At 56.6% G+C, this 57,279-nt stretch carries 57 protein-coding genes (1 of these 57 only partly in view); 20 read left to right on the forward strand and 37 right to left on the reverse strand.

Going from position 1 to position 57,279, the window contains the following annotated elements; translation table 11 throughout:
* Positions 1-148 precede the first annotated feature (148 nt).
* The 3 genes from Q1K29_RS15870 to Q1K29_RS15880 form a co-directional block, all read right to left on the reverse strand.
* Entirely contained in the window at positions 149-844 is a 696-nt protein-coding gene (locus Q1K29_RS15870) for a copper resistance protein B (RefSeq protein ID WP_084396441.1), read from the reverse strand.
* 24 nt (positions 845-868) lie between these two features.
* Complete coding sequence (locus Q1K29_RS15875) at positions 869-2,467, reverse strand: copper resistance system multicopper oxidase (RefSeq protein WP_119405118.1); 1,599 nt, start codon at positions 2,465-2,467, stop codon at positions 869-871.
* 135 nt (positions 2,468-2,602) lie between these two features.
* Positions 2,603-3,082, reverse strand: coding sequence for a hypothetical protein (locus tag Q1K29_RS15880; protein WP_084396440.1), 480 nt, complete (start codon positions 3,080-3,082; stop codon positions 2,603-2,605).
* Between the two features lie 526 nt (positions 3,083-3,608).
* Between Q1K29_RS15880 and Q1K29_RS15885 the strand changes: the two genes are divergently transcribed.
* Positions 3,609-4,043, forward strand: a complete 435-nt coding sequence (locus Q1K29_RS15885; protein ID WP_084396439.1) for a periplasmic heavy metal sensor — start codon at positions 3,609-3,611, stop codon at positions 4,041-4,043.
* Between the two features lie 10 nt (positions 4,044-4,053).
* Positions 4,054-4,623 carry a sigma-70 family RNA polymerase sigma factor gene (locus Q1K29_RS15890; protein WP_143435289.1) on the forward strand — a complete coding sequence of 190 codons (570 nt, stop codon included), beginning with the start codon at positions 4,054-4,056 and terminating at the stop codon, positions 4,621-4,623.
* On the opposite strand, the gene Q1K29_RS15895 is transcribed toward Q1K29_RS15890, so the two are convergent.
* On the reverse strand, positions 4,620-5,528 hold the full coding sequence (locus Q1K29_RS15895; protein WP_084396437.1) for a DMT family transporter: 909 nt from the start codon (positions 5,526-5,528) through the stop codon (positions 4,620-4,622). The genes Q1K29_RS15890 and Q1K29_RS15895 overlap by 4 nt on opposite strands.
* A gap of 126 nt (positions 5,529-5,654) precedes the next feature.
* Between Q1K29_RS15895 and Q1K29_RS15900 the strand changes: the two genes are divergently transcribed.
* From Q1K29_RS15900 to Q1K29_RS15910, 3 genes are all read left to right on the forward strand, one after another.
* Positions 5,655-6,113 carry a hypothetical protein gene (locus Q1K29_RS15900; protein ID WP_300269613.1) on the forward strand — a complete coding sequence of 153 codons (459 nt, stop codon included), beginning with the start codon at positions 5,655-5,657 and terminating at the stop codon, positions 6,111-6,113.
* 304 nt (positions 6,114-6,417) lie between these two features.
* Positions 6,418-6,972 carry a ubiquinol-cytochrome c reductase iron-sulfur subunit gene (petA, locus tag Q1K29_RS15905; RefSeq protein WP_084396435.1) on the forward strand — a complete coding sequence of 185 codons (555 nt, stop codon included), beginning with the start codon at positions 6,418-6,420 and terminating at the stop codon, positions 6,970-6,972.
* Between the two features lie 40 nt (positions 6,973-7,012).
* Positions 7,013-7,507, forward strand: coding sequence for a hypothetical protein (locus Q1K29_RS15910; RefSeq protein WP_119377452.1), 495 nt, complete (start codon positions 7,013-7,015; stop codon positions 7,505-7,507).
* 11 nt (positions 7,508-7,518) lie between these two features.
* Here the strand turns inward: Q1K29_RS15910 and Q1K29_RS15915 are convergent, their stop codons facing one another.
* From Q1K29_RS15915 to Q1K29_RS15980, 15 genes are all read right to left on the reverse strand, one after another.
* Positions 7,519-8,520, reverse strand: coding sequence for a hypothetical protein (locus tag Q1K29_RS15915; protein WP_147372883.1), 1,002 nt, complete (start codon positions 8,518-8,520; stop codon positions 7,519-7,521).
* A 101-nt stretch (positions 8,521-8,621) separates the two neighbouring features.
* Complete coding sequence (locus Q1K29_RS15920) at positions 8,622-10,046, reverse strand: hypothetical protein (protein ID WP_119377450.1); 1,425 nt, start codon at positions 10,044-10,046, stop codon at positions 8,622-8,624.
* A gap of 3 nt (positions 10,047-10,049) precedes the next feature.
* Positions 10,050-10,856: an outer membrane lipoprotein-sorting protein gene (locus Q1K29_RS15925; protein WP_119377449.1), complete on the reverse strand. Its 807-nt coding sequence runs from the start codon at positions 10,854-10,856 to the stop codon at positions 10,050-10,052.
* The gene (locus Q1K29_RS15930; RefSeq protein WP_119405114.1) at positions 10,853-13,261 is read right to left on the reverse strand and encodes an MMPL family transporter; all 2,409 of its coding nucleotides are present in this window, start codon (positions 13,259-13,261) and stop codon (positions 10,853-10,855) included. The genes Q1K29_RS15925 and Q1K29_RS15930 overlap by 4 nt, the downstream gene beginning before the upstream one ends.
* Positions 13,261-13,926, reverse strand: a complete 666-nt coding sequence (locus tag Q1K29_RS15935; protein WP_084398723.1) for an isoprenylcysteine carboxylmethyltransferase family protein — start codon at positions 13,924-13,926, stop codon at positions 13,261-13,263. Before Q1K29_RS15935 ends, Q1K29_RS15930 begins: the two co-directional genes overlap by 1 nt.
* Positions 13,923-14,201 (reverse strand): DUF2933 domain-containing protein, encoded by a 279-nt coding sequence (locus Q1K29_RS18515; RefSeq protein ID WP_084398724.1) that lies wholly within the window; start codon positions 14,199-14,201, stop codon positions 13,923-13,925. The genes Q1K29_RS15935 and Q1K29_RS18515 overlap by 4 nt, the downstream gene beginning before the upstream one ends.
* Before the next feature lie 267 nt (positions 14,202-14,468).
* Complete coding sequence (locus Q1K29_RS15945) at positions 14,469-16,418, reverse strand: copper-translocating P-type ATPase (RefSeq protein WP_119377446.1); 1,950 nt, start codon at positions 16,416-16,418, stop codon at positions 14,469-14,471.
* A gap of 123 nt (positions 16,419-16,541) precedes the next feature.
* The gene (locus Q1K29_RS18520) at positions 16,542-16,751 is read right to left on the reverse strand and encodes a YHS domain-containing protein (RefSeq protein WP_300269627.1); all 210 of its coding nucleotides are present in this window, start codon (positions 16,749-16,751) and stop codon (positions 16,542-16,544) included.
* 11 nt (positions 16,752-16,762) lie between these two features.
* Positions 16,763-17,551 (reverse strand): enoyl-ACP reductase FabI, encoded by a 789-nt coding sequence (gene fabI, locus Q1K29_RS15950; RefSeq protein WP_084398726.1) that lies wholly within the window; start codon positions 17,549-17,551, stop codon positions 16,763-16,765.
* Positions 17,552-17,668: 117 nt separating this feature from the next.
* The gene (locus Q1K29_RS15955; RefSeq protein WP_084398738.1) at positions 17,669-18,859 is read right to left on the reverse strand and encodes an acetyl-CoA C-acetyltransferase; all 1,191 of its coding nucleotides are present in this window, start codon (positions 18,857-18,859) and stop codon (positions 17,669-17,671) included.
* Positions 18,846-19,910, reverse strand: coding sequence for a bifunctional enoyl-CoA hydratase/phosphate acetyltransferase (locus Q1K29_RS15960; protein WP_119405113.1), 1,065 nt, complete (start codon positions 19,908-19,910; stop codon positions 18,846-18,848). The genes Q1K29_RS15955 and Q1K29_RS15960 overlap by 14 nt, the downstream gene beginning before the upstream one ends.
* Positions 19,907-21,142, reverse strand: a complete 1,236-nt coding sequence (locus tag Q1K29_RS15965) for an acetate/propionate family kinase (RefSeq protein WP_119377444.1) — start codon at positions 21,140-21,142, stop codon at positions 19,907-19,909. The genes Q1K29_RS15960 and Q1K29_RS15965 overlap by 4 nt, the downstream gene beginning before the upstream one ends.
* Complete coding sequence (locus tag Q1K29_RS15970) at positions 21,139-22,782, reverse strand: DUF3141 domain-containing protein (RefSeq protein WP_233349723.1); 1,644 nt, start codon at positions 22,780-22,782, stop codon at positions 21,139-21,141. Before Q1K29_RS15970 ends, Q1K29_RS15965 begins: the two co-directional genes overlap by 4 nt.
* Before the next feature lie 221 nt (positions 22,783-23,003).
* On the reverse strand, positions 23,004-23,156 hold the full coding sequence (locus tag Q1K29_RS15975) for a hypothetical protein (protein ID WP_158085701.1): 153 nt from the start codon (positions 23,154-23,156) through the stop codon (positions 23,004-23,006).
* A 125-nt stretch (positions 23,157-23,281) separates the two neighbouring features.
* A complete protein-coding gene (locus Q1K29_RS15980; RefSeq protein WP_119405112.1) occupies positions 23,282-23,911 on the reverse strand; it encodes a sigma-70 family RNA polymerase sigma factor in 630 nt (209 codons plus the stop codon).
* A 211-nt stretch (positions 23,912-24,122) separates the two neighbouring features.
* On the opposite strand from Q1K29_RS15980, the gene Q1K29_RS15985 reads away from it, so the two are divergent.
* The 5 genes from Q1K29_RS15985 to Q1K29_RS16005 all read left to right on the forward strand — a co-directional run bounded on the left by Q1K29_RS15985 (position 24,123) and on the right by Q1K29_RS16005 (position 28,618).
* The gene (locus Q1K29_RS15985; RefSeq protein WP_119377442.1) at positions 24,123-25,397 is read left to right on the forward strand and encodes a cyclopropane-fatty-acyl-phospholipid synthase family protein; all 1,275 of its coding nucleotides are present in this window, start codon (positions 24,123-24,125) and stop codon (positions 25,395-25,397) included.
* On the forward strand, positions 25,363-26,166 hold the full coding sequence (ppk2, locus tag Q1K29_RS15990; protein WP_119377441.1) for a polyphosphate kinase 2: 804 nt from the start codon (positions 25,363-25,365) through the stop codon (positions 26,164-26,166). Before Q1K29_RS15985 ends, ppk2 begins: the two co-directional genes overlap by 35 nt.
* Before the next feature lie 291 nt (positions 26,167-26,457).
* Entirely contained in the window at positions 26,458-26,670 is a 213-nt protein-coding gene (locus Q1K29_RS15995; RefSeq protein ID WP_035542146.1) for a hypothetical protein, read from the forward strand.
* 103 nt (positions 26,671-26,773) lie between these two features.
* Positions 26,774-27,814, forward strand: coding sequence for an inorganic phosphate transporter (locus Q1K29_RS16000; RefSeq protein ID WP_119377440.1), 1,041 nt, complete (start codon positions 26,774-26,776; stop codon positions 27,812-27,814).
* Positions 27,815-27,847: 33 nt separating this feature from the next.
* Positions 27,848-28,618: a DUF47 family protein gene (locus Q1K29_RS16005; RefSeq protein WP_233353209.1), complete on the forward strand. Its 771-nt coding sequence runs from the start codon at positions 27,848-27,850 to the stop codon at positions 28,616-28,618.
* A gap of 1,008 nt (positions 28,619-29,626) precedes the next feature.
* On the opposite strand, the gene nhaA is transcribed toward Q1K29_RS16005, so the two are convergent.
* Positions 29,627-30,862: a Na+/H+ antiporter NhaA gene (gene nhaA, locus Q1K29_RS16010; protein ID WP_233353208.1), complete on the reverse strand. Its 1,236-nt coding sequence runs from the start codon at positions 30,860-30,862 to the stop codon at positions 29,627-29,629.
* Between the two features lie 271 nt (positions 30,863-31,133).
* On the opposite strand from nhaA, the gene Q1K29_RS16015 reads away from it, so the two are divergent.
* On the forward strand, positions 31,134-32,303 hold the full coding sequence (locus Q1K29_RS16015; RefSeq protein ID WP_233349726.1) for a hydroxyacid dehydrogenase: 1,170 nt from the start codon (positions 31,134-31,136) through the stop codon (positions 32,301-32,303).
* A complete protein-coding gene (locus Q1K29_RS16020; RefSeq protein ID WP_119377439.1) occupies positions 32,296-33,333 on the forward strand; it encodes a type II glyceraldehyde-3-phosphate dehydrogenase in 1,038 nt (345 codons plus the stop codon). The genes Q1K29_RS16015 and Q1K29_RS16020 overlap by 8 nt, the downstream gene beginning before the upstream one ends.
* A 106-nt stretch (positions 33,334-33,439) precedes the next feature.
* On the opposite strand, the gene Q1K29_RS16025 is transcribed toward Q1K29_RS16020, so the two are convergent.
* Complete coding sequence (locus tag Q1K29_RS16025) at positions 33,440-34,078, reverse strand: class I SAM-dependent methyltransferase (RefSeq protein WP_300396106.1); 639 nt, start codon at positions 34,076-34,078, stop codon at positions 33,440-33,442.
* 310 nt (positions 34,079-34,388) lie between these two features.
* On the opposite strand from Q1K29_RS16025, the gene Q1K29_RS16030 reads away from it, so the two are divergent.
* From Q1K29_RS16030 to Q1K29_RS16065, 8 genes are all read left to right on the forward strand, one after another.
* Positions 34,389-35,636: a hypothetical protein gene (locus tag Q1K29_RS16030; protein WP_045656391.1), complete on the forward strand. Its 1,248-nt coding sequence runs from the start codon at positions 34,389-34,391 to the stop codon at positions 35,634-35,636.
* Between the two features lie 16 nt (positions 35,637-35,652).
* Complete coding sequence (locus Q1K29_RS16035) at positions 35,653-37,098, forward strand: YfcC family protein (RefSeq protein ID WP_119377437.1); 1,446 nt, start codon at positions 35,653-35,655, stop codon at positions 37,096-37,098.
* 66 nt (positions 37,099-37,164) lie between these two features.
* Entirely contained in the window at positions 37,165-38,394 is a 1,230-nt protein-coding gene (locus Q1K29_RS16040) for an arginine deiminase (RefSeq protein WP_045656389.1), read from the forward strand.
* Positions 38,395-38,435: 41 nt separating this feature from the next.
* Positions 38,436-39,437 carry an ornithine carbamoyltransferase gene (argF, locus tag Q1K29_RS16045; protein ID WP_045656388.1) on the forward strand — a complete coding sequence of 334 codons (1,002 nt, stop codon included), beginning with the start codon at positions 38,436-38,438 and terminating at the stop codon, positions 39,435-39,437.
* Positions 39,438-39,440: 3 nt separating this feature from the next.
* Complete coding sequence (gene arcC / locus Q1K29_RS16050; protein ID WP_045656387.1) at positions 39,441-40,376, forward strand: carbamate kinase; 936 nt, start codon at positions 39,441-39,443, stop codon at positions 40,374-40,376.
* Entirely contained in the window at positions 40,373-41,200 is an 828-nt protein-coding gene (locus Q1K29_RS16055; RefSeq protein WP_147372879.1) for an ATP-binding protein, read from the forward strand. Before arcC ends, Q1K29_RS16055 begins: the two co-directional genes overlap by 4 nt.
* Positions 41,201-41,205: 5 nt before the next feature.
* The gene (locus Q1K29_RS16060) at positions 41,206-41,703 is read left to right on the forward strand and encodes a thioesterase family protein (protein WP_119377434.1); all 498 of its coding nucleotides are present in this window, start codon (positions 41,206-41,208) and stop codon (positions 41,701-41,703) included.
* Positions 41,704-42,062: 359 nt separating this feature from the next.
* Positions 42,063-42,284 carry a hypothetical protein gene (locus Q1K29_RS16065; RefSeq protein ID WP_119377433.1) on the forward strand — a complete coding sequence of 74 codons (222 nt, stop codon included), beginning with the start codon at positions 42,063-42,065 and terminating at the stop codon, positions 42,282-42,284.
* A 183-nt stretch (positions 42,285-42,467) separates the two neighbouring features.
* On the opposite strand, the gene Q1K29_RS16070 is transcribed toward Q1K29_RS16065, so the two are convergent.
* The 16 genes from Q1K29_RS16070 to Q1K29_RS16145 form a co-directional block, all read right to left on the reverse strand.
* Complete coding sequence (locus tag Q1K29_RS16070; protein ID WP_119405111.1) at positions 42,468-43,157, reverse strand: DUF6629 family protein; 690 nt, start codon at positions 43,155-43,157, stop codon at positions 42,468-42,470.
* A gap of 31 nt (positions 43,158-43,188) precedes the next feature.
* The gene (locus tag Q1K29_RS16075; RefSeq protein ID WP_119405110.1) at positions 43,189-44,295 is read right to left on the reverse strand and encodes an ABC transporter permease; all 1,107 of its coding nucleotides are present in this window, start codon (positions 44,293-44,295) and stop codon (positions 43,189-43,191) included.
* 4 nt (positions 44,296-44,299) lie between these two features.
* Complete coding sequence (locus Q1K29_RS16080; protein ID WP_119405109.1) at positions 44,300-45,442, reverse strand: ABC transporter permease; 1,143 nt, start codon at positions 45,440-45,442, stop codon at positions 44,300-44,302.
* The gene (locus tag Q1K29_RS16085; protein ID WP_119405108.1) at positions 45,439-47,178 is read right to left on the reverse strand and encodes an ATP-binding cassette domain-containing protein; all 1,740 of its coding nucleotides are present in this window, start codon (positions 47,176-47,178) and stop codon (positions 45,439-45,441) included. Before Q1K29_RS16085 ends, Q1K29_RS16080 begins: the two co-directional genes overlap by 4 nt.
* On the reverse strand, positions 47,175-48,176 hold the full coding sequence (locus tag Q1K29_RS16090) for an HlyD family efflux transporter periplasmic adaptor subunit (protein WP_158586661.1): 1,002 nt from the start codon (positions 48,174-48,176) through the stop codon (positions 47,175-47,177). The genes Q1K29_RS16085 and Q1K29_RS16090 overlap by 4 nt, the downstream gene beginning before the upstream one ends.
* 109 nt (positions 48,177-48,285) lie before the next feature.
* Positions 48,286-48,714 (reverse strand): potassium channel family protein, encoded by a 429-nt coding sequence (locus Q1K29_RS16095; RefSeq protein ID WP_119405106.1) that lies wholly within the window; start codon positions 48,712-48,714, stop codon positions 48,286-48,288.
* Entirely contained in the window at positions 48,711-49,061 is a 351-nt protein-coding gene (locus Q1K29_RS16100) for a hypothetical protein (protein WP_300396116.1), read from the reverse strand. The genes Q1K29_RS16095 and Q1K29_RS16100 overlap by 4 nt, the downstream gene beginning before the upstream one ends.
* A 99-nt stretch (positions 49,062-49,160) precedes the next feature.
* The gene (locus Q1K29_RS16105) at positions 49,161-50,492 is read right to left on the reverse strand and encodes an APC family permease (RefSeq protein WP_119405105.1); all 1,332 of its coding nucleotides are present in this window, start codon (positions 50,490-50,492) and stop codon (positions 49,161-49,163) included.
* Positions 50,489-50,986, reverse strand: a complete 498-nt coding sequence (locus Q1K29_RS16110; RefSeq protein WP_034742898.1) for a DUF411 domain-containing protein — start codon at positions 50,984-50,986, stop codon at positions 50,489-50,491. The genes Q1K29_RS16105 and Q1K29_RS16110 overlap by 4 nt, the downstream gene beginning before the upstream one ends.
* Before the next feature lie 17 nt (positions 50,987-51,003).
* On the reverse strand, positions 51,004-53,262 hold the full coding sequence (locus Q1K29_RS16115; RefSeq protein ID WP_084396987.1) for a copper-translocating P-type ATPase: 2,259 nt from the start codon (positions 53,260-53,262) through the stop codon (positions 51,004-51,006).
* An 86-nt stretch (positions 53,263-53,348) separates the two neighbouring features.
* Positions 53,349-53,600, reverse strand: coding sequence for a DUF5676 family membrane protein (locus tag Q1K29_RS16120; protein WP_084396990.1), 252 nt, complete (start codon positions 53,598-53,600; stop codon positions 53,349-53,351).
* Positions 53,601-53,776: 176 nt separating this feature from the next.
* Entirely contained in the window at positions 53,777-54,502 is a 726-nt protein-coding gene (locus Q1K29_RS16125; RefSeq protein ID WP_084396992.1) for a helix-turn-helix domain-containing protein, read from the reverse strand.
* Complete coding sequence (locus Q1K29_RS16130) at positions 54,499-54,861, reverse strand: hypothetical protein (RefSeq protein ID WP_084396995.1); 363 nt, start codon at positions 54,859-54,861, stop codon at positions 54,499-54,501. The genes Q1K29_RS16125 and Q1K29_RS16130 overlap by 4 nt, the downstream gene beginning before the upstream one ends.
* Positions 54,858-55,892 (reverse strand): acyltransferase, encoded by a 1,035-nt coding sequence (locus Q1K29_RS16135; protein ID WP_233350154.1) that lies wholly within the window; start codon positions 55,890-55,892, stop codon positions 54,858-54,860. The genes Q1K29_RS16130 and Q1K29_RS16135 overlap by 4 nt, the downstream gene beginning before the upstream one ends.
* Before the next feature lie 42 nt (positions 55,893-55,934).
* Positions 55,935-56,972 carry a nuclear transport factor 2 family protein gene (locus Q1K29_RS16140; protein WP_273053825.1) on the reverse strand — a complete coding sequence of 346 codons (1,038 nt, stop codon included), beginning with the start codon at positions 56,970-56,972 and terminating at the stop codon, positions 55,935-55,937.
* A gap of 118 nt (positions 56,973-57,090) precedes the next feature.
* Positions 57,091-57,279, reverse strand: partial view of an SHOCT domain-containing protein gene (locus Q1K29_RS16145; RefSeq protein ID WP_084397002.1) — the 3' portion only. The gene runs 18 nt beyond the window's last position; the window shows 189 of its 207 coding nt (coding positions 19-207); the start codon falls outside the window, past its right edge; its stop codon occupies positions 57,091-57,093.

Below are 57,279 nucleotides of genomic sequence, written 5' to 3' on the forward strand. Positions count from 1 at the left end.
ACTATGAAAGGGTCAGACTCTCGAAATAAACGAGGGAGCCGAAGGGCTCAGGTCAAGGCCCGCATCCTTCGATGCGGGCCTTAGCTTCCGTCTGCTGATTGATTGCCGGTCCGGAGTCGCCAATAGAAACGCTGCCTCCTAAGAATCGCTAGAACATGGTTCGCAAGCCGACTTTAAAAACGGTGTCATCCGCGCTGCCGGTTTCCAATCGTTGAAAGTCAGCGGTGTCGCCATAGGCTTCTTCATAGGCAAGCTCGACATAAGGTGCGAATTCACGGGTGAATTCATAGCGCAATTGAGCGCTATATTCCGCCGTCGCTAATCCCGAACCAATCTGCCGGGACGGATCGTCTTCGGCATAGAAATCTAGCGCAATGCCGGGTTCGAGGATCAGGCGTTGCGTGAACAAAAGTTCGCCCGTGGCTTCAAATCGGGCGCTGACATCGCCACTCGAAGAGACAAAGGCGGCGGCATCAACTTCGAAGAAGTAGGGCGCAAGACCTTGCAGCCCTATAACGCCATAGGTCTCGCCTTTAGGCTCAAGGTCGTAGCGCACACCAATCTGCGCATCCCAGAATTTTGAAATGTAGCGTGAATACAGCGCTTGGACCTCGGCGTCCTCGAAGTCGCCATCGGCAAACTCACCTTCAGTCTTCCACCAAAAGCGATTATAATCACCGCCGACCCAGCCTTGGGCATCAAAGGCACCGACGGTTTCATCATCAATCTCGGCAATATCGGCTTCGATCAACGTGTAATTGTAGACCGGGTCACCTTCGGTTGCGAGGGCCGGCAGGGCGGTCGCCATGGCGAGCGCACCCACGATCAGGAAATTGGGTTTCATCTGTTTTATCCTTATGGGTGTTTGTTATTGAGCGCCGCCAATGACGTCGACTTGCCGGAACATGCCGGTCGCGGCGTGCTGGAGAATGTGGCAGTGGAAGGCCCAGGATCCGGTGGCATCGACGGTTACATCGGCGGAGATAGTTTCACCTGGCCGGATCGTGATCGTGTGCTTGCGGGGCGCCATGTCGCCCTCGCCATTCACCAGATCCATCCACAATCCATGCAGGTGCATCGGGTGCTCCATCATGGTTTCATTCTTGAATGTGATACGAACGCGTTCGCCGTAATTAAACTCCAGCGGGCCGGCGTCACCGAACTTCACGTCGTTAATCGACCAGAAATACCGTTCCATGTTCCCTGTGAGACGAAGCTCGACCTCGCGATCTGGAGCTCGCCGGTCCGTATATGGCGTGAGCGCGCGGAGATCGTCATAGGTGAGGACTTTCTGTCCTTGCTCCATCGCAGGCATTTCGCCATGTCCGCTATGGGCGTCTCCACTCATGTCCATGGTCATCTCATCCATGCCGGTAGCTTCACCATCAGCCATCGCGCCGTGGCTGGCATGGCCTTCGCCCATCGCTGCCATTGTCAGCTCTGGCCGGGGCCCAAGTTCCGGGATCGCCGCTTCGGCGCCGGGTGTCTCGCTGAGTGTGCCGCGGGCATATCCTGATCGGTCCTTTGCAGCGGCGAAGATCGTATATGATTGTCCCGCCTCAGGCTCGACGATAACGTCGAAGGTTTCAGCGATAGCGATCGGGAACTCATCAACCGAGACTGGCTCGATGTTCTGACCATCGGCCTGGACCACTGTCATTTTGAGTCCCGGAATCTTGACGTCGAAATAGGTCATGGCGGCAGCATTGATGAACCGGAGACGGACTTTCTCGCCCGGTTCGAAAAGACCGCTCCAATTGTCTTCAGGCGTTTCACCGTTCACCAGAAACGAGTAGCCGGTAATGTCGACAATGTCGGTTGGATCCATGCGCATCCGGCCCCACGCCAGTCGCTCCTGGATGACGTCGGTCTTTTCGCCGCCATCAGCATTTGTCCAATCACGCCAGAGGTCGAAAACGGTTCGGCGATTGTAATTGTAATAGTTCGAGCGCTTCTTGAGATTGGCGAGCGCTTTGTAGGGACTGTCGTTCAGCCAGTCGGCGAGAATGATCACATGCTCGCGATCATACTCGAAGGGGTCCGGCTGTGCCGGTTCGATTATGATGGGCGCGAAGACGCCCTCCTGTTCCTGCAGCGCAGAGTGTCCATGGTACCAGTAGGTGCCTGACTGGTTGGCGGTGAAGTTGTAAGTGTAGGTCTCGCCCGGCGCGATGCCGTCAAAACTGATCCCCGGAACGCCATCCATACCAGCGTCCAGGATAATCCCATGCCAGTGAAGCGAGGTATCTACATCGAGTGTATTGGTGACATTGATGGTGACGTCTTCGCCTTCACGCAGTCGCAGTAGAGGGCCAGGGCTCGTCCCGTTGATGCTGACGCCGGTCAGCGTCTTGCCATCGACCGTCCGTTCAAACTGGTCGATCTCCAGATTATAAACGTCTGCGAGTGCGGCGGGCGCGATCAAGCTGCTTGTCGCGATGAGCAGTCCGGCGAGTTTGGAACGCATGATGTTCTCCTTATTGCGTTGGACGCCGCTGGAATATTGGGGGAGGAATAGGCGTCGTTGTCGGATGGTTACGCGGCCAGACCGGGCACCCCTTATGCCCCCTTGGGGTATGAGGTGCGACACTTTAGCGAACCGTCACCGACGCATCGCGCTTTTCAGCCAGGCAAAGATCAGACTGGGGATGATCAGCCACTGCAAGAGCGGCGACAGCCCGGTGTTGAGCGGTCCGATCGTCGGCATTGCTTCGCGGTAGGCCCAGCTTTCGCGGATCGAAATATTCAGCCATTCGCTGAACACTGTATAGGTCAGTCCGATCAGGAGGCTTAAACCTGCGACTCGCCAATAGTTTTTGTCTGGCCATCCACGGCGCCCCGCGATGAGCCAGGCGAGCGATAGCGAAGACCCGGCGATTAGGACATCGCCAAATGTGCAGTGAGCAATCGCGAATGCGATCTCGGCGCGTGTCCCATCAATCCAGATCGTGTAAAGCGGCGCGTGGGCGATTTCCCAGATCAAGTTTGCGACCGCGATAATCAGAATGTAGGCGAAAAAGAACTGTAACAACCGCCAGTTTGGAGCTGTGGTTGGTTTCGGGATGTCCAGTTCTTGCGTCATTGGCGTCTCTTGCGAAAATGCGATCAGATTGCCAATTTCTACGTGTCGACAGGTATCATCCCTCACATGCAGATCGGCATTGTCAGGCGCGCGATCGGTGCATATTGACTTTAATCAATGTTTTTAAGGGAGCGCGATAGCCGCTGCGTATATGACAATACGTAGTCCTCCCTAAATTTGCTTCTCGAAAGGAGAGTGCCATGAAAAATGACCTAGACGCGCTCATCAAAGATCTGAAGGCGGCGCCCCTTGATCGCGACCTTCACAATCTCGAAGCCGAGGTTTGGGAGCGGATTGACGCGCGCAACCCAGCCGGACACCCAGCTTCGCCCGCAGCGATTGCCACAGACAGACGCCTTTTTGCGACACCGGCAGTAAGTCGAACCGCGGCGGTTGCGCTTGCCGTTGCAATCGGCCTTTTGGTCGGATTGTTCGGGGCGCCCAGCCAGTCATCGCCGAGCGATTTTTCGGTCTTCTCTGTTGACGCCCCATATGCCCCTTCCGGGCTTCTGAGGTAAGAGGAGTAATGAAACTAGAACACTGGATCATTGTCGTTTTCCTAGCCCTGTGCGCGGGCATGACCGGCGTGTTTGTCGCTGGAAACTGGTCTGTAACGCATCCGGTCGAAACAGCTTCTGGTTTGCATGAGCTGGTCCATCACGACTTGGATCTCTCAGCGGATCAGGAAGCAGAACTCGAGCTAATCGAACACCGTTTCGCGGCCAGAAAGGCTGAGCTGGAACAAAAGCTTCGCGCGGCCAACTTGGCACTTGCTGGCGCTATGGAGGCCGACAAATCCTATTCGCCCGCTGTTCAGGCGGCGATCGATGATTTCCACACAGCCATGGGGGAGCTGCAAAAAGTCACTATCGAGCATGTGTTTGAGATGCGCGAGATCCTTACCGAGGAACAAGCGATCGTCTTTGACGCAGAAGTCGTTCGAGCACTGACGGAGCTTTAGACATATACACGTGCACAACACAGAGCGAACAGATGCAGAGCTTGCTGTAGCCGCAGCGGGGGGCGAGGAACGCGCTTTCACCGAGCTTATGCGCCGTTACAAGGAACCGCTCTACCGCTACGTTCAACGCTCGATGCGTGGCAATGAAGACGCCTATGATGTGCTGCAGGAAGCCTTTACCGCAGCCTGGCGTTCGATTGACCGTTATGACCCGTCGCGGAAGTTCTCGACCTGGATCTACCACATTGCGCTCAACAAAGTTCGTGATCATGGCCGTAAACGCGCCGTGCGAAGCTTTTTCTTTCAAGCAGCACCTCTGGAGAGCCCGGATCGGCCCGATATCGCGGACCACTCGCAAAATGTTCAAGACGATTATGAGCACCGCGATGAGCTCAACCGTGTCTCGAAAATGGTGGACGCGCTGCCAGATAAGTTGAGGCAGGCCTTTACGCTGCAGGTCCTTCAAGACATGCCCCAAAGTGAAGTGGCCGAAATACTTAGTGTCTCCATCAAGGCGGTGGAAACACGGGTCTACCGCGCCCGGAAAATCTTGCAGGAACAGGTCGAAAAGCTCGATTAGGCTTCTTTTTTAGCAGACATTAGCGGCGACGTTTCGGACCTCGGGCGCGATGCGAGATAGATCCCGATGGCAGCGAGCGCGCCGCCGCCAATGACATTTATCGTCAGTGGCTCTGAGAAGAATAGCGCGCCAATCGAAACGCCAATGATCGGAACGAGAAAACTAAATGCGGCCGCCTTGGATACATCCAGCGACTGCAAAGTCACCTGCCATAACCAATAGGCCAGCGCCGTCCCGGGCAGGGCGAGTCCAAGAAGTGAAATTATGAATTGCGCCGACCAGTCGATGGCCGTTGGGGATTCGGTCGCGAACGCCAAAATTGAGATCGGGATCGCTCCAACCAAAAGCTGTAACCCCATCGCCATCGCCGCATCGACGCGCATCGCTAATGACTTAATGGCGATGTTACCTACAGCGACGCCGCTCGTCGCCATAATTACCAGGACCAGACCGAAGGCTGTTGACCCCCCGCCCGAGGCCAGTACGCGCGGTATGGCGATGAGCGCCACGCCGCCGACGCCGAGGCAAAGCCCAAACCAGCCAATCGGTCCAAGACGTTCGCGCAGAAACACGACAGCGAGCACGGCGGCGATCAACGGCTGGAGACTTTCTATCACGGTCGCAAGACCAGGTGATACAAACTCCGCGGCGTGAAACATCCCGAAGTAGCCAATGCCGGTCATTCCAAGACCAGCAAGCGTGATCCAGCCCCAAACGGTCCACCCGCGAGGCAACGCGGCTCGGCGCAGAGCGGCGACACCTATTAAAACACTACCAGCCAGAACAGCGCGCAGGGCTGCAAAGGTCAGGTGAGGTGCATAAGCGAGCCCCAGCGTGATGAGCGGATAGCAGGAGGCCCATAAGACCATGACGATGGCTGCGAGAATGCGGGGGCTGACAATCAAACCAGGGCTCCGGTGAAACACTTGAAAGAGTGGAGCCAATTATGAGGGCGCCGCCTGTGTGCTGCGTAATACGTTGCAAGTGCCCAATACCCTTGGGTTCGAACAGTTGTAAAAAGGATACCCCTCATGAAACCGATCTGGATCACCGCCGCCGCTGTTTTTGCTTTGTCGCCTATGGCCTTGGCTCAAGACGGCCACAAGACACATGATCAAAGCGAAACACCTGCCGTTGAGGCGGAGACGGACCCCGCCAGTGCCAAAACCTGCATGGCTGGTCATGAAGGCATGGAAGGTATGGAGGGCTGCATGGCCAATATGGAAGGTAAGATGGCTGAAGGTCATATGATGGATCATGGCGGCGATCACATGATGGGTCGCGACAAACCCATGATGGGCGAGGGCGGCATGGCGATGGACATGGATAAAATGATGGAGCATGGCGCAGATGGCCACCAAATGCATGCCGCATCTGGTGATCATCCAATGTCTGCGGAAGACTGCGAGGCCAAACATGAAGCTATGGGCCATGATCCAGCTGAGCACTGCCCAATGATGACGGGCGAGGAGGAGGTTGCCACAGAATAAGGCGTGTTCGGGTGTCGTTCTTCGGCGCCGCCGCCTTGGTCCCGGGCCTTCGCACTACGTCCCCCCCAACTGTGAAAGCCCGGACCAAAAATTGTTCGCTTCGACGAACAATGAAGCAGAATGAGATTAGCCCTCCCCTCTCGCTCGATCTCGCTCTGAACTTGCCGCGTCCCATGCTCCCCCCAAAGCCAATATGGGGCGCGGCAATATATTCATCGCTGCATGGGACGCCGCAGCTGCACCTGTAATGGACACAGCGTGCCCGGCGTCTGTTCCAATGATGAGAATTTCAGGGAGTATTTTTATGTCAGACTCCGTTCCCACAGAAGTTGAACGACGTGATTTTATCTTTATTGCGACGACTGCCGCCGCAGCTATTGGAACGGGACTGGCGGCCTGGCCGCTTGTCGATCAAATGAATCCGGCGAGCGACACACGCGCGTCGAGTTCCTTGGATGTCGACGTTTCGAAGATTCCGGTCGGTGGCGAAATCCGGGTTTTGATCGGCGGTAAGCCGTTTTTTATTCGCCGACGCACTGAAGCGGAGATCGCCGCTGCCAACGCCGTTAATTTCGACCGATTGCCAGACCCGGAAACAGATGATGCCCGTCTTAGGCCCCGCCGTGATGGCACGCTCAACCCCGCTATATTGATTACATCGGGCGTCTGTACGCATCTTGGCTGTGTGCCTGTAGGCCCAAATCAGGGCGCGGTCGGAGATTATGGCGGGTGGTACTGCCCCTGCCATGGATCGCACTATGACATTTCCGGGCGGATCAGAAAGGGACCGGCACCGCTGAATCTGCCTGTCCCAGACTATGTCTATCTGACTGATGATTTAGTGACGATCTCGATTTGAGAAACCGAGTTGGAGCGCTTGGCACCAAGAGCGACAGACAATGAAACGCCAATTGGAAAACTCACACCTGATCGTCTTTCTTGTACTTTGCCTGCTTGCCCTGACGGGCTTGAGTCTTTCAGGGACGGCCCGTAGCGGCGGCGATGCCAACCAATTTCACGGCGAGCTGCAACGCGCTGATCTGGCGGCAGGACCTGCCGATGGCGCTGAACTTCATCCCGGCAGATCCTACGTGTTCATCGTGAAGTTCAAAGCGGATGAGGGATTAGCTGAAATTCTTGCGCTTTACCGCCCCCAGCGCGAGCGCGCTGTTCAGGCATTCGGCGTTTGGGCGCGAGACAAATCAGCGTTTCGCGGATTGGCGCTGGATCGAGTCGCATACTCTGGTGAAGCGCTGCTGATTTACGACCCTCGCATGGATGACAGAATACCACGCCCAACGCTCGACGAAATATCACAGCAGCTCAATGCTTCGCCATTCGTGAGATACGCGGACCTTGATTCCATCGTGCAGGCCCGGTCGAAGGCATGCTAAAAAAATTGCACTCAAGAGTTGGGTGACTGATTGTGGGTGCCATGCTCGCACCAGATGCAGTCGCAATTTTCATGGGTGCAGCTGGGGTCTGCGAGCGGCGCTCGAAAACGGCGCCGCGCCAGAGGGAATAGAAGACGTTTTAGAGTTGACGGGCGGTATGCTCGCCTGAGGGCCTCGCCTGTGTCGGCGCGGGCAAGGTGTCCAAGCATGAAATCGATTCCGCGACGCCCAGTGATATTGAACAAGAAGCGATTGACCACGCCAGTTCTAAGCGTTGGCTGGAGCGTTTTCCGCCAAGCCTGTCTATAGCTGGTTCCATGGATCATGCTTTCAGCGGCCAATCGACCTGACCGAATAGCGTAGCGCAATCCGAAGCCGGCCAGTGCATCCTGGAAGCCGGCATGTTCACCGATCACGGGATATCCGCCCTGCAGCGCCGTGCGGAGCAAGCGGGTGTTACCGAAGCCGCCAAACGGCTGAGGGTTCTTCATACACAATCCGGCATGACGCTCGAAGAACGCTAATGTCTCGGAAAGGTGTGATGCCTGGTCGCGAAAGCCCGTAAACATGCAGCTTGCCACTGTCCCTCGTCCCCGATGCACAAGCAAATAGGCGTACCCTTTTGGCGCTAGCGCAGGGTCCAATGCGAGCCAAGCGCCATCCGCCATATCCGTATCGAAGATCTTTCCGACTGCAATAATGTCGGCGCGCCGCGGCCCTCCAGCAAGCACCATCTCGCCGGATGTTTGTGTTACGCGGTCATTGAAGCGAACCTCCACGCCAGCCGCGAGGGCTTGTTCGAGAAGCGCGCGGTCCAAACTGCCGTCTGCGCGACCTCGCCTCAGCAAGTAGAACAAAGGCCGTGCGCCATGCACGCGACGAGGCTTGGTCTGGCTGTCGAAAACAACGCCTTGCCTTACGCCGCAGTGTTCGAAACTTGTATTAATACCTGCTGAGACAAGCTCGTCGAGCACGTCTTGTGGATCACGGGGCTGGATCACGGGCTCCAACATGCGCCATCCCGCGCGCACCGCCGCCCGCGAGGACGAGTCCAAATGATCTATTAGACCTCGCTCTCTGAGCCTCTTGGCTATCGTCATGAATGTGCGGCGCTTTAGAAGCCATAGCGAGCGGCAACAAAAATGTTTGAATTGCTTTGGAGCTGAGCAAACTGGGTTGTTTGCTGCGCGCCATAGAGGATGTTGGAACCGGCCTCCAGGGTTAGGTTATCGGTGATACTCCAGTTGAGGTTCGCGCGAATATACCCATCTTGATCTGTTGATGAGAACGCTGCGAAGATTGTAGCGGTCACTTGATTCTCAGGCCAGACCTTTCGAGCGCGGAGCGTCACAACCTGTCTTGTTTTATCTGGGCGCAGAGCCGCGACAGGTATCGATTGCGTGAGAGCACCGTAATCAATTGTCTGTTCCAAGTAGACTTGAACTGCACCGGTAAAGTCCTTCGCCAATTCACGTTCATACCCCAAAAGGAACCGAACCTGGGAATTTGGAACTGACGGTTCGTCACCGCTTGGGTCTTCTGTGCTGTTATAGTAGGCGACTTCTAAATTGGCGATACCACCCTTCGCTGGGCCGCGTATGCTGCCTCCATATGATGTCAGCGTGTTGTGTCGCAGCGCAGATTCATTTGACGAAAATCCAAGCGGGCTTTTCCAAAAGCCGCTATAAAAATACAACGCGCCTTCATAGGCACCAATTGTTTGGTAGATGCGCGCAGCCAATTCGTCGTCCTGAAATACATCAGCAGGTCGTGTGCTTTCTATTATGGATCTATTCCCAGTGACTTGAGTTTGAAATGGGTTAAAAACGCTTAGTCTTGCTCCATCCGCAAATCGATCGGAATCGAATTGCGGCGAATAGACAATATCGAGATTAGCGATATCACCGAACAGAGAAACCTTCACCGCATCCGAAGGTGCCTTCAAATAGGCGTCGGGGCGCCCGATGAAAAATGAGTTATAATCTTTCGGGAAGAGATCGTTGAGGAATAAATATTCCCCAGTACCCCAAGTTAATATCTGCCGGCCCGCTTTGATATCGATCCAAGATAATGGACGCCAAAGCACGTTCGCCTCGCGTAAATCGACAAATCCTTCACCCGTATTCAAATCAGGCGTATTCGAATCACTGATTGCATCGGCGAGAATATCGACCGCAACTGTTGCGGTAATATTACTCCAGCGTCGGACCGCCTTCAGTTGTAGCCGCGTTTCTGCGAGCGAAAGCTGTTCTTGATCGATCGGGTCGCGCAACCTGGTACCAAGGCGCGTGTCAATAAACGCGCTTGGACGCCAATCTGGTTTTGTCGCGGCTACCTCGGTAGCAGAGTCAGCCTTCGGCGGTTCTTTAAGGTCGAGATTGATCAATCCTTCAGGCAAGTCCGGCTCTGATTGAGTTCGGGCAGCGTCTCTCTCAGTTTCGATTGGAGGCTTCAACCCCTCTGGTAGCGGCGGCACCGCACCGGCTCGCGAAGTCAAGGCTAAGAGGAAGCCTATTAGAAAGATCGTACGGAGTGACATTTCTTAATTCTCGCCGAAGAACTGCCGCGGTGGATTTCTTAAATATCGTTCCGTGAAGATGTCGTCGCTAAGATCAATGTCGTAATGAATGTCACTATAGGTAAGTGTTGTCCGCCCTCCATCCGCGAGGTCTTTCATCGTTGCACGTGTTACAGTTGGAAACCCTTGAATGGTTTCAACCGCCTCTGCCGTGTACTCGCGGTATTTTGAATGGTCAGACTGATAATATTCGACTTGGACGGGTAAGTAGCTTTCTTTGTGGATGTAGGAAATATAATAGGCAAATTCCACGCGATTTGGATCTTTTGGTGTGCTCTTTAAGATATAATAGGTTTCAGTTGTATCTTGGACAACGTGTGTATCTTCCTCAGCGCTTCGCCCAGATACGTCTTCATAGAAAAAGTCAGATCCAACAAAGCTTGATCTCTCGTCTCCAGCCGCAATTCGGCGCACCAGATCCAGCGCTGGTAAATATAGCCAGCGATCATCATCTGCTTGTGGATGTTTCCAAACCAAAAATACAGTATCGCGAACGTCGCTAGGCGCACGAAAGTAGACAAAGAATCGCTGATCGCCTGATTCAGAATTATCGTTGATTTCGTCTTTGCGTAGGATCGTGATATCCCTCGATCTCGTACGTCCCTGTTTGTCGATGATTTGCATAGAGACACGCGCACGGCCATCTTCGCCCTGATAAAATGCAGTCTTTTCCGCTTGTCGTGCGATGTCATTCGCATCGGTATTCTGCGCATGGGCTGGTGGTCCGAAAGCGCTTACAATAATCAAGAAGACCAGAGCGGCTTTATTCATTCTGTTATCCTTTCGCGGTGAAAGAGTGGTTTTTGGAAAACAGAAATCAGAGCTGGCAAGAGGATCAGGCTCGCCGCGCCTGCGAGGATCAGGATGCTTGAAATCAAGATGCCAACTGTTTGATAGGGAACAAGATTTGCAGCCAACAATGGGAGGAAACCAACTCCGACGACGATGACATTTCGAGAAATCGCCCGGCTCGGCTCCTCGAACATCTCTCGAAGCGTTGGTTCCCATGCTTGCTGTCTTCGGAAAATTTCTCGTGTCCTAGCGAGGAAGTGAATTGCATAGTCTACGGCTAACCCGAGTGACAACGAAGAAAGTACGGCGGTTGGCATATCATAGTCCATACCGGCCCATCCAACCGCGCCGTAGATCGTTGCGACGGTAAGGGCGAGCGGAATCATTGCCATAATTCCCCAGCTCAAAGATCGGAACAGAAGCGAAGTGAGTATCAAGACAACTATGAAGCTCCCCAGAAACGCTTTGAGCATGCCGGTCACCATCTCATCTTGCCAGACGAGATTGATATAAGTCAGTCCAAACCATTCGGACGCTAAGGTGCGCGGTGGAGGGTTGCGGTTCAGGTAGTCACCGACAAGTTTCTCCACTTGCGCCATGTCTGTATTGTCGCCGCTTTTGAGCTGAAACCACAAAACGGCATCTTGGAAGTCTGGCGTGACGAAAGTCCAAATATCATCTGGGCGATGTGAGTTCTCGTACATGAGCAGGGTTTGCGCGATCGCAGGCCTGGTATCGGGAATACGGTAAGCTGCAGGATCATTGTATAGTTCACGATAGACCGTCGATACAATATCATACAATCCAGAAACCTTGCCGATGACGTTACTCTCAGCCTCAAGATCAGCGCTCATTTTGGCAATATAGCGAAGCGTCTCTGGAGCCTTGAAAGGCTCATCGTTGACGGCACTATCAGAACTGAGATGCAAGTAGGCCATATAACTACCAGCGAACTCTTCATTAATGATGCGATCAGCCACGCGGATCTGGTCTGACGTCTCAAACCATTTGATCGGGTTGTCATTGACACTGATATTCACAATCCCAATGCCAGCCCACACGACCAGCGCGAGGCTTAATACAATAATGGACTTGGCGCGGTGACCGGCAAAAGGGCCTGCTGTTCGTAAAAACCGTCCAAGCCAGCTTTGATCACGAATTGCGCGCTCAGATGTCTGGAGCGCGCCGAAATCTGCCAACGCCTTGTCTGGCAGGCTCATAAAATAGGCCGGTAAAAGTGTGACTGTGAAAAACCAGGCAACAAACACACCGATTGCCACAAACAATCCAAAGACCTGAACGGGCGGGATCGGTGTCAACATGAGCGAGGCGAACCCCACCGCCGTTGTCAGCGTCGTATACCACATCGGGCGCCAAAGGTCCGCCATAACTTCATTTACAATCTCCAGTCGATCGCGTTCGGGCGTATATTTATCATAGAAATCAGACAGGATATGAATGTCATCGAGCACCGCAATTGGGATGATAAATATCGGGATCATCGAGCTCATGATGTGAATGGTTTGTCCTGACAGAACGAGCAAAGCCATTGTGCAGATCACAGAAGCCATCGCCGCAAGGAGTGAGATCAGAATGATCCGTACGTGACCAAAGAAGAGCCACAAAAGTCCGAAAACAAAAAGCATGGCCAGCGGTGCAGATACGGCCATCTGGAAGAACATTTCAGAGCCAAACCGGTCTTCGGCAACGGGCAACCCAGTAATATGATAAACTGCGCCGGTGTTTTCGAACGTATCTATCAGTTCTTGTAGATCCTGCGCCACGGCGTGGGATATACTTTTTTCGCTTAACGGATAGTAGAGCGCCAACGCCGCTCCATCGTCCGAGATCATCGTACCCTTGTACATAGGGATTTTGAGCATTCGATCACGGATGAGCGCGGCCTCTTGATCGGTTGAGGGGGCGGTTTTCATCAGCCAGGTGAACGAAACAGCTCCCAAACTTTCCGTTTCAATATTATCGACGGTCGAGGGCGCAATAATGTCTGAGGCTATGACGTTCGCAAACGTCCCAGCCCTTTGTTCGTAGCTTAGCGTTTTGGCATAGTCTGTCAGAGTTTTTACGTTGGCGAGATCCTTGGCGTTAAAAACGCCTTGAGGGTGCGTTTCGTTGAGAACGCCAACCACGACAAAATCATAAATATCAAAGACTGTTTTAAGCTCACCATTGCGTACGCGCACCGTCGCATCCGCAGGCAGCATGTTTTCCGGATCGGTGTCGATGGTCAGTGGTTTCAAAAATGGCAGAGCGCCGGGCATGACGCTCGGTGCAAGCGCCAAGGTTGTTAGTATAAACGCAAAGGCCAAACTGAACACAAAGAATCCTTTGCGCCTTTTCGCTGCTGCTTTGGACAGCCAGAGCATCAGCTTTCGTTCTCGACCACGGCTAGCGTTCCCCAACGCGGCCAGAAGCGCGGAGTGACCGCGGCGTAGGCGCGATACTCGCCGCCGAATGCGGCTTCGGCGTCCTTCTCCTCTTTCAGAGCGAGACGGACATACATGAAGACAAGAACCGGGAACATGATCAGGGTTAGGATGGTCGGCCATTGCAGCAGGAAACCAAACATGATCAGCACGAAGCCGGCATATTGCGGGTGGCGCATGCGGGCATAAATGCCGGTTTTGGCGAGCTTGCCGCTGCGCAGCGCCCCGTGCAGGATCGGCCACCCCCATGACAGAACGCTGAAGCCCAGCAAAATGAAGCCGAGGCTTGCGAAGTGGAATGGGCCAAAATGCGGATTGCCTTGCCAGCCGAAAATCATCTCCCAGAAATGCCCTGAGTCATGGGCGAACCAATTGACATCAGGAAACTGCGATTCAAGCCACGGAGAGAGGAAGTAAATCGAAAGCGGGAATCCATACATCTCGGTAAAAAGAGCGATCACAAAAGCGCTGAACGCTCCAAATGACGTCCAGTCTTTTGACTTGGATGGTTTGGCGAAACTGAACGCGAAAATGATAAAGATGGCAGAGTTCAGGATCACCAGAAACCAGAGGCCATATTCAGAATGGGCCATGTTCTCATTCATCGCCTTGTCCTCCAGTCATCTTCCTCATCGAGTTGGGAAGGGCGCCGATCTCCATGGCTTCCGTGGCCTCCATGGCCGCCCATCGCGCTATGCATGAAGAGGTGCATCACGCCGCAAAGAAGCAGGAAGCCAACAAGGAAGACCGCATCAGCGGGAATGTGAGCGCGGTGTTCATAGAATAAAAGAAACCCGATCGCTCCGGCGAAGACCAAAAGCGGCAGCCAAAACCGGCTGCCTTTTGGCTGATGGTCGTCATGATCAGAATGGTTGTGCACGGCGATTGCTCCTATGGCGGGATCAGAACGGACGGGATCCGCGGGTTGACGATGATGGGTTTGTTACGCGGCTCCGGCCTGAAGGCCTCAAACCGGTTAGTTGCGCCGCAAAAATAAAAACGATCAGCAGCCAGTCTTGCCAGCTCAAATGCCCGGCATGATCCAGGACCAGGACCAGGACCAGGACCAGGAGCAGGAGGGCTCCGATGCTGAGCGCTCTGAGGCAGAGCGTCAAAAATCCGAAACCCGGAACAAAACCTCGCACTGTCATGTCGACACCCGGGATCGAGACAGTTTGAGGAGTTGGGCGTTGATGGCGCAGATCACGGTGCTCGCCGACATGAACACCGCCCCAAGCGCGGGTGTGAGGATTACGCCCCAGGGGAAAAACACGCCCGCTGCCGCTGGAATGGCGAACGTGTTGTAGCCGGTCGCCCAAGCGAGGTTTTGCATCATTTTATTATAGGTCGCGCGAGCGAGTTCAATGATCGCTACGACATCTGACGGGCTGGACCGGACAAGAATAATGTCGGCGGTTTCGATCGCGACATCCGTGCCAGCACCGATTGCGATCCCGACATTCGCTTGAGCCAGCGCCGGCGCATCGTTCACACCGTCACCGGTCATCGCCACGATCAGACCGCGGGACTGAACCTCTCGGACTTTAGCGGCTTTTTCTTCCGGCAATACTTCGGCAATCACTTCGTCGAGGCCGATTTCCTGGCCGACCCATTCCGCCACCTGTTGATTGTCGCCAGTGAGCATGATGCACTGAATGCCCATGGCCTGAAGCATGAGGATGGCTTTAGCGGATTCCTCACGAATGATATCGGCCAGCGCGATTGCGCCAGCGAGCTTGTCATCAATGAGCACGAAGACGACTGTCTTGCCCTGCGCGCTCAGGGTTTCGAACCGGGGATCATCCATTTCAAGACCCTGGTCGCGCAAATAGCCGGGGCTGACGACTTTCACGTCGCGGTCCTTAACGAGGCCTTCTGCACCTTTGCCAGGGATCGCCTTAAACTTGTCGACACCCCATGCCTGCGGCGCATCGCGAACGATCCCCTGGGCGATTGGGTGTTCAGAATGAGCTTCAATAGACGCCGCGTAGGCGACGATATCGCTCTCAGTGAATGTCGTATCAAAAACAAGCGTATCGGTGATCCCAAACTCGCCCTTGGTCAGCGTGCCGGTTTTGTCGAAAATGATGGCATTGATGTTGCGCGCTTCTTCGAATGCCGTCCGATCCCGAATGAGCAATCCATTGGTGGCCGCGATCGCGGTCGAGCGCGCAACCACAAGCGGCACAGCCAAACCAAGCGCGTGCGGGCAGGCGATGACCATCACGGTAACGGCGCGCGCCATAGCAAACCCAAATCCCTGATCGGTGAACAGGGTCCAGAACAAGACGGTCGATAGGCCTCCGCCAAGTGCGATAAAAGTCAGCCACTTGGCCGCCGTGTTGGCGAGATCCTGGGTTTTGGATTTGCTGGCTTGGGCTTCCTTAACCAGCTTGATGACGCTCGACAGGAAAGTCTCATCACCGGTCTTGTCGACCCGGATTGTTAGCGAACCTTCGCCATTGATTGATCCGCCGATCACTTCGGTCTCCACGGTCTTGAAAATCGGCTTGGACTCGCCGGTGAGCATGGATTCATTGAGAGACGACTCGCCCCTGACAATGATCCCGTCAGCTGGGACTTTCTCGCCTGGCTTGATCAGAAGATGTTCGCCGCCTTTCAGCGTCGAAACGGACACATCGATTACGCTGCCGTCATCCGCCACCAGGTGGGCTTCATCCGGCATCAGGCTTGCAAGTTTTTCCAAGGCGCGCCCAGCGCCAAGCACCGATTTCATCTCGATCCAGTGCCCGAGCAACATCACCGCAATCAGGGTTGCGAGCTCCCAAAAAAAGGTCTCATCACTGCCGATTGCGACCATGCCGATGGAATAGGCGTAAGCAGCCGTAATCGCGACCGAAATCAGCGTCATCATACCGATGTCGCGGGCGGTGATCTCTTGCAAAAACCCTTTCAGGAACGGCCAACCGCCATAGAAGAAAACAAGACTTGAAAGCCCTGCCAGCACATAACGGTCACCCGGAAACCGCAAGGCATCTTCGAGGCCAAGCCAGCCTTGGATCATCGGCGCCAAAGCGAGGATGGGGATCGTGGCCACCAGCACAACCCAAAACCGCCGGCGATAATCGGCAATCATGCCTTCATGGTCGTGGCCGCCATGCGGGTCCGTTTTTTTCTGTCCGTGACCGGCATGAGGCGCGTGGCGAGAGGGGGGGGCGTGGGTGGAGTGATCCATGGTGGAGGGTCTTTGTCTGCTAAGTCATGCTTTGCGGGATGGGTGAGAGGCGTCGCTCGGCGCGCTGAAGGCGGCGGGAATGCGCGCGTCTGCATAGCGTTCGGGATTTAGTTTGAAAGCTGTGTGGCAACGGTTAGAGCAAAAGAAATAGGCCCATCCACCATATTCCTCTGACGCGTGAGCGTTTTCGAGGGGGATCGTGTTGCGGCAAACAGGGTCTTCTACGGTCATCATCGTTTCTCTTCTCAATGAAAAATCATGCCATCGATATGGAACCCGGCATCGACATGAACGATTTCACCGGTCACGCCGCTGGACAGATCGCTGGCCAAAAACAAAGCCGCTTTTCCGACTTCGCTGGCATCGATTGTTCGTCGCAGCGGTGATTTGGCTGCGGCCTCGTTTAGCAATTCTTCGAAATGGGTGAGGCCAGACGCGGCTCTTGTCGCAACGGGTCCGGCGGAAATGGCATTGACGCGGATGCCGGCGGGTCCGAGCTCATGGGCAAGGTAGCGTACAGCGCTTTCAAGCGCAGCTTTGACCGGGCCCATGACATTATAGTGATCAACGACTTTTTCTGAGCCATAGAAACTGAGCGTGATCAGAGAGCCGCCGCGTCGCATTAATGGTTCAGCCCGCCGCGCCATATGAAGGAGCGAATAGCAAGACACCGTCATGGCGGCTGCGAAACCGTCGGCCGAACAGTCTGTCAAACGCCCCTGAAGATCAGATTTTGGCGCACTTGCAATCCCGTGAAAGACAAGATCAAGCCGATCCCATTTTGCTGCGACCGCGTCGAAGACAGCGTCCAGCGATCCAGGTTTGGTGACATCGCATTCGAGAATGAGATCTGCATCTGCCTTTCTCGCTAAAGGTTCAACATGCGGGCGAGCCTTCTCGTTCAAATAGGTGATCGCCAGGCGCGCGCCTGCACCGCGAAGGGACGTGGCCGCCGCCCAGGCCAGACTATCACTATTCGCAATGCCGACAATCAGTGCGGTTTTTCCGCGAAGATCACAATCGGGTGTGCTCACATCCAGCTCCTTGCAGAATAATACGCAGCCAAAGCCGCCGTCCCTCACGGAGGCAATCGTGAGAGACGGCGTTCCCTGTTAACCGGCGTCGGGGCAGTTGGGGGGAGATGCGCCGGGTCAGGATGGGATACGTTCGAGCGCGAGCGCGACGCCCTGTCCGCCGCCAATGCAGAGGGTGACGATGCCGCGCTTAAGATTGTCTCGTTGCATGGCATGGATCAGCCGTACGGACAGAACAGCGCCCGTCGCGCCGATTGGATGGCCATGTGCAATGGCGCCGCCCTCGACATTCACTATGTCCTCGGAGAATCCCAGCTCGCCGACCAAAGCGACGGCAATGGCCGCGAAGGCCTCGTTAATTTCGACCCGTTCCACCGATGCAAGTGGCCAGGCGGCCCGCTCCAATGCCTGTTTCACAGCAGGTACAGGACCAAGGCCGAACAGTCCGGGTTCGACGGCGCCGACGCCCATGCCGGCAATCCGGACCGCAGGCTGCAGCTGGTTTGTCTCTGCCCAGGCCCGGTCAGCAACGATCATTGCAGCAGCGCCCGCGTTCAATCCGGGAGCATTCCCGGCTGTGATCGTTCCATGCTCTCGGAAGGCCGGCTTCAGATGCGCAAGACTGTCTAGAGTCGTATCCGGGCGATTGTGCTCGTCCCGATCGAATACCGAAATCCCTTTACGGGTTTTCATCTCAACGGGCACAATCTCGGCGTCGAAAAGACCGTCACTCTGGGCTTTCGAGAACCGGCTTTGCGAACGCAACGCCCAGGCATCCTGAGCGGCACGGCTGATTTGGTTCTGTTCGGCTAAGTCTTCGGTATGCCAGCCGGAATGCTCGCCGGAAAAGGCATCGTTCAGCCCGTCCCTAAGAAGACTGTCAATGAGCGCCCCGTCGCCCAGACGATAGCCGTAACGCGCTTTGCCAAGCAGAAACGGGGCTTGGTCCATATTCTCCATGCCGCCAGCGACGGCGCACGCCGCGTGGCCAAGCATGACGTCTTGCGCGGCGGTTATGACCGCCTGCGCGCCGGATCCGCAGACCCGGTTGACGGTCATCGCGGGGACGTTGACAGGAAGACCCGCACCTATCGCTGCCTGACGCGCCGGGTTCATTCCGGCGCCGGCTTGCAGAACCTGGCCCATAATAACGGTATCGACCCGATCCGGTGCAAGTCCTGCCCGTTCCAGAGCGGCCTTGATCGCTATAGCGCCAAGATCGGACGCCGGGACGTTTTTCAAACTACCGCCAAAGGCGCCGATGGCGGTGCGCACTGGCGCGCAGATAACGGGGTCATGACTTGGCATGAGCGTCTCCATTGAGTGATGTGGGGGAGGTTGGCGTGGGATGGCTGGGCGGGCAGCAGTCCGCTTCCGGTAAAGGTGAGCTGCGCGTTGCGTGCACCGGCCAGACCGGGGCTTTGTCTCGCGTCGCGGATTTGCGGTCCTTTGCGGCTAGGCTAAGGCGCGCCAGCGCCAGACCTGCGAGCCGTGCGTTCACCGGATCGGCACGCGATGGCAAGACGATGGGTGCGTTCAGGCCAAGCACCAGGCCGGCAAGCATCGCGTCAGCCATATATTCCAGATTCTTAGCGAGGATATTGCCAGAAACGAGATCTGGGACGAGTAGAATGTCGGCATCCCCAGCCACAGGCGAGGCAATGCCTTTGATTTCCGCGGCTTTAAGCGAAATTGCGTTGTCAAAGGCGAGCGGTCCGTCAACGACTGCGCCGCGCACCTGACCGCGCAGGGACATGACCGAGAGTGCCGCGGCATCAAGGCTGGAACTGATCAGCGGATTGACAGTCTCAATTGCTGAAAGGATTGCGGCTTTGGGCTGGTCGATACCAATAGAAACCATAAGATCGATAGCGTGCTGCAGGATAGCGGCTTTCGCGCCCAAATCCGGGGCGATGTTGACTGCGGCATCTGTAATCGCAAGCAGTTTCGGATAGGCTGGAATGTCCGCCAGAAAGACATGGCTGACCCGCGCTCCAGGCTGACGCAGACCAGCATTGGCGTTGAGCAGTTCTTTTAGCAAGACGTCGGTATGGATCAGGCCTTTCATGGCGGCATGCGTGCTGCCCGATTTCAGTAAACCGGCTGCGCGTTGGGCTGCTTCTGCCTCATTCCAGGCGGGCAAGACCTGATCGGGATGGAATGTGAGATTTGCCGCCTCGGCTTCGGCCTTGATCGCATCAGGGTCGCCGATCAGGATTGGATGGATCCAGCCGCGCTTAACGGCTTCGTCGACCGAGAGTAGGACGTCTCGTTGCGCCGCACAGACAATGGCGACCTTCACGGGCGGTCCTGAGTCGGCAGCGGTCTTGAGGTCGGCAAAATCTCGAAAACCAGTCATGAGACCCGGCGCTCTATCTGCACTGGGGTGGCTTCAAGCATCGCGCGTCCGTAACGGGCGATCATCATCGCCTCGTCAGTGTGAACCGTTTCGACAATCACCGAACTGTCCGGCTTTGAAATACACGTTTCACCCAGATCATTTGCTCGGGTGTCAAAATTTATTCCATAGAGATCGCTAAGTGGCTCGCAGATGGCGGCGCGGATCGAGGGCGCGTGTTCGCCAACGCCGCCGGTAAAGATGATCCGGTCAACACCGCCCATGGCGGTGATCAGTGCGCCAGCTTGCTTGCGAGCTTGATAGGCAAATTGCGCAAGCGCGTCGCTCGCGCGCGGGTCGTCTGTTTTGAGCAGAGTTTTTACATCACCGCTCAGACCCGAAAGCCCAAGCAAGCCTGCGCCATGATAAAGCTGGTCGTGCAAGACTGATGGGGCCCAGCCTTTTTCCAGTATGAGGTATAAGAGCAGCCCGGGATCGACATCGCCGCTTCGGGTCGCCATGGGCAGTCCCGCAAGCGCCGAAAATCCCGTGCTTGTATCTATGGTTTGGCCATTCTCGATTGAGGCCATACTTGCGCCCGCACCGAGATGCGCAACCAGCAGACGTTGCCTGGACATCGCCTCACCGGCGCGGGCGGCAAGATCTGAGACAATAAATGCGTAGGAGAGGCCATGAAAGCCGAACCGGCGGACATATCTGTCTTCCATCGCAGGCGGCAGTCCTGTGCGTTGGGCCGCGATCGGCATGTCTGCATGAAAGCCCGTATCAAAACAGGCATATTGCATCGCATTCGGTAAACGCAGGCGCGTGGCAACGATGCCATCAAGGTTTGCAGGCATATGCAGCGGCGCCAATGGAATCAGTTCGCGCAGATCCGCTTCGACTCTCGGAGTCAGACGCTGGGCCGTTGTGTAGTCGGGACCTCCATGCATAACCCGGTGTCCCACCGCAGAAATGCCGCCGAGATCGACATGAGCGGCCATCTCATGAAAGAAGGTTTCCAGCGCAACGGGGTGGTTGATGCAGCAGGTGCGTTCGTCCCAAAGTGTGTCGCCATAAGCGGTCTCAGCTGACATTCTCGCCTCTGATGCGCCAATGCCGGTGACGGCGCCCGACATTGTCTTGACCACGTCGTTTCCGACCCGGAAGAGCGCGATTTTCAGGCTTGAAGACCCGCTATTGACGGTGAGGACGCGATGACTTTCGCGCTGGGGGGTGTCGAGGGCGCTCATTTCTTTGCCGCCTCGTCCTTTATAGGTTCAGGCAATACGGGCCAGTCATAGAGCCAGCTGAAGGCCAGTTCGGATGCGGCATCGCGAGACTCGCGCATGCGGGTCAGGCCGGTCTCGATCCAGTCGACGCCCATCTTTTCAGCTGTGCGAAAGCGATTGTCCTCATTGACAGCCTTTCGATTGGCGCGAACCATGGGTGCAAACGCGGCGGTCATCGCCATAGCTGGATTGAACCGTTCTGAGAACATGTAGCGTGTCACCCGCATCGGATGAGACCATTTCATAAGCTCTGCTGTGACCGGATTAGACCAGGCGCGCACCCACGGGCTGGCGAAGTTCGAATAAGCCGTCTCCAATTGCGCCGACAGACGCCCGACACGCTCAAATGCCTCAGGCTGGGTTTCGAATACCAGGTCCTCAACCCGGCGGGGTTCAAACCGCACAATGTACTGGTCGTGGTCGCAATCAGGATCGCCGGTCGGATTATCGATCCTCATTTCATAGAGCCCAGGCTCCAGCGCTTCGATATCGGAAAGGTTTTCCAGCATCGCGCGATGTTCGAGGCGCGCGACACTCGCAGATACAAAGATGCCGAGATGCCCGGCATGTTGATTGATCAGATAGACAATGCGTTGATCGGCTGCGATGAGTGCCTCGGTCGTCTCATAAACCGCTGGGATCCAACCAAGTGCCTGATGTGGCGGGGTGATATTGTCGCCATGTGAGGCGAAGATGACGAGAGGATTGCGGATCTGTTTTAAATCAATCTCACAATGGGCCCCGAGTTTCACCAGACCTTTTTCAAGCCGGTTGCCGATAAAGAGGTTTTCGACAATCGCAAGAATCTCTTCGCGGCTCAGGCGGTAGAAGCCGCCCCACCAACGCTCGAAATCCAGGAACCTGTCGGCGGCTGTATCGACGTTTTCAAACAGATCGGCATATTTCCGGAAGATTGCCCCTTCAGGTTTGAGGGTTTCGAAATTCTGGACCAGCCAGGCGCCATCGAACCGGCCATTTCCGAGATCAGACAAGAAGTGATTGATCCAGGCCCCTCCGAGGAATCCTGCCGCAAGCCGCATCGGATTGGCACCGGGTTCACCGGCCCAATAGGAGAGCGGTGACCCGTTCATCACAATCGGTCCGGCAAGGCCTTCGCAATCAGCCGCCAGAAGTGCCGCCGCCCATCCGCCTTGGCAATTGCCATAGAGCACTGGCGCCTCGCCATCATGTCGCTCGGCCACGAGTTCTACAAACTGGCGCAGGCCCGCCAACACATCGGCTAGCGTTTGACCGGAAACAGGGTCAGGCGTGAACACGACGAAGTATACGGGGTAGCCTTCATGTAGAGCGATGCCGACTTCAGAATCGTCTTTGAATCCGCCAATGCCGGGGCCATGACCCGCGCGGGGATCGATAATGATCACGGGTGGTTTGTCTGGATCAAGACAATCGTCGAGGCAGATATCGCCAATCTCGAGTATTTTTAGAAGTTGATAATTGCACGCAGGTTCAAATGTCGCTGCGTCCGCCACGAGCTCATACTTGAACTTCAAGACAGGTGGCATGCCGTCTCGCTCATGGGCGAGCATTGTGTTGGCGCGCTGGCGCAACGCGTCAAAGAACAGAGTTTGTCTCTGCATGAGATCAACCCCATAAGCAGCGGCGTCTGGCAGGCTGGGCCGGGACGAGGCTTGAATGGGCTTTGCGGACTCCGGCCTTGATTGCGCCCGGCGGGCGCTCTTGGACGCTTTCTTTTTGGGATCAGAGCGTTTGGCTTTGCGGGGTTTTTTAGCTGTCATACGTTGATCATCTGGCATGGCTTGAGGCTTTCGCGGTAAGGGGGCGATTGAGAACGAAAGGGTCAGGCTGCGTCACCAGCGCTTTTTAGCGCTGGCATCGATTTTTCCTTGCCTCGGCCCGGCTTCGAGCCGCCTGCGCAACAACAGCCCTTTTTGACGGGCGGTTTGACTTTGGCTTTGGGCGTTTGGACGGCGCTTTTCTTGACACGGTTCATGGCGATCTCCTTCTCTTCAATTTCGTCCTGGCTCGGCGAGCACAAGCAAAAACCGCCTATTGCGGACCTGAAAACAAAGACGCGCGAACCGGAGCGGCGTTACACCCCGCCGCTGCGAAAACGTATCAAGGAACAACCTGGCCCGGAGGTATGGACAAGGCGGTCGCTTCAACGCGTTTTCGCAAGTCTTCAGCGCCCGGACAGGCGCATTGAAAATAGCCGTGTTCGATACAGGTCAGGCAGGTTTGTTCCAGGCGCTGGCGCATGGCCCGGCGTGCGCGGTGAAGTTTCACTCGAAGCGCATTCTCAGACAGGCCGAGATCATGAGCAATCACAGAGCGATCTTCACCGATAAGGTCAGCCCGCCAGATCAGATCCGCGTAGTCGGGATTCAGTGTCGGCAACATTTTGTATAGGCATGCGCAAATAACAAAGTCGATCTCATCATCATCGAACAGGAGGGCAGCCTCTGCCGCATAGGTTTCCAGCGCTTTGTCTGAGCGCGTCATTGCTCGAAAATGATCAGCGATTGTCGAACGAAGAATCTGAGACAACCAGCCTCGAAGCCGGTCTTCATCTTTAAGATCATTAAACCGGGTCAGCGCCTTAACATAGAATTCTTGCAGCACATCCTTGGCATCCGCATCGTTGCGCAATTTTCGCTTCAGAAACCGAAACATGTCCTGATGCGACTCGATGAGCGCAGCTTCAATGGCTCGTTTGCGCCGTTCTGAAGGGCTTGGGTCGGACGTCATATTCGTAAGCGGTTCCACGTATATTGGGGCTTGAGGAGTGTGATACGCACGCCGCCAGAATCGCCCTCAAGCGCGAACGGATTTTCGGTCACTTTTAATATGGCGCTGGGCCCTGAGTGTAATGGTTCAGGGGCCGGGCCGTCTTACCCGTATCAGAGTATGTGGTGAGCGCCGGACGTTGCGCTTGCGCCAGACGAGAAGGATTTTCCCAATGAGCCTTTGGAGTGCAATCGCCAGGAGCCGGCTTGACCGATCTATTCGCAAAGGATGCCTGGAAGTCACGTTTCCAAATGGCGCGACGTCCCTCTTCGGCTCATACTGCGTTAGCCCGATCCGTATCGCAATCAAATCGGAAGCATGGCTTCGCCGCATCCTGCTCGATCCGGAACTGCAGCTCGGCGAGGCCTATATGGAGGGGGGGCTGGTGCTGGAAGCGGGCGACCTTTATGATCTGCTGGATATTTTCTGGACGAATATATTGTCTGATGGCAGCCCGAGTGCCTCGCTACCGGCATTCCTCAGAAAGACGTTTCGGGCGGTCGCGCAGTTCAATCCACGCGCACGCTCGGCTCGAAATGTCGCGCACCATTATGATATCGGCAACGATCTTTACCGCCTCTTCCTCGATGAGGACATGCAGTATTCATGCGCCTACTTCCCTGACCCGGAGACGTCTCTGGCCGATGCACAACGCTTCAAGAAAGATCATGTCGCACGCAAGCTGTGCCTGAAACCGGGCGACACTGTGCTCGATATCGGATGCGGGTGGGGCGGACTGGCCTTACATCTTGCCGGCCGTGAAAATGTCCGTGTTCACGGGGTCACTCTGTCATGCGAGCAGCATTGCCTTGCCCGCGAGCGCGCGGACGACATGGGCGTCAGCGACAGAGTGGAGTTCGAGCTTCAGGATTATCGCAATCTGACCGGGCGTTATGACCGTATCGTCTCGGTAGGCATGTTTGAGCATGTCGGTGTGCCGCACTATCGCGAATATTTCGATCAGATTGCGACGTGCCTGAAAGATAACGGCACGGCGCTCATTCACACGATTGGGCGGACCCCAGGACCGGGAGCGACGAATCCATGGATCGCCCGCCACATTTTTCCAGGCGGTTACATACCGGCGCTATCTGAAATCCTGCCTGCGATCGAAAAAGCCGGCCTGATGGTCCTCGATGTTGAAATCCTGCGCCTGCACTATGCAGAAACCCTCAAAGCCTGGCGATCACGGTTTCTCGCGCGAGCAGACGAGGCCAAAGCGCTCTATGATGATCGCTTTGTACGTATGTGGGATTTCTACCTCGTGTGCAGTGAATTGTCATTCCGGCATGGCGTCCACAACGTCTTCCAGCTTCAACTCGCCAAACGCCAGGATGCTGTGCCGCTGACACGCGACTATCTGTATCGGACTGAGCCCGCGCGTGGCCCCCTTCGACAGGTGTCGCCCGTAAATGATGAAAGACCGTTCGCCAATGCCCAGAGATGACAAAAAAGAGGCAGGACGCTCCAAGAAAGTCTACAAACATGACTTGCGTGACCTGCAGATTGAGCTTGTCAAAATTCAGCGACGGGCAATAGCGCATAACCATCGTATACTAATAATATTTGAAGGACGGGATGCGGCTGGCAAAGACGGCATCATCAAGCGGATCACCGAACATCTCAGTCCGCGAGAGACGCGCGTCGTTGCGCTTGGAAAGCCGTCAGACCGGGACACGCGGAGCTGGTATTTCCAACGCTACGCGTCGCATTTGCCAGCCGATGGAGAAATCGTCCTGTTCAATCGGTCATGGTACAATCGCGCCGGGGTGGAACGGGTCATGGGATTTGCCAGTGATGACCAGGTTGAAGCGTTTTATGACAATGTTGGCGCGTTCGAAAAAATGCTGGTTGGCGACGGAACCCAGATTCTCAAATACTATCTCGACATAAGCAAGCCTGAACAGTCGCGCCGCCTCGCAGACCGTGATAAAGATCCGCTCAAACAATGGAAGAAAAGCCCGATTGATGCGGTCGCACTCGAAAAGTGGGATGACTATACGGCTGCGCGCGATGACATGCTGCGTCGTACGGACTTGACGCACGCGCCGTGGTTTGCCGTTCACACCGACGACAAGCGCCAGGCGCGATTGAATACGATCCGGCATATCATCAAATCGATTGATTGTCCGGAGACGGACAAGGCCCTGGCCGTTCCCGATGAAACAATTGTCTTGCAGGCCACAAAGAAAACCATTGCAGCCCTGCATCGATGATTCACTTCGTCTTCCAGCACACGATGCTAAACGCTGTAACCTGGAACAGGGGCGCACTCTCGACCCGGACTCTTGCCAGCATGGAAATGTCAGAGCAGCCCGTTCGGCTGATTTTCGATGCGGCCGCAGCTCGGTCCAAACAGTTGGAACTGTAACGTATGAGGGCCTCGCGCGTCATATGCGTATCATATCAGAGTAAACTCAAACGTTTGCATCCGTTTGATGTTGATCACCCTATCGCAGACGCGACAATCCGTTTTCCGCGTCGATCGCCGACCAGGAGGCCGCCAGATGACAGACAGTCAGGATCAATGTGACGGGCGACCAGTCATCATGGTCTATGTGCCAATCTTCCGGGAGAAACTGGCAAAGCTGGAACGTCGCGGGGACGGCCATACACCAGAAGCTGTGCGACTTCGCCGGACACTGGCGCGCATAGATCTCGGCCTGACCAAATCGAGATCTTGCGACGATCGCCAGATCCGGTTGACTGCCGCAGAATGAGCTGTCTCTCCCGGCCAAACGAACCCGCGACAGGGAAGCGATTGTGGCGTGTGCGCAGCGCAGCTGCTGTGTCTTCAGTCTCTTAAATCCTGCGGGCGGGTCGATGACCAACACTCTTGTCTTGTTGATCGCCGGAATTCTGATCGTGCTGGCCTATGATTATACCAATGGCCTCCAGGACGCCGCGAATATGCTTGCCACAATTGTCGCCTCGCGAGCAGCAACGCCAATACAAGCCGCGATACTTGTGTCCGTATTCACCTTTCTTGGCCCTGTTCTGGGTGGAACAGCCGTTGCCAATACGATCGGCAACTTTATTGATGTCACTGATCTACAGAATATCGCGTCGCTCACGATTGTGCTTTCAGGCTTGGGGGGCGCAATCGGGTGGAATTTAATTACCTGGTGGTTCGGACTGCCAGCATCCTCTTCTCAAGCGCTCGTAGGCGGTCTGGTTGGGGCTGTGCTGGTTTCTGCCGGACCAGAGCATGTCGTATGGGGGATGTCCGAGTTGAACGCAGGGCGCGTGAGCGGCGTCACCAAGGTCCTGGGTGCGCTGCTTATTTCGCCAGTCCTCGGATTTCTGTTCGGCTGGATTATCCACCGCTTGGTAAGATTTGCGCTGCGCGGCGCTCGTCCGGCCGTCAATCGTAACTTGCGCGGATTTCAATGGGTGGCGACCGCAGCGCTCGCCTTTTCTCATGGTACGAATGACGCTCAAAAGGGGATGGGGATTATCGCCATGTTACTTGTGATCAGCGGCGTCAATGCAGAGTTCACCGTGCCGATTTGGGTGATCCTCGCAAGCGCAACTTCCATCACTTTGGGCACGTTTTCAGGTGGTTGGCGGATCGTTCGAACGCTCGGCTTCGGGATCTACAAAGTCAGACCCATTCATGCGCTTGATGCCCAGCTTGCATCGGCAAGCCTGATTCTGGCCGCGTCCATGACGGGCGCGCCGGTTTCAACCACTCAGGTCGTGAGCACGTCCATAATGGGCATCGGTGCATCTGAGCGTCCAAAGTCGGTCCGCTGGGGCACGGCGCAGCACATCATAGGCGCCTGGCTGATTACCATGCCCGGTGCAGCCGCGATATCGATCGCGCTGTATCTTCTTATGCAAGCGCTTGGCGCAATCGTTTAGCAGGACGCCCTCGGGGCACGCGAGAAAGGAAGTATGATGTCGAAACGCCCAGGTGACGTTAAGCGTCCTCCGAGCCTTGTTCGGATTTTGAACGGACTGTTTCCGCGCACGCCAGATTTTCATCAGTTGCTCAATGATCAATGTGAACTCGTCGTGCAGGGGATGGAGGTTTTTGCTGAATTCATGATGACGGGGGACCAAGCCGCTGCCGACAGGGTTCGCCAGCTCGAACACGAAGGCGACAGTTTGAAAGCAAGAAACATCGATATACTGAACCGTTCCTTCGCAACGCCCTATGATCGTGAAGACATCTACCGCGCGATTACCGCTATCGATGATGGGCTCAACTATGCCAAAACCTCGGTGTGGGAGATGGATGTTCTTGGAGTGAGCCCCGACAAGCCTATGGCTGAAATGGCTGACTTGCTGCTGCAGGGCGCCAGATCACTGCAACGCGGATTCAGTGTTCTGAAAACCAATCCGGGGGAAGCGGAACGCGCCGCAAACGCTGTTCGCAAGACCGAGCGTCACGTTGAGAAAGTCTATCGGCGAGCGATAGCCGAATTATTCAGCCCGCAGCATTATGCCAACGATTTGGCGGCGCGACGCAAGGACCTCAGTGAGGATTTACGACCTTTGCTCGAACCGGACGATAAGGCGAGCTGCGACTCTGTCCTGAAAGGGGTTTCCTTTGTCATGGAGACGCTCAAGCGTCGGGAAATTTATCGCCACCTCTCAAATGCGGCCGATCACTTTGCGCATGCCGGCGATATTCTGCACGATATTACCGTCAAATCCGCCTGATATTGTCGGTCCCTGATATCCTGGCTCAAACCAATCCCCTTGCGCTTTTTGGACTTTGCCGCCCGCAAGCAGACGCGACATTCAGCGAAAGACGCGCGCAATCACTCTTTCTCGTCAACTTTGAACGCCTCGTCATGGCCGCTCCGTATTCCTTCAATGAGGTATCAATTGCCCAGGATCCATCAAAACCAAACCTTAAACAGGCGTAAAGTGAGCACGATCAGTATGGTCCAGCAGCTTAGATAGATTGCTGTGAGCCAAAGTTGCTGATCGGATATGCCTGGGCGTCTGTGGCGAACGCTGCGGATCAAGGCGACAAGGTGAACCGTCAGTCCGAGAAGGGCAATCAGCGCAGCGGTTTCTGCGATATAAGGTGCCACGATTGCACCTAGTCCCACGCCAAACAGGCCAATCCCAAGGCTGGATATGACGCAGGTCAAGACCTTGGGTAAAGTGTGGGAGGAGTGGCTTGAGCCATCGGAAGTTTGCCGGCGGGGACTTTGGTGAGAGTTCATCTTAAACTTTCCTGTATTGTGATGTGGTTCGCCGTCCGAGCCACATCGCAGCCAATAGGACTGCAAGACGAACAGACGCAGACCTTGGCCGCGCATTACACGTTTCAGTTTTTTTGCAGCTAAACGAAACAAGACGTCCAGCCCGCAGGCGCTTCCGCGACATTGCGAGACCCATTCTAGACTCACTCACGAGGCTGGGACCGCAGCCGTTCGCGCCCTCGGAGTGAACGTGCCAAGTCGAAGGCGACGCCACCTAAGGAATCATTGCAGGATTGCGCCCAATATTCGGATATCGTTTCTATCCCAGCTGGCAGGTCGGTGTATCCTGGCTTGCAAGCGGTCCAAATATTTCAGGTGATTGTGTGGTCGATTTGAACGCCTGCGACCGCATCCGGCTCAGCCGTACGAGGTCTTCATCGGTGGGGACGCCAATTGGGTGGCAACACGATTGGCATCGCCGCAAATGGCCAGTAAGGGCGCACCAGCAACATTATCATCGAGCGAATGTCTCATCGGGTCTGAGTGGCTGGAGCCTTTGTCTGGCGGCAGCAAGCAGGCCAAGCCCGGTCACCGCCGAAAGCGTGGACCCGATGATCACACTCAAAGTGACCCCTTGCAAAGCGGTTGGACTATCGAATGCGAGCGCCGCCACGAACAGGCTGATTGTAAACCCAACCCCCGCCAGAAAGGACGCGCCGAGCAAATGCAGCCAGCTGACGCCGAAAGGTCGTTTGCCTAACCCACTCCAGACAGCCAGGCTGGCCGCACCAAATACACCAAGCGGCTTGCCAAGGAAAAGGCCCAGCCCGGCGCCGAGGCTGGCGGGTCCGAGCAGGGAGGATGGCGTTATGCCCGCCAAGTGAATGCCGGAGTTGAAAAAGGCGAAGATCGGGACAACCCCATAAGCGACCCATGGCTTCATGCCCGCTTCGATGACCGCAAGTACGGGGCGCCCATTGATTGTAAGCGGAATGGTCCAGGCCACGAGGACACCGGCAATGGTCGCATGCACGCCTGATTCCAGAACCGCGACCCACACAAATATGCCTATCAGGACATAGGGCGTCATATTTGAAATGCGCATTCGGTTGAACCCGATCAGGACGGCAAGGCCGAAACCAGCCATAGTCAGCGAGACGAGGCTCACCCCCTCAGTATAGAAGAGCGCGATGACAGCCAGCGTTCCGAAATCATCGAATACGGCGAGCGCCATCAGGAAGACTTTCAGACTGGCCGGAACGCGGGCACCAAGTACCGACAAGACGGCGAGTGCGAGTACAATATCGGTCGCGACCGGTACCGCCCAGCCATGTTCGGTGTCCGGATTACCCGCATTGAACATCAGATAGATTGCAGCAGGGGCGAGCATACCGCCCAGTGCGCCAATCGCGGGAAGGGCGATCCTGCGCGGCGATGCAAGGTCGCCGACCAAAACTTCTCGTTTGATTTCGAGCCCGACCGCAAAGAAGAAGAAGACCATCAGGCCCTCATTGATCCAATCGACAAGTGGTTTGGACAGCCCGACCTCTCCGAGTTGAATCGAGAAAGGCGTATGATGGATAAAATCGTAGGTCCCAACAGCCGGAGAATTAACCCAGATAAAAGCGATGGACATGGCTGCGAAAACGGCAAGCGCAGCATGCCGTGTCGACGCGCTTGAATCGGCAGGCAGATGGCCGGCGTCTGCGGTGGCTGCCTTCGGATCTGGAATGAAAGGGGCTTTATCCACACAGTCAGATACGTCTGGTTGGGGTTCACCCCTTGGCCAGGCCGTCAATAGATCAAGGTATCCTGACAAGCGCAAACTATTCGCGTTGTATGAAACCAAGAGCGCTTTTCCCGCGATGGGGGCTGGTGATCAGTTCTGCGCAGCATCATGCCTCGTGAAGAATTTCGTCTGCGTATGAGTGCGCCGGACCACTGCCGCGTATCTGTATTAGTCTTTCATGAAACATGCTGAGCACAGGCGTCGGAAAAAACCGTCATTTACTTTGAGCCAAATGAGCCAGTTCGCACCGGGAAGGCCCCCGATCGCCTGGGTTGCCTCTGCGAAAGAACGCGCTGAATCCGCGGCGGCCCGGCTTCAGTTTCGTACAGGTTGTCGCCATCGAGGAGCATGGTTCAGAGTGATGCAAATTGCGTTTTTCGAAATAGAGCCGCGAGACGCGGCAACGTTTGACAGTCTGAAGCCAGGCAACAGTCTGAGACTGACAGATGAAGCTCTCTCGGCCGGAAATGCCGGCGCCTTCGTTGATGCCGAAATTGTTTCCACCTTCATAAATTCGGCCATCGATCGTGCGGTTCTGGATCAGCTGCCAGCGCTCAAATTGATCGCGACGCGATCGACAGGATTTGACCACATTGACACCGCCCTGTGCGCCGAACGCGGCATTCGTGTCTGCAATGTGCCGGTCTATGGCGAAAATACCGTCGCCGAACATGTCTTCGCCCTCCTCCTTGCACTCAGCCATCGCTTGCTCGAGGCGGTGGAGCGCGCTCGCTCAGGGCCATTCTCTCCTGCCGGACTGACGGGCTTCGATCTCGCCGGTAAGACACTAGGCCTGGTGGGCACCGGCGCCATCGGGCGGCATGTTGTCCGCATTGCTCACGGGTTTGGCATGCATGTTTGTGCATTTGACATCGTGCCGGATTCCGATTTTGCGACGCGCGAGGGCTTTTCTTATCGGACTTTTGACGACCTCCTAACGACCGCAGACATAATATCCCTGCACGTGCCGTCCACGCCTCAGACCCGTCATCTCCTATCTGCGGACGCCTTCATGCGCATGAAGGACGGTGTCGTAATCATCAACACGGCGCGCGGCGACGTGGTCGATAGCCATGCGCTCATCGAGGCTTTAAAGAGCGGAAAGGTGGCGGCGGCCGGACTTGACGTCCTGCCTGATGAACCCATGCTTCGCGAAGAGGCAGAGCTGATCTGTTCGGTTGATTGTGACGGAGATGATCTGCGCACCCTGGTTGCCGACCAGGTTCTATTGCGAATGCCCAATGTGATCGTGACACCTCACTCCGCTTTCAATACGCGAGAAGCCATCGCCCGCATTGCCGAAACCACAATCAAGAACATCAAGACGTATCTAGCGGGCGAGCCGCAAAACCTGGTCGCAACGCAGAAAAATCTGTCACTGAAGGAGCAAGAGCATGTCTGACAAGTCAATCCGGGTCGCCGTAAACGGTTACGGTGTCATCGGCAAACGCGTTGCCGATGCCGTGACACGCCAGGACGATATGCAGCTGGCAGGCATCGCTGATACATCTGTTGACTGGCGGCTGCGTGTCGCGAACCAGCGAGGCTATCGAGTCTTTGCGGCAACCCCAAAGGCGCACACATCGATGAGCAAAGCGGGTATAGTACTGTCAGGCAATTTGGATGACCTCCTGGACGAGGCAGATATTGTCGTCGATTGCACACCGAAACATGTTGCAACCGGAAATGTTGCTCTCTTCCGAAAGCGGGGGCTCAGATTCATTGTACAAGGTGGCGAACCCCACGCCCTTACCGAGCACTCATTCGTCGCCGAATCGAATTTTGACAGCGCTGTGGGCAGATATGAAACGCGGATTGTCTCCTGCAACACGACGTCGATTGTTCGAACGCTCGGCGCGCTGAAACGGGCAGGTTTGCTCAAAAAGGCGCGCGGCACGCTTTTGCGCCGCGCCACCGATCCCTGGGAAAGCCATCAGAGCGGCATCATGAACACGCTAGTCCCGGAACAAAGCATTCCAAGCCATCAAGGCCCGGATGCCCAAAGCGTCGATCCGGATTTCGATGTCGTGACGATGGCGGTCAAGGTGCCGGAAACACTTGCGCATCTGCATTATTGGAACGTTGAACTGTCGCGCGCCGCCGACCGAGAGGAGGTATTGGCGGCATTTCACTCTTCGACGCGTATCGCCATGGTCAGACTGGACGACGGACTGACGGGTATAAACAGTGTCAAGGAACTCATGGCCGACCTGAAACGTCCAAATGACAACCTATACGAAGTCGCTCTTTGGGAAGACCTGGTTACGATTCAGAATAATGAACTCTTTTATGCCTATATGGTCGACAATCAGGCGATCGTCATCCCGGAAACGATTGATGCGATCAGGGCGCTGACAGGGCTTTCGACAGATTCACAAAAATCCATCGCGAAGACCAATGCCGCCCTCGGTATTGGATCGGCGCTCTATTGAAACCGTGATGGCGTGGACCGAGGCGTGTGCGTTGCAAGATCGGTACGTCGCGGCGCCAAACCGCCTGGCAGTGAGCCTAGGGTTTGGTGCCCGAATAGATGGAGATCTATCCGGTCGGCGTGAGCGTGACGCTCTGCTCTTTGGCATGCGTAAATCCCGCACCCCGCATGAATTCGGGCAGCCGGCCGTCCTTGTTGGCTCTGGTGTCGGCATAGCCATCGGTCAGGCGGACCAGGTTGAAAGCAAGCTTCATCGGTATTGAGCGCTGCCGACCGTAATCAGCGATCAGCAACTCGCCACCGGGTTTGAGGAGGCGAAAAGCGTTTGCGAGGATACTTGTTTTAACAGAGACCGGGCACTGGTGGAGCACGAGGCTGATCAGAATCTTGTCCGCGCTTCCCGGCCGGACAATGTGGTCAATCTTTTTGTCGCCCATCGCGGTTACGAATTCGATAGCGGCTCCAGCTCTTACCGCTTTCGCTTCGGCGATCGTTCGTATGTCGGGGTCCGGATCAATTGCGATCATGCGAATGCCAGGCTGCGTTGTTTTGATCAGACACGCCATGCTCGCAGTGCCCGCGCCGATATCGATGATTGTCTCTCCGCCTCTGGGGGCCAAAGCGACGAGCAGCCTGGCTCGCCATGTTTTCTCACGGGTCAGGAGAGCAATGGCGCGATCATAAAGTTCTATCGAACCATGAGGGCCGAGTGCGGGCGTGTAGTTAGGAGCTGGTAACTTGGTCATCACCCGACCCTAGAGCGGAGCAAACCCGCCAGTATTGAATGTTTCAACTGTATTGAAAAACGGCGGCTGTGTAAGTTCCCGGTGTAATGAGTGAGGGAAGGTGGCGTCCATGCCGTATCACCATAAAGGCTGATCGCTCCCATTTGCGGCAGGCTTGGTCCCATGCGCATTGGAGACACCGATGATGAGAAACCTCAAGGCCGACACGTATACGCCTCACTCACACGTGCGTGCGCATTGTCCCCGGGGCCCTGCCTGCAGAACAGCGCTTCTGTCAATTATTGGACTCGGCGTTGCGGCCCTTCCAGCCATGGCCCAGATCAATCTCTACGACAGTGACGTTGTCGCCATTGATGTTGGTCTCGACGCAGCCACAGTCGTTTTTGCGCAAAGCAATCCCTGGTTTGGAGAGCCCGAAGCGAACATCGGTGTCGATACAAGCACATGGGCGGAGTTCGCAGTTGAGCCGCAACTGTACCTGACATTGAAAAATGTATTTGGGGGGGAATTGTCAGCCGGCCTGTCTGCTGTCGGGACGAAGACATACGGCGAGAGCGCAGAAGGTTTCGCCGCCGGGATCAGCGACCCCGGCAAGGCGACGCTCGAAAAGCTCTATGTCGGCTGGAAGGCAGAACTTGGCGAAGATGATTTCTTCGAGGTCATCGGCGGCGATTTTGACTATGAAATTGGTACCGGCTTCCTGATCAAGGATGGTGGCCGTGATGGCGGCGACCGAGGCGGCTTCTACCTGGGTGCCCGTTCGGCGTCGCGCAGCAGCGGCCTCGTTCGCCTGAAGCAAGGAGATCTGCTGCTGGAAGGGTTCTGGCTTGGCAACAATCCGGGCCGGGCCGGTATCAAGGCGCATGTCGGCGGGGTCAATGCCGAGTATGACATCTCCGAGCGCGCCTCAATTGGCGCAACCTATGTCGAAGTTGCCCATTTTGATGACCCGGTCACCGCAAACACAGCCGAGGAACTGAAAACCTACGATGTGCGCGCCGCGATTGACGTCTCTGACCGGTTAACATTTTCTGGCGAGTACGCCCTGCAGGAAGGGGCCGGTTTCTATGAGGGCCAAGGCGGCTACCTTCAAGGCCGCTACAAGCTCGATAGCTTGCCGTTTGAGCCGACAATCACCTATCGCTACGCCGTCGTCACAGGCGATGATCCGTCGACGCCGCAAAATGAAGAATTCGTACCGCTCGCCTACGGCTTCACCGATTACGGCCAATGGTATCAGGGTGAGATCACGGGCAACTGGATTTTCGGGAACTCCAACCAGAAAACCCATATGGTCAAAGGCTCTGCCACGCTGACTGACACCGTGTCGCTGACCGCTTCCTGGCTCAATTTCACTCTGGATGAACCTGGCCAGATCGGTGTGGACGATGAGGCGTTCGGAGACGAAGTCGATATCTTCCTCGACTGGCAGGCGACCGATCGCTTGTTCCTGTCGGCGGCAGCCGCTGTGATGGTGCCGGGCGACGGCGCCAAACAATTTACGGGCGGTGATGAGACCTGGTCTCACTTCATGCTCTACGCATCCGTCGCATTCTAGGAGAGGGGCTGAAAACATGTCAGACTCAATTGAAACGGACGATGCACAGGCCCCATCGAAGGGCTTCAAGTTTCCAACTGCCTATACAATCCTGTTCGCGCTCATTGCCCTCGTTGCGTTGGGGACATGGATTGTACCGGCAGGGCAATATCAGCGAGCGGAGAATGCGGAACTGGGCCGTGAGGTACCGATTCCAGGGACATACGAAACCGTTGATGCCAACCCGCAAGGGATTGTCGATGTATTTCTCGCACCGATTGGCGGGTTCTATAACCCGGACAGCAATCAAGCGCAGGCTATCGATGTCGCGCTGTTCGTGATCATCATCGGTGGATTTCTCGGCGTTGTGACCCGGACAGGCGCCATCGATCATGCAATCGAACGCTGCATGTCGGCCTTGAGGGGGCGAGAGATCTGGATGATCCCGATCCTTATGGCCTTCTTTGCTGTTGGCGGCACGACCTATGGCATGGCCGAAGAATCGCTCGCCTTTTATGGGCTCCTGATACCGGTCATGCTGGCCGCCCGGTTTGATGCCGTCGTCGCCGTTGCCGTTATCCTGCTCGGGGCGGGGATCGGCGTCCTCGGTTCGACGATAAACCCGTTCGCCACGGTTATCGCTTCAAACGCGGCTGGCATCGCGTTTACGGACGGGCTGACCCTGCGGGTTTTCATTCTGGTAACAGGCTGGGCGATCTGTTCGGCCTACGTGATGCGCTACGCCGTCAAGGTGAGAGCAGATCCCTCCAAATCGATCATCGCCGACAAGAAAAACGAAATCGCTGCCCGCTTCAAGAGCGACGGCCATGATCCGGACGCGCCGCTCTCACGATCACAAATCCTGACCCTGATCATTTTCGCTGCGACCTTCGCCATCATGATATGGGGCGTATCTTCGCAAGGCTGGTGGATGGACAAGATGTCGGCCCTGTTCATCGCTGCATCTATCCTTGTCGGGGTCGCCTCCTGGATGGGTGAAGAGGGCTTTATCGACGCCTTCATGGCGGGCGCGAAAGACCTTCTCGGCGTGGCGCTCATAATCGGCATTGCACGCGGAATCGTGGTGATCATGGACGCAGGCAAGATGACGGACACGATCCTGCATGCGGGCGAAGGCGCCTTGAGCGGGCTCGGGCCCATCGGGTTCATCAACACCATGTTCGGGATAGAGCTTGGATTGTCCTTCCTGGTACCATCGTCCTCGGGTCTTGCCGTCTTGAGCATGCCAATCATGGCACCGCTTGCCGATTTCTCGGACGTTGACCGCTCGCTTGTGGTGACCGCCTATCAGTCGGCGAACGGGCTGGTGAACCTCATCAACCCGACCTTTGCGGTCGTCATGGGAGCACTCGCGATTGGCGGTGTGCCCTACCAGCGCTGGCTCCGGTTCATGTGGCCGCTCCTGCTCGGGCTGGTCGTCCTGGTTATGGGGTCTCTGACGATCGCAACCCTGATCAACTGAGCGGGCACAGTCTTCAACGCCGCATACTGAACCGCAATTCAACGTGTTTTTGAAAGGACCTCTCCAATGACAGGCTTCGGTGTACATTCTGAAATCGGCAAGCTGCGCAAAGTCATTACCTGTCAGCCAGGGCTCGCGCACTCACGGCTAACGCCCGCAAACGCCGATGCGTTGCTCTACGATGATGTTCTCTGGGTGCAGGAAGCCAGAACCGATCATGCCGACTTTCGCATGAAAATGGCCAATCGCGGGGTTGAAGTCTACGAATTTCATGACCTCTTGAGTGAGATTGTCGCGATGCCTGAGGCCCGCAACTGGATCCTCGACCGGCGGGTGACCGACGACCAGGTCGGCGTCGGCATGCCGGAGGAGTTGCGCGCCTGGCTGAGCGAACTTCCCCCCTATCAACTGGCGGTGTTTCTGATAGGCGGAATTGCCGTTCATGACCTGCCGTTTAAGGCCACTGACATGTTCGGCAGCTATCTGGGTCCGGACGGATTTGTCATACCGCCACTGCCAAACACGCAGTTCCCGCGCGACAATAGTTGCTGGATCGGCAACGGCCTGACATTGAACCCGATGTTCTGGCCCGCGCGGCGGCCCGAAACGCTGCTCGTCGCCGCTGTCTACAAATTTCACCCGGCATTTGCACACGGTGATTTCAAAGTCTGGTGGGGCGATCCGGATACCGATCACGGCCCCGCGACGCTGGAGGGCGGCGACGTCATGCCATGGGGCAACGGCACTGTCCTTATCGGGATGGGCGAACGCACCAGCCCGCAGGCGGTTGGACAAGTGGCGCGCGCCTTGTTTAAAAACGGGGCCGCGACCCGTGTCATCGCCTGTCAGATGCCGCGCGCACGCAGCGCGATGCACCTGGACACGGTCTTTTCCCATTGTGACCGGGATGTCGCGACGGCTTTTGTCGAGGTTTGCGACCAGATCCAATGCTATACATTGCAACCCTGCGACAAGCCCGACCACGTATGCGTCACAAAGGAGAGCCGTCACCTTTTTGTGATAGCGGCTGAGGCGCTTGGGCTCAAAAAGCTGAACATCGTTCAAACGGGCGGCGACGCCTACAATCAGGAGCGCGAGCAATGGGACGACGGCAACAATGTCGTCGCCCTCGAACCGGGGGTCGTTGTCGCGTACGACCGCAACACATCGACCAACACGCTCCTGCGCAAAGCCGGTATCGAAGTGATCACGATCCGTGGATCCGAACTCGGGCGAGGCCGCGGCGGCGGCCATTGCATGACCTGCCCGGTCTGGCGCGATCCGGTCGATTTTTAAGTGCCCGTTTGGCACCCGTATATTCATGATGAGGACGTATAATGGCCTATAATCTTCAAGGACGCAGTTTCCTGAAACTGCTGGATTTCGACCAGCGCGCAATGCGCTATCTTCTCGATCTGTCGCGTGATCTGAAACGCGCGAAATATTCCGGCATCGAACACCAAAGCCTGAAAGGCAAGAATATCTGCCTGATCTTCGAGAAGGCCTCGACGCGTACGATGTGTGCGTTCGAAGTTGCGGCCATGGATCAGGGAGCAGGCTTTACCTATCTCGGGCCGTCCGGCTCGCATATCGGTCACAAGGAATCAATGAAGGACACGGCTCGGGTCCTTGGGCGAATGTACGATGCGATCGAATATCGCGGGTTTGGGCAGGGAAAGGTCGAAGAACTTGCCGCCTATGCGGGCGTGCCCGTATTCAACGGTCTGACGGATGAATGGCACCCGACCCAGATGCTGGCGGACCTGATGACGATGCACGAACATGCCGACAAGCCGCTCCGCGACATATCCTACGCCTTTGTCGGCGATGCCCATAGCAATGTGGGTCATTCCCTCATGATCGCCGGGTGTCTGATGGGTATGGATGTCCGCATCGCTTCGCCCGGGAGCCTCTGGCCAAGCGACGACTATTTGCAGCCTGCCAAAGAGCTGGCAGCCCGGTATGGAGCCCGGCTGACGATCACCGAAGACCCGGTCGAAGCCGTCAAGGACTGTGACTTCATCAATACTGATGTCTGGGTGTCGATGGGCGAGCCAGCCGAGGTCTGGGAAGAACGGATCAAATTGCTCAGGCCTTATCAGGTCAATGCCGATTTGATGGCGGCAACAGGCAAGCCGACAACCAAATTCATGCATTGCCTGCCGGCATTCCACAATGCAGAAACCGACGTCGGCCGGGACATGCTGGAGAAATTCGGGATATCCGAAATGGAAGTTACTGACGCGGTCTTTGAATCGCCCGCGGGAATCCAGTTCGAACAGGCCGAGAACCGGCTGCACACGATCAAGGCCATTCTTGTGGCCACGATCGGCGGTTGATCCATGCGTATACTGGTTGCCCTTGGCGGAAACGCCCTTTTGAAACGCGGTGAAGCGCTGACGGTCGAAAACCAGCGCGCCAATGTAAAAATTGCAGCAAGCGCGCTTGCCCCCCTGGCTCGGAATCACGAACTGATTGTTACGCATGGCAATGGGCCCCAGGTCGGATTGCTGGCACTGCAAGGGGCGGCCTACAAGCCAGACGAAGCCTTCCCTTTGGATGTTCTCGGCGCCGAGACCGAGGGCATGATCGGGTACGTGATCGAGCGCGAGCTTCGAAACTGCCTGCAAGGGGACAAAGAGATCGCGACACTGCTCACCATGATCGAGGTCGATACGCTTGATCCGGCGTTTGACGCGCCGAGCAAATTTGTCGGACCGGTTTATTCCCGGGCTGATGCAGAACGTCTTGCGGCCGAAAAAAAATGGCAGATCAAAGCGGATGGTCAGGATTGGCGCCGGGTTGTTGCGTCGCCCAAACCTCAGAAAATTCTTGAACTGGATCCAATCAAATGGATGCTCGACCGCGGCGTAATTGTTATCTGCGCCGGTGGAGGGGGGATTCCGACAATCCGGGGAGAAGATGGTCGGCTCAAGGGAGTTGAAGCCGTCATCGACAAGGATTTTGCCAGCGCGTTGCTGGCCCGCGAACTTGAAGTGGATCTCTTCATCATGGCGACCGATGTCGATGCGGTCTATGTCGACTGGGGGCAACCCTCACAGCGGCGCATTATAGAAGCGGGGCCTGATGCTCTGGACACGTATGAGTTCCCGGCAGGATCAATGGGCCCAAAAGTCAGAGCTGCCTGCGCGTTTGTGCGCCATAGCGGCGCAAAAGCAGCGATCGGTGCATTGAAGGATATCGAGGCGATTGTTGCAGGTGCGGCTGGCACCCTCATCATCAACTCGGTTCGCGGCCTGAGAGAGGAATCAGTTTGACACGCCGTCTTGCTCTTGGACGCTCAGGAATCGGACTTTACCGTCCTGTACGGCATTTTCTTCTTTATGCCGCCATGGGCGCGATCATAGGGGTCATTGTTCTTCACCCCATCATTACGCTCGTCTTGTGGATGGAGTATGGCGCTCTGTTTTCACCCGAATATTCTGACTTTGGCCGATTTGCCTGGGAGCGGGTGAGTGGCGCGCCAGTTTACCATCTCATGGCTATGAATGGCATTTTCGCTGCACTCGGCGCGGCAATCGGAATGGTCTTTGCCGTTCTGACACGTGCACTCTCTGTTCAGTTGCGTAAAGCTGAGGGACTCCTTGAGGATCTCCAAACGGCATTGCCAAGTGTCATTGCCGGAGGTGAGAACGAATTCACCGAGTTCAAATCCACTTTGCGGTGGGATATCAATGAATCGAGGACCAATAGAAGTCTTGAGCAAGTCATTGCCAAGACAATCGCTGGATTGATGAACCATGAAGGCGGTCGTCTCCTAATCGGCGTGACAGATGCAGGCGAGCTGACCGGAATTGAACAGGATCTTAAAACGCTTCGGCAGCCGTCAGTTGATGAATTTGAGCGCGCCTTGACGGGGATCGTAAAGACGTATCTGGGGGGTGTCGCTTGCACGCTGATCAGGTGCCGGTTCCTGAAGATCGACGACATGACAATATGCTGGGTGCTCGTAGAGCGCGCCGCAGAACCAGTCTTTCTCGTCTTGTCGGATACCTCGAAATATTATGTCCGCACCGGAAATTCGACGCGCGAATTGAACGCCGCGGAAGCACATGATCATATTCAGCGAAGAGGGAGGTAGAAGTCATGCCTGTCGATCAGCAGAGCGGCCTCCTGTTTTCCGACGCATTCACATCTCGCTTGACTGTCGCTGCGTCAGACATTGATGCGTTCAGCCATGTGAACAATGCAGTTTATCTGAAATGGATGAATGACTGCGCCATGGAACATTCAGCGTCGGTTGGACTGCCCGCTGAAGCGTGCGTCGATCTGGACCGAGGTATGGCGGTTCGGGAAACTAGGCTGGTTTATCAGCGGCCTGCGCGACTTGGCGACGGGGTCATCATCGCAAACTGGATAACGTTCAATGATGGCAGATTGCGAGCCAATCGGTACTTCCAGGTCGTGCGGGCAGATGATCATCAAACACTGATTCTGGGCGCATCCAAATATGTCTGTATCGCGCTTTCCACCGGCAAGCCCGCCCGTATGCCCGATGTGTTCGCGCTGGCATATCAGGTTGAACCGGGATTGCAGCGGCGCCTCGTTGCGGATGCGAGCCTGCGCACTGAGCTGATCATATAAGAGAGCATGTCCCGTATCCGGATTGTCAGCGACTATCGGAACCTGCACGGCGTCGTTCGGCGACGACTGTACTTTGGTGACCCGTTCAATGGCGGTGAAGTGAGCGTGCAAGTCCATGTAAGCCACTGCCAGCTGTGATGCGGCAACCCTTTTGGGGGTAGAATTCGCCCTTCCGCCAGGGTTCGTCTATACGCTCACAGATGCAAAATTCCAGCGGCGTTTCGAGCGCGACTATGTACCGTGGGATTATGTCGCCGCTGGGGACAAGTTACCCTATGTGTCCGACAAACAGCTGACATGGAACGCAGGTGTCGAGACCAATCGCTGGGGTAGGGATCTGTCGGCAAACTATGTGTCCGATGCACGGGCGCGCCGGGCAGGGCGCAATCGAGGCGGCGCAACTCATCGAGGCGCGTTGGGTGGCGGATGCTGCAATATGGAGTGACCTGACGGATCGCATCCGCGTGCGGGTAAAGGCCGAGAAACTTTTTGACGACGTGTATGTTGCCTCAATAGACCCGGCCGGTCTTCGCCCGGGAAAGCCGTTTGAGTTCCTGATGGGCGTTGAGCTATCCTTCTGAGGGGGGCTCAGAAGGCGCCGGTCTTCACCCACTCTAAAAAAGCGATGCACCTATTTCCTGCATTTTGCGACACGGGCCGACACTGCGGACGCCAAACGCGGCTCGAAACGACTGCTCACGCGTGTCAGGCGGGCGGTGTCAATGCCGGCAATGGCGAATGGGTCGAGTGCCATCACTTCTGGCTCACGCAGGTGTTGTTTGAGGTCGTGTGCCGTGTTTCGAACCGTCACCCCGGTACATCATCCAGACCAGATAGGATGACATGACCGCCCCGCCGAAACAGAAGACCGAAACATAGGCGTATGCGAAGAACGTATAGGTTGTGATGAGAACGCCAAACGCGAGAAAACCGAAGATACGCACGCCGCGTACCGATGATAGTAAAAGTGGCAGGATCACAACTGACACATAGATCGCATAGGTAATCTCTCGGCGTCCGACAAAATCGAGGAGTTCGGTGCCTTCATAGACGATTACATGCGACAGGAAGCGGGTATTGAGCCAGCCCTCGTGCGCAAAATAGGGAATGTATTGCAGTGCGCCCAACATCGCGCCGGCTATTACGAAGACGAGGAAATAGGGTTTACGCCGGGCCGGTTCGAGGGCGAAGGTCGAGACCGGAATCCAGACCGGCCAGGCCAACCAGGAAAAAAACATGTATAGGAGAGAGGCACTTGCGATCAGTTCGGTGTTCTGGCTGGACCCGGCGACCCAGACCACGCCTTCGGCCAATTGTTGAATTCCAAACAACAGCGGCAGGGTTGCCAGGGGCAGATAGCGCCGGTCGCCCCGCCAGGCTTGCCGAATGCTGAGCATACCAGCTGGAATAAGCCCGGCGGCGGCGATGAAACTGACTTCTGCTGACAGACACATATGATTTTCTCCCGGATTGCCTATTTGTTGTTCAGGACATGCGCCTGCGAAATAGCCAGGCACCTGCAGTGAGCGTTACGACCGCGATCACCGCCATGGGCCAGGTGTGATGGATGAAGAGTTCGGCAGGCGCGTCCTTCATGTAGACGGCCTTGCTGATCACGATGAAATGCATGATCGGATTGGTCTCGCTCAAAACCTGCAGCCAATCAGGCATGTTCGCGACCGGAGTTGCATAGCCCGACAGCAAAACAGCCGGCATCATATAGATGAAGAGACCAATGATCGCTTGTTGCTGTGTCGCCGCCAGGGACGAAATGAACAGACCGATCCCAATGATCGCCGCCAGATAGACGACCATGCTGGCATAGAGGAGGATCAATGATCCGCGTAGCGGGACATCCAGCACCAGCCAGCCCAGGATCAGCATCGCAGTTGCGCTGGCCAGTCCGATCAGAAGTGCAGGAACCGCTTTTCCGATGAGGATTTCCGTCGGTCGCAATGGAGAAACCAGCAGCTGCTCGAATGTGCCAAGCTCGCGTTCACGCGCAATCGACAGCGCCGAGACCATGAACCCGACAATGGCTGTCAGCACGGCGAACAATGCCGGTACCGCAGACCAAAGCGGGTCGAGATTGGGATTGTACCAGACCCGGGTTACCAACTTTGTAAGCGGCGGAATGCCGAGTGCTGCAGCCGTCTCCTCATTGAAATTCTGCACGATCCGGCCTGAATACCCGGCCAGAATCTGCGCGGCATTGGAGGCTCGCCCGTCCAGGATCAACTGAACAGTCGCGTGTTCGCCGCGTTCCAGGGTCCGAGAAAAGTCGGGCCCGATTCGTAGCACCAGATCAACGGATCGCGCGTCGATAGCCGCCGGGATTTCTGAGTCGCTGCGCAGATAGATGATATCTTCGAAAATTGGAGACCCCTCGAACCTGCTGATCAGTGCACGCGCCTCAGCGCCGCGATCCTGCGTGTACACGCCCAAATTCACGCTGGAGATTTCCTGGGTAATTGCGAAGGCATAGATCACCAGAAGGAAAGGCGGAGAGAAGAGAACGACCCACCGGGTTTGGGGATCTCGTGCGCTGGCGAGAAGTTCCTTGATGATGAGAGACAGGATACGCAGAAACATGTTCCTACTCCAGCCGTGTGCGCGTGGTCAGCGCAGTAAGTCCGAAGACAATCAGGGCAAAGAGTCCAAGCCCGGCCAGATCCGCCAGGATAACATTCCAGACATCGCCCGCGAGAAACTCGGTTTGCAATGTAGAAACATAATAGCGGGCAGGAACCGCGTAACTGATGAGCCTCAGGGCCAGCGGCATACTATCAATTTCAAACACGAAATTGGAGAAATAGAAGGCAGGCAGGAAGGCGGTCAGAACCGATGCCTGCGCCGCGACCAACTGGTTTCGGGTGAGGGTTGATATGAGCAAACCCTGACCGAGCGAGCACAGCATGAACAAGGACGAAGACAGGATGAGGACGCCGAGAGACCCGCGGAACGGCACGCCAAACAACCAAACAGCGGTGATGACCGCAAGGGCCATAGAGCCCATCCCAAGCAGATAATAGGGCACCAGTTTTCCGATCAGCAATTCGAAAATCCCAACCGGTGTCGCGAGCAGGGCTTCCATCGTACCGCGTTCCCATTCGCGTGCGACGACCAGTGCCGTAAGCAGAGCGCCAATTGTCGTCAAAATGATCGCAACCGATCCCGGCACAAGATAGTTGCGGCTCGAGATTTCCGGATTGAACCAGACTTGCGGCTGAAGCTGCACGCTCGGCGGCAGGGCCGGGCGTCCCCGCCTGATCCATTCCTGTTCCAGCCAGTTACCCCATAAGAGCTCAACATAGCCGCTGACGAGATAGGCGGTATTCGGATCGCTCCCGTCAACGATGACCTGGACGGGTGCGCTGTCCGCGCGAAACGCCTTCGCAGAAAAATCGGCAGGCAGGACGATCAAACCACCAATCTTGCCAAGCGACAGATCTCTCTCAAACAGGCGTCGATCGGGTCCGACCTCGACCTCGAACAAGGTCGAGTTTTCAAGAGCCGCCTGAAAACTCGCTGTCTCGGATGATTGCTGCTCCACCACAAGCGCGACGTCGAGTTCGCGTGGATCGAAGGTCACGCCATATCCAAACAGGAATAGAAGCAAAAGCGGCATCACGCCCGCGATCAGAACCGAACTTGGATCGCGCAGAACCTGGCGCGACTCCTTGGTGATCAAACCCGTCAGGCGCCGCCATTTGTGCGAGAAAGGCGCGTGCGGTGTCATGCCGCTTCGCGCTCCCGATCGCTTTGTTCGACAAGCGCGATAAAGGCATCCTCTAGCGTGGGGTCTTCCAGACCATGGGCGCGGGCGCTCTCCTTCAGATCGTCCGGCGACCCGGATGCGATCATCCGGCTACGATAGATGAGAGCGATGCGATCGCAATACTCGGCCTCGTCAAGAAAGTGCGTCGTCACCATAATGGTCACACCATTGGCAACCATAGCATTGATATGGGTCCAGAACTCGCGGCGTGTGCGAGGATCGACGCCAGATGTCGGTTCATCAAGAAACAGGACGTCGGGGTCGTGCATCACCGCGCAGGCAAGCGCCAGACGTTGCTTATAGCCAAGCGGCAGGCTGAGCGCATTCACGATCAGCTTATCGGATAGTCCAAACGTATCGATCATACGTTCGATCGCCGCCTTGCGGACCTGGCCGCGCAAGCCATAAACACCGGCGAAGAAGTCCAGATTCTGGCGCACGCTCAAATCGCCATAGAGCGAGAATTTCTGGGCCATATAGCCAATCCGCCCGCGCGCTTTGCTGGGCGCGTTTTGAAGGTCGAGACCGACAACGCGAGCAGAGCCAGCGCTTGGCCGAAGCAGCCCGCACAGCATTTTGAATGTCGTCGACTTGCCAGCGCCGTTCGGTCCGATCAGGCCGAAAATCTCGCCGCGCCCGACGTCAAAACTTATATCGTCTGCGGCGATGAAGTCTCCGAACCGGCGGGTCAGCGCGTTCGCCTCGACCACTTTATCAACCGTGTGGGTGGCCGCGTCCTGACGGTCGGCAAAGGGCGAGTTGGCTTTGAAACCGCCTCCGATCAAATCCATGAAGGCGTCTTCGAAGCGCGGCGGTGTGAGTGCCATTTCCGACTGATCGCCAGCATCCAGCAGGTCCAGGGACGGCGGTTCAGCGCCCTCAGCCAGGACCAGTCGGACGCGGCTGCCCTGAATGACGCCATCGATCACGCCGTCAAGCTTTGTCGCTTCGCTCAGAACCTTTCGCCGATCGGTGCTGATATGACGGATCTGGTAGGTTCGTCCCGCGACGCGGTCGGTCAGATCTTGCGGCGAGCCTGCATAAAGCAATGAGCCCTCATTCAGGAGCAATACGCGCGCGCACCGTTCAGCTTCATCGAGATAGGCGGTGCTCCAGACAACCCCGATACCCTGGTCGACAAGGTCATAGACCATGCGCCATAGCTCGCGCCGCGAGATTGGATCGACTCCGACGCTCGGTTCATCCAGCAGGAGCAGATCGGGTGTCTTGATCAGTGCGCAAGCCAGGCCGAGTTTTTGTTTCATGCCTCCGGACAGCGCCCCGGCCAGTCGTTTTTTGAAGTCCGTGAGGCCGGTAAAGCGCAGAAGACGTTCGAAGGCGTCATCGCGGTCCGCGCCTGTAACCGAGCGCAGATCGGCATACAGAGTCAGGTTCTCCTGGACGCTGAGATCCTCGTAAAGACCAAACCGCTGCGGCATGTACGACACGATCCGGTGGACGGCGCGGGCATCGCTGACGGGATCAAGGCCTTGAACGGTGATTTTGCCCGTATTGGGAACCAGCAAGCCTGCGATCAGTCGCAGGAGCGTTGTCTTGCCGGCGCCGTCCGGGCCAACAAGGCCGGTCACTTCGCCAGCGCTGACGCTGGCTGTTACGTCGTCGAGCGCGGCCAGGTTGCCCTGGGCAAAACGCTTGGTGAGTTGATCAATCTGGACGAGCGGACCGGGCACGCTCAACGAGTCCTGTCCGGGCTGAGCAATACGGTAACCGGCATGCCCTGTTTGAGACGGTTTTCGGGGTCCTCAGCAATAATACGCACGCGGTAGACGAGGCTTGTGCGCAATGACCGCGTCTCGACTGTTTTGGGCGTGAACTCGGCAACGGGTGAGATGTAACCGATCTGGCCGTGATAGACGTGCCCGGAATCTGTGCGGATTTCTGCGTCCATCCCGGCCTGGATCAGATCAAGATCGGGTTCTTCAATATAGGCGCGCACCCAGACCGGCGAGGTCAGGGTCAGGGTGTAGATTGTTTCTCCCGCGCCTATGATCGAACCTGGTTCACGGACGCGGGTCAGGATGACCCCGTCATTGGGCGCGGTTAGCACCGTGTCGGCAACGCGTTGCTCAGCGAGTGCGAACGCCGCCTGTTCAGCCGCCAGGACCGAGCGCGCCTGATCAATGTCTTCCGCACGCGGTCCGATCCGGGCGAGTTCGAGGCCTTCTGAGGCAGCATCGCGCTGGGCGACCGCGCCGCCGCGGCGCGCCTCCGCCTCCTCATGCGCCTGATGAGAGGCGATGTCGCGTTCAGCGAGGTAGGTTTGCCGGGAAAGAGTCGTTTCAGCCACTTTCAGCGCCGCTTCAGCCTCAGCCAGCAGCGCTTCAGCTTGTGCGATTTCCTGGGGCCGCGCGCCAGCGAGCAGCACATTGAGCGCTGCTTGTGATCTTGCGACGCGCGCCTGGGCCAATTTCACTTCATTATCATAGTCAACCGGTTCAAGCGCCGCGATCACGTCACCCGCGGCGACCTGGTCGCCCTCCTCAACCTTCATCTCTGCAAGCCGGCCCGGGATTTTGAACCCAAGATTGACCTGGCGCACATCGACATTGCCGAAGACTTCAATATGACCCTGCTCTTCGTGGGGGTCCTGAAGCTGTGTCCAGCCGAGGATCGCCGCCGCAAGGAAGACAATGACGATAGCAATCAGGCCATAGCGCTTGAAATGGCGAGTCATTCGCGTCCCTTTCCCCCAATAATACGTATGGCTGCGGTTATTCCCTGAATGACGCACAGTGGGGCGGAGCATTTCAGGTTCAGGTGTATGGAAAGGTGGGGCGAACGGTTCATGGTGATTTGGCCTTGTCCCCATCCCTGATGAACAGGAACAGCATGGCTGCCGAGCAGCTGATCAGCAGGAATCCGTTCAGTGCCTCGACGCCTGCAATCAGGCGCAAATGTCCGGTTGGGACGATATCGCCGAGGCCGAGCGAGGTGTAGCTGACCAATGAGAAGTAAAAGACATCCATCGCGGTCGCCGGGGTTTCGCCGCGCAGATCGCCAATGCCCAACGCGCGGCCTGCACCATATGCGAGGGCGTAGAGACTGACCGCTCCTATATGCGCGATACCAGACACGCAGAGCGCGATAACGAGTTTGCACCCGCGATGATAGGTCGCCGCACCAAGGTGCCGGATCGCGCTTGAGACCATCACGTAATGCAAAGCGCCTGACAGCACGAAGGTGAAACTGGTGATGAGAATAGCCAGGATCATGCTGCGCGCCTCGTCATGCGCCGCGCCAGCCAGAGTGTTACTAAGGGTACCATGATCCACATCAAGAGTGGGACAATGCCAATAGTCGTACCGGGGATGACCGGCATGGCTTCGCTATAGCGCCAGCCCCAGGATGCACTGACCACGACCTGTTCGACCAGCGCAGTCGCAGTCAAACCGGCGCCCACATAGATCAGGAGCGGCATGGGGTTCGAGACGCCCGGCGACCCAACCCGCGCCGCAAGACCGTAAGCGAGCGCCATCAGACCGGCGTCCGCGATAGACGCGACGGCGCAGGTCATGGTCATCTGCCGGTGGCTAAGGTGATCCATTGCATAGAAAGGCATCTGCAAAGCCTCCCAGACAAAGGCAGTGAGGAAGCCGAAAATCACAATCCAGATTATGGGGCGATCGAGCAGGCGCATCAGTTATGTGTCCCTGGCAAGTCACGAATGTGAGTGCGCATGATCGGGCGCCTCCTTGCCGCGGATCCGGCCCAGGTAGAGGGCTTCGAAGGCAAAGATTGCCGCCATGGAGCCCAGTGCGATCACAACGATCATCGGGTCAGCACTGGCCTTGATGAAGAGGAATGCGCCAAGCGCGATTAAGTCGAACAGAATGGCGGCGATCAGGACCCAGGCGCGGGCACCGACATCCTCGCGCAAATACCGCACTACACCGTAATGGATGATGATATCCATGACCAGATAGTAGATCGCGCCGAGTGAGGCGATCCGGCCAAGATCGAAGAAGGCGGCCAGAAAGGCAGCGAGCACGACGGTGTAGACGAGCGTATGCGTCTGGATGCCGCCGGGCATGCCAAAATGCTTGTGCGGGATCAGGTTCATATTCGTCAGCATGGCGAGCATACGTGAGACGGCGAACACGCTGGCCAGAAGTCCGGACGCTGTGGCTATGATCGCGATGATCACGGTGAACGCCACGCCACGATCGCCAAAGGCCGGGCGCGAGGCTTCGGCCAATGAAAAGTCCTTGGCTGCAACAATCTCGTCCAGCGTCAGCGAAGAGCCGACGGCCAGTGCCACAGCCATATAAACGACGAGGCAGATGGCCAGCGACCAGATGATCGCCCGGCCGACATTCTTGTTGGGGTTCTGGACCTCGTCGCCGCTATTCGTGATCGTCGTGAAGCCTTTAAAGGCCAGGATTGCAAGCGCGACACCGGCCAGGAAACCGGCGGGTCCGGTCTGCTCAGTGGTCGCAGAGGATGCCGCTTCGAAGGAGAGGCCTGACGCCCAGAGCGCTGCGCCAGCAAAGACCAGTATCCCGCCGACTTTGAGCACGGCCGCGACTTTGGACACGCCGCCGATTATCTTGTTGCCGGATATGTTGATCACAAAAGCAAAGACGATTAACCCGACTGCAAGCACCGGCACCAGAACGCTGTCTTTAGCGACATCGAAGAGCTGCAATGTGTAGGCCCCAAAGGTACGCGCGACGAGGCTTTCATTGATAATCATGGACATGGTCATCAGGAGCGCGCTGGCGGCGGCAATCGTGGTTGGCCCGTACGCCTTCTGCAAGATCATCGCGATGCCGCCTGCCGACGGGTATTTGTTCGACATCTTGATATAGGTGTAGGCGCTGAACCCGCTGATGAAGGCTGCAATCAGAAACGCAAGCGGGAAGCCGGGACCGGAAAATTGCGCAACCTGGCCGGTGAGGGCAAAGATACCAGCGCCAATCATCACGCCTGTGCCCATCGCGACAGTGCCAGCGAGGCTTAGCGAACCTTTCTTATAGGTTTCGGACGTCATTGGTCCGCTGCCTGCTCGGCTGGGAAACGGCCAACATAGCTGGCAAATACGCTTTGCGCCTCACCATCGAACAGGATCACATCATAGGCGTCAGGCGAATTTGGTGTTTCCATCCCCGGCGAGCCCATCGGCATGCCAGGCACAGATAGTCCCGCTCCGGCGGGACGTTCTTTCAGCAGCCTTCGGATGTCCGCGGCCGGGACATGGCCTTCAATCGCATACCCATCAATCTCGGCGGTGTGGCAGGATGCAAGTTGGTCGGGCACGCCAAGCGAGGCCCGCACGGGAGCCAGGTCCTCGCGTTCGATGACGCGGACGTCCAGGCCGTCGCGCTGAAGATGTTTGACCCAGGCTGTGCAACACCCGCACCAGGGCGTCTTGTAGACGGTAATGGTCTGCGCATTCGCCGGGCCGGCGGTTCCGCTCATAACGGCAAATCCAGCCACGATGGCGAAGACTGCCGCCCCCAGGGATCCAAGAATCCATTTCGACATGAGAGTCTCCTTTCAAATTACAGTTTTACGGATCGCAATCGAAGCGCATTGGCGATGACCGAGAATGAGCTGAGGCTCATCGCGGCGGCGGCGATAATTGGACTGAGAAGCAGTCCAAAGAACGGATAGAGGACGCCGGCAGCAACCGGCACGCCGAGCGAATTATAGATAAAGGCAAAGAACAGGTTTTCGCGAATATTGCCCATCGTCGCGCGGCTCAGCCGCTGCGCGCGGGCGACACCGCGAAGATCGCCTTTGACCAGGGTGACACTGGCGCTCTCCATGGCCACATCTGTACCGGTTCCCATGGCTATTCCGATATCCGCTTGAGCAAGGGCAGGCGCGTCATTGATGCCGTCGCCGCACATGGCGACGACCGCACCTTTCGATTGGAGTTCGCGCACGATCCGGTTTTTGTCTTCTGGTGACACATCGGCCTCTACCTCATCAATGCCGATTTGGCGTGCAACCGCTTGTGCTGTTGCCAGGCTGTCGCCTGTCAGCATGACGACTTTCATGCCAGCCTTGTGCAAGGCGGCTATGGCTTCAGGGGTCGTTTCTTTGATTGGATCGGCGACACCAATCAGGCCCGCCGGTTTGCCGTCCAGAGCGGCGAACATCACCGTCTGGCCGTCGCGGCGATAGGTTTCAGCATGGGCTTTCAGTGTTTCGTCAAAAGCACCGACCCGGCGCATCATCTTGGCGTTGCCGATGGCGAAAAGCTTTCCATCGACCCGGCCCTGCGCGCCTTCTCCGGTGACTGATTCAAAATCGGTCGACTTCAGGCGCGCTGCGCCGCGCTCTTCGGCCCCGTTGACGATGGCTTGCGCAAGAGGGTGCTCGCTCCCGCGTTCAATCGCGGCAGCGTAAGCCAGGAAGTCTGCTTCTGCGAGACCACTCGCAGGCTCGACTGTCACAAGTTTGGGGTGGCCCTCTGTCAAAGTGCCGGTCTTATCGACGACGATCGTGTCGACTTTTTCAAACGTCTCGAGCGCTTCAGCATTTTTGATCAGAATGCCGCTCTGTGCGCCCTTTCCTGTGGCGACCATAATTGACATCGGCGTTGCAAGGCCAAGCGCGCAGGGACACGCAATAATTAACACAGCCACGGCGTTGACGATCGCAAAAGCCATGGCCGGGTGAGGCCCAAAAATCGCCCAGACGATGAAAGTGATAATCGCGATCACGACGACGGCCGGGACAAACAGGCCGGCCACTGTGTCGGCGAGCTTCTGGATGGGCGCGCGTGAGCGCTGAGCTTCGGCGACCATGCGTACGATTTGCGATAGCATTGTATCTTCGCCGACGCGCGTCGCGGCCATGACGAGTGATCCGGTGCCGTTAACTGTACCGCCGGTAATCGGATCCCCTGCTGCTTTCTCGACTGGAATAGGTTCTCCAGTGATCATGGACTCGTCGACATTCGAACGCCCTTCAACAACTTCGCCGTCGACAGGTACTTTTTCGCCTGGCCGGACCCGTAGCCGGTCACCGCTCTGGACATCGTCGACGGAAACCTCTTCTTCCTGTCCGTCCGCCACGATTCGGTTTGCTGTCGGCGGGGTGAGTTCCAGGAGCGCGCGGATTGCTCCCGATGTTGCGCTTCGGGCTCGCAGCTCAAGAACCTGCCCGAGCAATACGAGCGTCGTGATCACCGCGGCCGCTTCATAATATACAGCGACTTCGCCAGCCTCATTGCGAAATGCGTGCGGAAAGATGCCTGGCAAAGCTGTTGCAACAAGCGAGAAGACAAAAGCAACGCCTACGCCGAGAGAGATAAGGGTGAACATGTTGAGGTTCATCGTCCGTACCGACCGAACACCACGGACGAAGAATGGCCATCCGCCCCAGAGGACGACAGGAGCCGCCAGCACGAATTGAGCCCATTGGGACCAACCGGCGGGCAAAAGCCCTTCGAGGGGTTTGCCGGAGATCAGGTCACCCATGGCGTAAATGGCAAGCGGGATGGTGAAGATGGCGCTGATCCAGAATCTACGGGTCATATCGTCGAGTTCTGAAGTGTCTTCTTCGCCTACGACAACACCTTCTGGCTCCAGCGCCATGCCGCAGATAGGGCACCCGGAGTTTCGGACGTCGCGAACGTTTGGATGCATCGGGCATGTATAGACCGTGCCTGTGTAGCCCTGCGGGACGAGATCATATTTGCCGTCCGCGCCGGCATCGGCGTCTCCGCCACCATGGCAACAATCATGATCATCCCCGTGGTGGTGATCATGATGTCCATGGTCGTGATGTTTATGATCGGTATTGGTCATATCCGCCCCTCCGGGGTTTGGCTTCAGTGTCACTCTTAAAGGTCAGCGCCCGGGTTGGGCGGCTGATCTCTAATGGAGTTCTGGCATTAGGCTTTTTGGCGATTGAACAGCCGGTAGAGCGGTACGAAGACAAGCGCGATATACCAGCCGTAAACGTAGGACTCGATGAGGCCGAGGAAGAAGCTTGAAACCGAAATGAATTCAAATCCGGGTAGGAGCTCTTCCCACGCACCGTGCATGTGGAGACTAGGCGGTGCGACCAACCCCCATGCGATACAGAGCGTAAACGTGATGGCGAGAAAAATGGATAGGGCGTGCCCAGTGGGGATGAGGCGCATGGTGTTTTCCTTCTCTTTGGTTGTTGCCGCCACATAATTCGTGCGACAGCGATGCGTTGCTTCGAAAATGAGTTAATACCCATAGGGGGTATTGGTTACTCCGTATATATACTTAGGGCCCGCATCGTTGTCTTGAGCAAGACAAGCGCGCCGACCAATCCGCGTTGGGTGAGGGATCAGCTGAGATCATCGACGGACACCTCCAAACCCGACAGGCCAATTTTTGGGGTCACCCCGAACCATTGTTGCAGTCGGCGAGTGAAATGCGCCTGGTCAGCAAAACCGCCCGCGGCCGCTGCATCAGCGAGACTGGACGACGCCTCCATTGCCTTAGCGGCGCCGAGCAATTGCAACCATTGCAATAGGTTGCTGGGCGGAACACCGAAGTCCGCCTTGACGATCTCTCGCAGCCGAGTTGGAGACAGCGCGAGCTCGCGCGCCAGAGCGGCGGGATTGGCGAGTGCGCGAACGTTGCCAAGGGCTTTTTGTAGGCGTGAATCTATGGCCGAACCAGGCAACCGGCCCGCGAACCTTTTCGCCCAATCGCGCGCCTGACTAATGTCGCTGATGTGCTCTAGAGCGGCTGATAGATCATCCGAAAGGCAGGCAGGCTGATTGCATTGCTGATCGTTTCGAATTCCGGAAAAGCGCGGGTCAATATAGATCGAGCGCGTCAGGCGTCCCTCAGGACCGATGGAATGGGTCTGCCCAGTAGGGATGTGAATAGCCTTGCCGGTCGGGGCTACTATCTCTGAGTTTGTCGTCACCACGACTGCGCCATCCAGCCCGAGTATGGCCTGATGTGCCAAATGAGCATGTGCCGTGTTCTTGCCAAGGCGAGCGTCGAGCGCGGCCCAGCCGACCCCGATGGCCAACGCGCCAGACCAGGGCGCCGCGCTCATTTCAATCTCCCCTGAGTGTCAGGCTCGGTTGCTTTAAGAAAAGCGTAGATCGCTGTTTCGCATTGACCGCACGCGGTCCCGAGCCTGTTCGGGCTGTTGCTCGTCGTTTCCAGCGAGGCTCTTTCAAGGCCTCTGAAAATACCTGCCATCGCTCGTAGTGCCCTGAGGAGATTTTCTCGGCGGTGTTCGATCGACTTCGCAAATGCCTCAGAAAGAAGAATGCACACCTCGGCCGTCATGAATGCCATTTCTGCAAACTTAGTTGCGGGTGTGTTTTCAGATGCGCTGCTTATAAGCTTCTCAAATTGGCTTTGAGCCCGAAGCAATGTTTCAATCAGTGAATGCGACGCGGAGGTCATGCGGCCACCTCCGGCGATACGGTTTTTTGGTTTATCGAGCGGGCGCGCAGCTTCAGAGCAAGCACTGGCTTTTCGATGACATGCCACGAAGTGGCCGCGACGAGCAGAATGAGCGGCGCGGTCATTATAGCCAGGACAGCGGGGCTAACATCTGGTTGTCCAACCAGAAATACCTGCAAAAGCGGGTAGTGCCAGATATAAATCCCGTACGAATAGTCCGGAATTTTGGCGATGCGGACGGACGCACGTTTTGGCAATCCAGCTCGAAGCATTAGGCTTGTGAGGGCAAGGGTCGCAAACAATTCGCCGAGGGGGCCGCCGCCAAGGAGCGCGAACGCTGCAATCAGACCTGCGACCGCCAAGAGGGGCGGTCTGCGCAAAATAGGCCACTGCCAAAGCGTCATTCCGAGCAGAAAGGCCGATGAGAGGCGGAGCAAGGACATCACGCTCGGCGGGAGCGCACTCGTATCGATGAACAAAGGCGCGCTAAGATAGACCGATTGCACAAGCAAGAAGACGCTAAGAACACGCCATGGGCCGTTGACGGTGCCAAACATGAACGCGATGCCCGCTAGGATGTACGCTGCTAGCTCGAACCGAATGGTCCAGAGCGGCCCGTTAAAGTCGGTTTCCAAATTCTGAGAGAATATCTGTGCGGGCGCGCTGTCGGGATCGCCAAGCGCCAAGACTTTGTAGGTGTATTGCCAGGTCTCCGGCTGAAACAATGATCCGCCGCCCTCGGCCGAATAGACAGGCGCGAAGACGAGGACAAAAGCCGCAAGTATAATCACCAGAGCTGGGTAGATCCGCAGAAACCGTGAAACTGCATAAGCCTTCATATCGCGCCTTGTATGAAGACTCTTGGCAATCAAGAGGCCTGACAGGACGAAGAACCCGTTCACGGCCATATAGCTGGCAGTCCATTCGTGGATGCGAAACGGTTCGAACCCTGTCGTGAGGAGCCAGATATGACCGAGTACTACAGCGATCGCCAACACCCACCGCACCGCGGTGAAGTGGTTTTGACCCATCAGCGGGTCCGCAAGCTGTGTTTGGCCACCCCCAGCCATTTATCAGTGCTCGTGATCTTCGGTGATCGGCGCGGATGACCAATGGACATGGTGAATCTTCCAGACCCCAGCGTCGCGTTTGAGAACCATGGTTTCCATAGCTTGGCGGTGCACGGGCTCGCCTCTATAGGCGCCATTAATCTCCGATTGAGAGATCACCGTAGCGATATCGCTATTCTCGAGAATGTTTCGGTCTTTGAGATCGAATGAAACCGCGGCTGTATAAGCCATGTCTGCGGGCATATGATGGCCGGCATACTCTTCGAATGAGCGCTCGGCGCCGCCGCCCTCAGCGATCACGACGTCGGGGGAAAACAGCGCGCGCAGCGCCGCCTCATCACCTGCTTTTAACGCTTCGCCGAAAGCGTCAGCGACGCTCGCCGGCGATCCAGCTTGTGGCGCGGGTGTTGTGGACGGGCTGTCTCCATCATGGTGCCCATCACTATTGTCATGACTGATTGGAGCGACGTCGTGATGGCCATCGGAGTTTTCATGGGCAGCCGCGGTCGGCGCTAAATCTGGCATGGGATCCATATCATGATCTGCCGTGACGCCGCCGCCGCCATGATCATGGTCGTGGCCATCTCCTGTCACCTGCGGCAGGCTTTTGACCCCAAGGCCGTAGCCATAGACGATTTTGCCGCCCCACCAGGCCGTGACGGTTAAGGCGAGCGCGGCCGCAGCCAAGCCTGTGACGAAAATGCCTGAGGCGGCTTTTGCTCTTCCCGTCCATCGCCAGGCCGCCAATAGGAGGATGGCGAGGCCGGATGGTACAGCCCAGTTGCGGTGGGTGGTCATCGCTGCATGCGACGGCGCGTCATGATCTACCGTGTAATAGGCTTGAAATCCTGCCGCGATTGTCAGCACGATTGCGATCGCACTAAAGGCCAGCATCCAGTCCGCGGCCGGGCGCAGAGTCTCTCGCCATCGCTCGACAGGCGAAAAGGCGGCCAACACATAAGAGGCCAAAGCCGTGAGGCTAAGCGCATAGGCAAAATGCACCAGAATCGGATGCAGGTTCGGTTCAATCAAATCGCCCAAAAGCGCCTCCCAGTTAGCCATATGCGTGAGCGTCGCTATCTTCAGCGACTGGCATTGTCTGGGTGATACGCCGGACACTTGCCTGACCCCTCAAGAATTGTGGGGTCTGCAAGCGACGTTAGCTCAGGTCTTTCATGCGACGATCAAATTCTTCCTTGTCTATTTCGCCGCGCGCATATCGTCGCCGGAGGATATCGACCGGGTCGTTGGACTTGGAGTCCGCCCCGTCCCGATTGATGGTCGCACGCACAGCGACATAGATCAGCAATGCCAGGACGCCCCAAAAAATCAGCGCGCCAAGATTGCC

It is taken from the genome of Henriciella sp., from assembly GCF_029937755.1.
Lineage (GTDB): Bacteria > Pseudomonadota > Alphaproteobacteria > Caulobacterales > Hyphomonadaceae > Henriciella.

Coding starts and splice junctions, on each gene's coding strand:
- Q1K29_RS15870 (WP_084396441.1), bottom strand. CDS start 844: ATGAAACCCAATTTCCTGATCGTGGGTGCGCTCGCCATGGCGACCGCC.
- Q1K29_RS15875 (WP_119405118.1), bottom strand. CDS start 2,467: ATGCGTTCCAAACTCGCCGGACTGCTCATCGCGACAAGCAGCTTGATC.
- Q1K29_RS15880 (WP_084396440.1), bottom strand. CDS start 3,082: ATGACGCAAGAACTGGACATCCCGAAACCAACCACAGCTCCAAACTGG.
- Q1K29_RS15885 (WP_084396439.1), top strand. CDS start 3,609: ATGAAACTAGAACACTGGATCATTGTCGTTTTCCTAGCCCTGTGCGCG.
- Q1K29_RS15900 (WP_300269613.1), top strand. CDS start 5,655: ATGAAACCGATCTGGATCACCGCCGCCGCTGTTTTTGCTTTGTCGCCT.
- petA (WP_084396435.1), top strand. CDS start 6,418: ATGTCAGACTCCGTTCCCACAGAAGTTGAACGACGTGATTTTATCTTT.
- Q1K29_RS15910 (WP_119377452.1), top strand. CDS start 7,013: ATGAAACGCCAATTGGAAAACTCACACCTGATCGTCTTTCTTGTACTT.
- Q1K29_RS15915 (WP_147372883.1), bottom strand. CDS start 8,520: ATGTTGGAGCCCGTGATCCAGCCCCGTGATCCACAAGACGTGCTCGAC.
- Q1K29_RS15920 (WP_119377450.1), bottom strand. CDS start 10,046: ATGTCACTCCGTACGATCTTTCTAATAGGCTTCCTCTTAGCCTTGACT.
- Q1K29_RS15925 (WP_119377449.1), bottom strand. CDS start 10,856: ATGAATAAAGCCGCTCTGGTCTTCTTGATTATTGTAAGCGCTTTCGGA.
- Q1K29_RS15930 (WP_119405114.1), bottom strand. CDS start 13,261: ATGCTCTGGCTGTCCAAAGCAGCAGCGAAAAGGCGCAAAGGATTCTTT.
- Q1K29_RS15935 (WP_084398723.1), bottom strand. CDS start 13,926: ATGAATGAGAACATGGCCCATTCTGAATATGGCCTCTGGTTTCTGGTG.
- Q1K29_RS15945 (WP_119377446.1), bottom strand. CDS start 16,418: ATGATTGCCGATTATCGCCGGCGGTTTTGGGTTGTGCTGGTGGCCACG.
- Q1K29_RS18520 (WP_300269627.1), bottom strand. CDS start 16,751: ATGATGACCGTAGAAGACCCTGTTTGCCGCAACACGATCCCCCTCGAA.
- Q1K29_RS15955 (WP_084398738.1), bottom strand. CDS start 18,859: ATGCCAAGTCATGACCCCGTTATCTGCGCGCCAGTGCGCACCGCCATC.
- Q1K29_RS15960 (WP_119405113.1), bottom strand. CDS start 19,910: ATGACTGGTTTTCGAGATTTTGCCGACCTCAAGACCGCTGCCGACTCA.
- Q1K29_RS15965 (WP_119377444.1), bottom strand. CDS start 21,142: ATGAGCGCCCTCGACACCCCCCAGCGCGAAAGTCATCGCGTCCTCACC.
- Q1K29_RS15970 (WP_233349723.1), bottom strand. CDS start 22,782: ATGCAGAGACAAACTCTGTTCTTTGACGCGTTGCGCCAGCGCGCCAAC.
- Q1K29_RS15975 (WP_158085701.1), bottom strand. CDS start 23,156: ATGAACCGTGTCAAGAAAAGCGCCGTCCAAACGCCCAAAGCCAAAGTC.
- Q1K29_RS15980 (WP_119405112.1), bottom strand. CDS start 23,911: ATGACGTCCGACCCAAGCCCTTCAGAACGGCGCAAACGAGCCATTGAA.
- Q1K29_RS15985 (WP_119377442.1), top strand. CDS start 24,123: ATGAGCCTTTGGAGTGCAATCGCCAGGAGCCGGCTTGACCGATCTATT.
- ppk2 (WP_119377441.1), top strand. CDS start 25,363: ATGATGAAAGACCGTTCGCCAATGCCCAGAGATGACAAAAAAGAGGCA.
- Q1K29_RS15995 (WP_035542146.1), top strand. CDS start 26,458: ATGACAGACAGTCAGGATCAATGTGACGGGCGACCAGTCATCATGGTC.
- Q1K29_RS16000 (WP_119377440.1), top strand. CDS start 26,774: ATGACCAACACTCTTGTCTTGTTGATCGCCGGAATTCTGATCGTGCTG.
- Q1K29_RS16005 (WP_233353209.1), top strand. CDS start 27,848: ATGATGTCGAAACGCCCAGGTGACGTTAAGCGTCCTCCGAGCCTTGTT.
- Q1K29_RS16015 (WP_233349726.1), top strand. CDS start 31,134: ATGAGCCAGTTCGCACCGGGAAGGCCCCCGATCGCCTGGGTTGCCTCT.
- Q1K29_RS16020 (WP_119377439.1), top strand. CDS start 32,296: ATGTCTGACAAGTCAATCCGGGTCGCCGTAAACGGTTACGGTGTCATC.
- Q1K29_RS16025 (WP_300396106.1), bottom strand. CDS start 34,078: ATGACCAAGTTACCAGCTCCTAACTACACGCCCGCACTCGGCCCTCAT.
- Q1K29_RS16030 (WP_045656391.1), top strand. CDS start 34,389: ATGGCCCAGATCAATCTCTACGACAGTGACGTTGTCGCCATTGATGTT.
- Q1K29_RS16035 (WP_119377437.1), top strand. CDS start 35,653: ATGTCAGACTCAATTGAAACGGACGATGCACAGGCCCCATCGAAGGGC.
- Q1K29_RS16040 (WP_045656389.1), top strand. CDS start 37,165: ATGACAGGCTTCGGTGTACATTCTGAAATCGGCAAGCTGCGCAAAGTC.
- argF (WP_045656388.1), top strand. CDS start 38,436: ATGGCCTATAATCTTCAAGGACGCAGTTTCCTGAAACTGCTGGATTTC.
- arcC (WP_045656387.1), top strand. CDS start 39,441: ATGCGTATACTGGTTGCCCTTGGCGGAAACGCCCTTTTGAAACGCGGT.
- Q1K29_RS16060 (WP_119377434.1), top strand. CDS start 41,206: ATGCCTGTCGATCAGCAGAGCGGCCTCCTGTTTTCCGACGCATTCACA.
- Q1K29_RS16065 (WP_119377433.1), top strand. CDS start 42,063: ATGCACGGGCGCGCCGGGCAGGGCGCAATCGAGGCGGCGCAACTCATC.
- Q1K29_RS16070 (WP_119405111.1), bottom strand. CDS start 43,157: ATGTGTCTGTCAGCAGAAGTCAGTTTCATCGCCGCCGCCGGGCTTATT.
- Q1K29_RS16075 (WP_119405110.1), bottom strand. CDS start 44,295: ATGTTTCTGCGTATCCTGTCTCTCATCATCAAGGAACTTCTCGCCAGC.
- Q1K29_RS16080 (WP_119405109.1), bottom strand. CDS start 45,442: ATGACACCGCACGCGCCTTTCTCGCACAAATGGCGGCGCCTGACGGGT.
- Q1K29_RS16090 (WP_158586661.1), bottom strand. CDS start 48,176: ATGACTCGCCATTTCAAGCGCTATGGCCTGATTGCTATCGTCATTGTC.
- Q1K29_RS16095 (WP_119405106.1), bottom strand. CDS start 48,714: ATGATCCTGGCTATTCTCATCACCAGTTTCACCTTCGTGCTGTCAGGC.
- Q1K29_RS16100 (WP_300396116.1), bottom strand. CDS start 49,061: ATGCCTTTCTATGCAATGGATCACCTTAGCCACCGGCAGATGACCATG.
- Q1K29_RS16105 (WP_119405105.1), bottom strand. CDS start 50,492: ATGACGTCCGAAACCTATAAGAAAGGTTCGCTAAGCCTCGCTGGCACT.
- Q1K29_RS16110 (WP_034742898.1), bottom strand. CDS start 50,986: ATGTCGAAATGGATTCTTGGATCCCTGGGGGCGGCAGTCTTCGCCATC.
- Q1K29_RS16115 (WP_084396987.1), bottom strand. CDS start 53,262: ATGACCAATACCGATCATAAACATCACGACCATGGACATCATGATCAC.
- Q1K29_RS16120 (WP_084396990.1), bottom strand. CDS start 53,600: ATGCGCCTCATCCCCACTGGGCACGCCCTATCCATTTTTCTCGCCATC.
- Q1K29_RS16125 (WP_084396992.1), bottom strand. CDS start 54,502: ATGAGCGCGGCGCCCTGGTCTGGCGCGTTGGCCATCGGGGTCGGCTGG.
- Q1K29_RS16130 (WP_084396995.1), bottom strand. CDS start 54,861: ATGACCTCCGCGTCGCATTCACTGATTGAAACATTGCTTCGGGCTCAA.
- Q1K29_RS16135 (WP_233350154.1), bottom strand. CDS start 55,892: ATGGGTCAAAACCACTTCACCGCGGTGCGGTGGGTGTTGGCGATCGCT.